Here is a 57,671-nt window from a genome sequence, read left to right on the forward strand (position 1 = left end):
GATACCCCAGCCGAGCGTCTACGTGATCTACTCACCACCTGAAACCAAGTGGTGTTGCGACGACCCCTTGAACCCAACCTCTTGCGGGGCCCTTCGTCGTGCCCGGCGTGCCCGGCGACGGCGTGCCGGGCGCTCAGCGCATCTCGGCGCGGAAGGCCACCGGGGTCTGGCCGGTGCGCAGCTGGAAGAACTTGGAGAAGTTGGCCGCGTCGGGGAAACCGACGGCGGCACCGACCCGGCCGATGGGCAGATCGGTGTGCGCGAGCAGGCGCTTGGCCTCCAGCACGACCCGTTTGTCGATGAACGCCTTGGGGGTCTCGCCGGTGGCGGCGCGCACCGCGCGCACCAGGGTGCGGCGGGAGTAGCCGAGCGCGTCGGCGTAGGCGCTGACGCTGTGGTTGGTGGTGAAGCCCTTCTCCACCGCGTCGCGGAACAGGGTGAAGGTGGTGTCGTTGTGCCGCCGGTCCGCCTGGGCGGAGCTGGTGGCGAGGTGGGACAGCCGCACCAGGAACGCGGTGAGCGAGTGGCGCAGCACCGTGGTGTGCAGGTTCAGCGGGAGCGTCTCGGTGTCCTCGTACTCGCGGCGCAGCTGGTTCAGGGCGGCCTGCAGGGCGGAGCGCTGGGCCGGGTCGGGGTGGAGCAGGGGCGGCAGGTCGTAGCGGTACAGGCCGGTGGCCTCGACCGTGGCCCGGGGCAGGAAGCCGGGCTGCATGGTCAGGACGGTTCCGCGGTACTCGTCGGGGCGGGAGAAGCGATGGACCTGTCCGGGGCGGATCCACAGCACATCGCCCGCCGCGGCCTCGTACTCGGCGAAGTCGATCATGTGCCGCACGGGGCCCTCGCTGAACAGCATGACCACGTGGAAGTCGATGCGGTGGACTCGGCGCAACGGTGCCTCGGCGTGCCAGGTGTGGTCCCTCCCCATGGGGCCCACCTGCAGTCCTACGCCGGCGAGGCTCAGGTCGACCGGGAACCGGAACGTTCTGATCTGATCGCCTGCGTCGTCCTCGCTCTCGGCACCCGCCCCGCCCTGGGTGATTACGTCCGTCATGTCCCTCTCGTACCGTCTCATCCACCCGTGGGGTGGGTGTATCCGTCGCAGGCTGTCCCACTTTCACAACAGGCTGACACACGGAGACCTACCGGTTCAAAAGTCAGACTTTTAGGTTCGAAGACGTACGGCAGCATTCCCTCCTTCTTGCGAGGACTTCTTGAAGATGAGCGAGCACACAACCGAGCGCTTCGAGTGGACGGACCTCGACCGGCGTGCCGTGGACACCGCCCGTCTGCTGGCGGCCGACGCCGTGCAGAAGGCGGGCAACGGCCACCCCGGTACGGCGATGAGCCTGGCCCCGGCCGCGTACACGCTGTTCCAGAAGGTCATGCGGCACGACCCGGCGGACCCGGAGTGGAGCGGCCGTGACCGCTTCGTCCTCTCGCCGGGCCACACCTCGCTGACCCTGTACACCCAGCTCTACCTGGCCGGCTACGAGCTGGAGCTGGACGATCTCAAGGCGTTCCGCACCTGGGGTTCGAAGACCCCCGGTCACCCCGAGTACGGGCACACCGCCGGGGTGGAGACCACGACCGGTCCGCTGGGCCAGGGCGTGGCGATGGCGGTGGGCATGGCCATGGCGGCCCGCTACGAGCGCGGCCTGTTCGACCCGGACGCCCCGGCGGGCACCTCGCCGTTCGACCACACGATCTGGGCGATCGTCTCCGACGGCGACCTGGAGGAGGGTGTCTCCGCGGAGGCGTCCTCGCTGGCCGGGCACCAGAAGCTGGGCAACCTCGTCTTCCTCTACGACGACAACCACATCTCCATCGAGGGCGACACCGCCACCGCCTTCTCCGAGGACGTCCTGGCCCGCTACGCGGCCTACGGCTGGCACACCCAGCGCATCGAGCCGGCCGAGAACGGCGACATCGACGTGCACGCCCTGTACCGGGCGCTGCAGGCCGCCAAGGCCGAGACGGAACGCCCGTCGATCATCGCGATGCGCACGATCATCGCCTGGCCGGCCCCGAACGCGCAGAACACCGAGGCCGCGCACGGCTCCGCGCTCGGCGAGGAGGAGGTCGCCGCCACCAAGCGGGTCCTCGGCTTCGACCCGGAGCGGACCTTCCAGGTGGAGGACGAGGTCCTCGCCCACACCCGCAAGGCCCTGGACCGCGGTGCCGAGGCGCACGCCGCCTGGGACAAGCGCCTCGCCGAGTGGCGCGACGCCCAGCCCGAGCGTGCCGCGCTGCTGGACCGCGTCCTGGCCGGGAAGCTGCCCGAGGGCTGGGAGGACGCCGTCCCGGTGTTCGAGGAGGGCAAGTCGGTCGCCACCCGCGCCGCCTCCGGCAAGGTGCTGCAGGCCCTCGGCGCGGTGATCCCCGAGCTGTGGGGCGGCTCCGCCGACCTGGCCGGCTCGAACAACACCACCATCGACAAGACGTCGTCGTTCCTGCCGAAGGGCAACCCGCTGCCCGGCGCCGACCCCTACGGGCGCACCATCCACTTCGGCATCCGCGAGTTCTCCATGGCCGCGGAGATGAACGGCATCGCCCTGCACGGCAACACCCGCGTCTACGGCGGCACCTTCCTGGTGTTCTCCGACTACATGCGCAACGCGGTGCGCCTGTCGGCCCTGATGCAGCTGCCGGTGACGTACGTGTGGACACACGACTCCATCGGCCTGGGCGAGGACGGCCCCACCCACCAGCCGGTGGAGCACCTGGCCTCGCTGCGCGCCATCCCGGGCCTGAACATCGTCCGCCCGGCCGACGCCAACGAGACCGCGATCGCGTGGATCGAGATCCTCAAGCGGCACTCCACCCACCCGGCCCCGCACGGCCTGGCGCTGACCCGGCAGGGTGTGCCGACGTACGCGCCGAACCCGGACGCGGCCAGGGGCGGGTACGTGCTGCGGGAGTCCTCCACGCCGGAGCCGGACGTGATCCTCATCGCCACCGGTTCCGAGGTGCAGCTCGCCGTGGCCGCCCGGGAGCTGCTGGAGGGCGAGGGCGTCGGCACCCGGGTGGTGTCGATGCCGTCCGTGGAGTGGTTCGAGGAGCAGCCGCAGGAGTACCGCGAGAATGTGCTGCCGCCGTCGGTGCGGGCCCGGGTCGCCGTGGAGGCCGGCATCGGGCTGACCTGGTACCGCTACGTGGGCGACGCCGGCCGGATCGTGTCCCTGGAGCACTTCGGTGCCTCGGCCGACGCCAAGACCCTCTTCGCCGAGTTCGGCTTCACCCCCGAGAACGTCGCCGCCGCGGCCCGCGCATCCCTGGCCGCCGCGCGCGCCTGATCCGCACACACAAGAAAGATGATCACTGTGACCGAAGCAACCACGACCGCCGGAGCGCTGCAGCGCCTGGCCGACCAGGGCGTGTCGATCTGGCTGGACGACCTCTCGCGCCGCCGCATCGACTCGGGCAACCTCGCCGAGCTGGTCGAGACGAAGAACGTCGTGGGTGTCACCACCAACCCGTCGATCTTCCAGGCCGCCATCGGCTCCGGCGAGGGCTACGAGGAGCAGCTCGCCGACCTGGCGGTGCGCGGGGTCACGGTCGACGAGGCCGTCCGCATGATGACCACCGCCGATGTGCGCGCCGCCGCGGACGTGCTGCGCCCGGTGTACGAGGCGAGCGGCGGCACGGACGGCCGGGTGTCCATCGAGGTGGACCCGCGTCTGGCGCACGACACCGTGGCCACGGTCGCGGAGGCCAAGCAGCTGGCCTGGCTGGTGGACCGCCCCAACGTCATGATCAAGATACCGGCCACCCGGGCGGGCCTGCCGGCCATCACTCAGGTGCTGGCGGCGGGTATCAGTGTCAACGTGACGCTGATCTTCTCCCTGGAGCGCTACCGCGAGGTGATGGACGCCTACCTCGCCGGCCTGGAGAAGGCGCGTGCGGCCGGCCTGGACCTGTCCGGCATCCACTCCGTGGCCTCGTTCTTCGTCTCCCGGGTCGACACCGAGATCGACAAGCGGCTGACCGCGCTCGGCACCGAGGAGGCCCTGGCGCTCAAGGGACGCGCGGCGCTGGCGAACGCCCGGCTGGCCTACGAGGCGTACGAGCAGGTGTTCGGTTCCGTGAGCGGTGCGACGGCGCCCGGCGAGCGGTTCGCGCGGCTCGCGGCGGCCGGGGCCCGTCCGCAGCGCCCGCTGTGGGCGTCGACCGGCGTGAAGGATCCCGCGTACAAGGACACCCTGTATGTGGACGGGCTCGTCGCGCCCGGCACGGTGAACACCATGCCGGAGGCCACGCTGAACGCCACCGCCGACCACGGCGAGATCACCGGGGACACGGTGACCGGCGGCTACGAGCAGGCCCATGCCGACCTGGCGGCGGTCGAGCAGCTGGGGATCTCCTACGACGAGGTCGTCCAGCAGCTGGAGGACGAGGGCCTCGCCAAGTTCGACAAGGCCTGGCAGGACCTGCTGGACGCGGTCACGAAGGCCATGGACAGCAAGGGAGTTGACGCGGAATGAGCAACAAGCCCGCCGAGCAGGCGGCGCAGGACGCGGCCGCCGGCCCGTCCCCGGACGCCGCCGTGGGCTCCGAGGAGCCGAGCCCCAAGGCCATGCAGGCCTCGACGCACGCGCACAAGAAGGCCGAGGCCGCTTCCGCGCCCGCCGAGGTCCGGGTGCCGGTGGCTCCGGCCGCCGGCTGGGTGAATCCGCTGCGCGACCCCTCGGACCGACGGCTGCCGCGCATCGCTGGGCCGTCGGGCCTGGTGATCTTCGGTGTCACCGGCGACCTGTCCCGCAAGAAGCTGATGCCGGCCGTGTACGACCTGGCCAACCGGGGTCTGCTGCCGCCGGGCTTCTCCCTGGTCGGTTTCGCCCGGCGCGACTGGGAGAACCAGGACTTCGCCCAGGTGGTGTACGAGGCGGTCAAGGAGCACGCCCGTACGCCGTTCCGCGAGGAGGTCTGGCAGCAGCTGAGCGAGGGCATGCGGTTCGTGCCCGGCGACTTCGACGACGACACCGCGTTCAAGCAGCTCAAGGGCGCCGTCGAGGAGCTGGACGCCTCCCGCGGGACGGGCGGCAACTTCGCCTTCTACCTCTCGGTGCCGCCGCGGTTCTTCCCCAAGGTCGTCCAGCAGCTGAAGAAGCACGGCCTGGCGCAGGCCCCGGAGGGTTCCTGGCGGCGCGCCGTCATCGAGAAGCCCTTCGGTCACGACCTGGCCAGCGCCCGCGAGCTGAACCGGATCGTGCACGACGTCTTCGACCCGGAGCAGGTCTTCCGCATCGACCACTACCTGGGCAAGGAGACCGTCCAGAACATCCTGGCGCTGCGCTTCGCCAACCAGATGTTCGAGCCGGTCTGGAACCGGTCCTTCGTGGACCATGTGCAGATCACCATGGCCGAGGACATCGGCATCGGCGGCCGGGCCGGCTACTACGACGGCATCGGCGCCGCCCGGGACGTCATCCAGAACCACCTGCTGCAGCTGTTGGCGCTCACCGCCATGGAGGAGCCCATCGCCTTCGACGCCGAGGCGCTGCTCACCGAGAAGCTGAAGGTGCTCAAGTCGGTGCGGCTGCCGCAGGACCTGGGTGCCCACACGGTGCGCGCCCAGTACGCCGAGGGCTGGCAGGGCGGCGAGAAGGTCCCCGGCTATCTGCAGGAGAAGGGGATCGACCCGGCGTCCCGGACCGACACCTACGCGGCGATCAAGCTGGAGATCGACAATCGCCGCTGGGCGGGTGTGCCGTTCTACCTGCGCACCGGCAAGCGGCTGGGCCGCCGGGTCACCGAGATCGCGGTGGTGTTCAAGCGGGCCCCGCACTCCCCGTTCGACTCCACCTCCACCGAGGAGCTGGGCGAGAACGCCGTGGTGATCCGCGTCCAGCCGGACGAGGGCATGACGGTCCGCTTCGGCTCGAAGGTGCCGGGCACCTCGATGGAGATCCGGGACGTGACGATGGACTTCGCCTACGGCGAGTCCTTCACCGAGTCCAGCCCCGAGGCGTACGAGCGCCTCATCCTGGACGTTCTGCTGGGTGACGCCAACCTCTTCCCCCGTCACCAGGAAGTGGAAGAGTCCTGGAAGATCCTCGACCCGGTCGAGCAGTTCTGGGACGCCAACGACCGTCCCGCCCAGTACGCGGCCGGGACGTGGGGTCCGCGGGAAGCCGACGAGATGCTCGCACGAGACGGACGGAGCTGGCGCAGGCCATGAAGATCGACCTCACCGACACCACGGCAAGCAAAATCAACAAGGCGCTGGTCGAGGGCCGCCGCGCCATCGGCACTCCCGCCGTGGGAATGGTCCTGACCCTCGTCATCGTCACCGACGAGGAGAACGCCTACGACTCGATCAAGGCGGCCCAGGACGCCTCACGCGAACACCCCTCCCGCACCCTGGTGGTGATCAAGCGGCAGGCGCGCACCCTGCGGGACCGCACCCACTCGCGGCTGGACGCGGAGGTGCTGGTCGGCTCGGAGGCCGGCACCGGCGAGACGGTCGTGCTGCGCACCTACGGCGACGTCTCCGAGCACGCCGACTCGGTGGTGCTGCCGCTGCTGCTGCCGGACGCGCCGGTCGTCGTCTGGTGGCCGGTGGACGCGCCCGACAACCCCTCCGAGGACCCGCTGGGCGCCCTGGCGCAGCGCCGCATCACCGACCTGTACGCCTTCGAGCACCCGCTTCAGGTCCTGCAGACCCGGGCCCGCACCTACGCACCCGGCGACACCGACCTCGCCTGGACCCGGCTGACGCTGTGGCGGTCCACGCTGGCCGCCGCGCTCGACCAGGCCCGGATGGAGGTGACCTCCGCGGCCGTGGAGGCCGAGCCGGACAACCCCAGCGCGGAACTGCTGGCCCGCTGGCTGGAGGCGCGTCTGCGCGTCTCGGTCGACCGGCTGCCCAGCCCGGGCCCGTTCGTGACCGCCGTGCGCCTGGGCACCGCGGCCGGCGAGATCGTCGTCGACCGGCCCGCCGGCCCGCTGGCGACGTTGACCCTGCCGGGGCAGCCCTCGCGTACGCTCGCGCTGAAGGTGCGCCCCACCTCCGAACTCATCGCCGAGGAGCTGCGCCGCCTCGACGCCGACGAGATGTACGCCGTCGCACTGCGCGGCGAGCCCATCAAGGAGACCGTCTGACATGTCCGACACCCCCAAGCTCACCCAGCGGCCGGAGTGGATCGCGCTGGAGGAGCACCGCTCCCGGCCGCAGCCGCACCTGCGTGAGCTGTTCGCGGCGGACCCCTCCCGCGCCGAGCGCTACACGGTGCGCGTCGGCGACCTGTACATCGACTACTCCAAGAACCTGGTCACCGACGAGACCCTGCGGCTGCTACGCGACCTGGCCGCGGCGACCGACGTGTTCGGCCTGCGGGACGCGATGTTCCGCGGCGAGAAGATCAACATCACCGAGAACCGGGCCGTGCTGCACACCGCGCTGCGCGCCCCGCGGGACGCGGTGATCGAGGTCGACGGCGAGAACGTCGTGCCGAAGGTGCACGCCGTGCTGGACAGGATGAGCGACTTCGCGCGGCGGGTGCGGTCCGGTGAGTGGACCGGCCACACCGGCAAGCGCATCAAGAACGTCGTGAACATCGGCATCGGCGGCTCCGACCTGGGGCCGGCCATGGCCTACGAGGCGCTGCGGGCCTTCACCGACCGGAATCTCACGGTCCGGTTCGTCTCCAACGTCGACGGCGCCGACCTTCACGAGGCCACCCGCGACCTGGACCCGGCCGAGACGCTGTTCATCGTGGCGTCGAAGACCTTCACCACGATCGAGACCATCACCAACGCCACCTCGGCGCGGTCCTGGCTGCTGGCCGGGCTCGGCGGCGACGAGGCGGCCGTGGCGAAGCACTTCGTGGCCCTGTCGACGAACGCGGAGAAGGTCACCGAGTTCGGCATCGACACCGCGAACATGTTCGAGTTCTGGGACTGGGTCGGCGGCCGCTACTCGTACGACTCCGCCATCGGCCTGTCCCTGATGATCGCCATCGGCCCGGACCGCTTCCGGGAGATGCTGGACGGCTTCCGCCTGGTCGACGAGCACTTCCGCACCGCCCCGGCTCAGGCCAACGCCCCGCTGATCCTGGGTCTGCTGGGCATCTGGTACGGCAACTTCCACGACGCCCAGACCCACGCGGTGCTCCCCTACAGCCACTACCTGTCGCGGTTCACCGCCTATCTGCAGCAGCTGGACATGGAGTCCAACGGCAAGTCCGTGCAGCGCGAGGGCGACCCGGTTCAGTGGCAGACCGGTCCGGTCGTGTGGGGCACGCCGGGCACCAACGGCCAGCACGCCTACTACCAGCTCATCCACCAGGGCACCAAGCTGATCCCGGCGGACTTCATCGGGTTCGCGCGTCCCGTGGCCGAGCTGAGCGACACCCTCACCGCGCAGCACGACCTGCTCATGGCGAACTTCTTCGCCCAGACGCAGGCGCTCGCCTTCGGCAAGTCCGCCGAGGAGGTGCGGGCCGAGGGGGTCGCCGAGGAGCAGGTGACGCACCGCACCTTCCACGGCAACCACCCCACCACCACGATCCTGGCGACCGAGCTGACCCCGTCGGTGCTCGGCCAGCTGATCGCGCTGTACGAGCACAAGGTGTTCGTCCAGGGCGCCGTCTGGAACATCGACTCCTTCGACCAGTGGGGTGTCGAACTGGGCAAGGTCCTGGCCAAGCGCGTCGAGCCCGCCCTCACGGAGGGCGCCGAGGTGCCCGGCCTGGATCCCTCCACCGCCGCCCTCGTGGCCGCCTACCGCACCCTGAGGAAGTGAGCTGACATGGCAGCGATGCAGATGGGCCTGATCGGCCTGGGCAAGATGGGCGGCAACATGCGCCAGCGTCTGCGCAAGGCCGGCCACACCGTCATCGGCTACGACCGCAATCCCGAACTGAGCGACGTGCCCAGCATGGTGGACCTGGTCGACCAGCTCGCCCAGCCCCGCGTGGTGTGGGTCATGGTGCCGGCCGGCGGCCCCACCCAGCACGTCATCGACCAGCTGTCCACCCTGCTCAAGCCCGGCGATCTCGTCGTGGACGGCGGCAACTCCCGCTGGACCGACGACGTCAAGCACGCCAAGCAGCTGCACGCCCGCGGCATCGGCTTCGTCGACGCGGGTGTCTCCGGCGGCGTGTGGGGCCTGGAGAACGGCTACGCGCTCATGGTGGGCGGCGACAAGGAGCACGTCGAGCGGCTCCAGCCCATCTTCGACGCGCTCAAGCCGGAGGGCCCCTATGGCTTCGTCCACGCCGGCAAGGTCGGCGCGGGCCACTTCGCGAAGATGGTCCACAACGGCATCGAGTACGCGATGATGCAGGCCTACGCCGAGGGCTGGGAGCTGCTGGAGAAGGTCGACAGCGTCGACAACGTCCGGGAGATCTTCCGCTCCTGGCAGCGCGGCACCGTCATCCGCTCCTGGCTGCTGGACCTCGCGGTCAACGCCCTCGACGAGGACGAGCACCTGGAGAAGCTGCGCGGCTACGCGGAGGACTCCGGTGAGGGCCGGTGGACGGTGGAGGCCGCCATCGACAACGCCGTGCCGCTGCCGGCGATCACCGCCTCGCTGTTCGCGCGGTTCGCCTCCCGTCAGGAGGACTCGCCGCAGATGAAGATGGTCGCGGCGCTGCGCAACCAGTTCGGCGGCCACGCGGTCGAGAAGAAGGGCTGACCGGCCGTGGGGGACGTGCTGCTGGTCCGCCACGGCGAGACGCGGTGGAGCCTGTCGGGACAGCACACCAGCTTCACCGACCTTCCGTTGACCCCGCACGGCGAGGAACAGGCCAAGTCGCTCGCTCCCCTGCTGTCGCAGCGCACCTTTGCCGCGGTGCGCACCAGTCCGCTCGCGCGGGCGGTGCGCACCGCCGAGCTGGCGGGTCTGTCCGGTGCGGTGCCGGACGAGGACCTGCACGAGTGGGACTACGGCGGCTACGAGGGTGTGAGCACGGCCGACATCCACCGCGACCGGCCCGGCTGGGACCTGTGGACCGACGGGGTGCCGCCCGGCCCACAGGGGCATCCGGGCGAGTCGGCCGAGCAGGTCGGGCGGCGCGCCGACCGGGTGCTCGCCCGGGTCCGCGCGGACCTCGCCCGGGGCGACGGCGACGTGGTCCTGGTGGCGCACGCCCACTTCCTGCGGGTGCTCACCGCCCGCTGGCTGGGCCTGCCCCCGGTCGAGGGGCGGCTGTTCCGGCTGGAGACGGGCACGGTCAGCCGGCTGTCCACGGAGCACGACCGGCCGGTGATCGCGGAGTGGAACACCCGCCCGTAGCGGTGTCACCACCGGCTTGCTGCGGCCCGGACCACCTCGGCGGTGGCCCGGGCCGCGGCGTGCAGGCGCCGCCCTGCCGTGCGGCGGCCGACCACGGGGGCGGGCGAGCGGGCTCAGCTCTTCTCGCCGGGTGCCTGCGGGATGCCGTACACCCGGTCGACGTTCAGCCGCAGCACGAGGCGCCGTTCGCGGACCATGGCGGTGCGGAAGTCGTCCCAGTCCGGGTGCTCGCCGAGCACGGCGCGGTAGAGGCCGATCAGCTCCTCCACCGTCGCGTCGTGCGGGTCCGCCGCGACCGGGGACAGCTCGGCGGTGCCCTCGGCGACCGTGTAGGCGCGCCGGTCGGCGGTGGTGACGTGGTAGGAGGCGCGGGGGTCCCGGCGCAGATTGCGGGTCTTGGCGCGGTCGTCGGTGACGGAGATCCGGATGACGCGGCGCTCCGGGTCCCAGGCGTGGACGACGTTCGACAGCTGGGGCCGGCCGTCCTTCTTGAGCGTGATCAGCACGCCGTCGTGCCCCTGGGCGAGGAGGTGGAGCAGGGTGTCGTCGGGAGCGGGGGCCGAAGATGTGTCCTGGGTCATACCGTCGTCAACCGGGCCGCCCAGTGCGCACATTCCCCGCCTCGGGCCCCTCCCTGTGCCCGCCTCCAGGGCCCCGCGCCCGGTGCGATGCGGAGGAAAGCCGCAGACCTGCACGGCCGTCGCCCGGGGTGGCCTGCGTCCATTACGGTGATCTCCGGCACATGTGCCGCTGCCCAGCCGTCGCGACCCGTGTCCACAGCGCCCCGAGGAGGTCCCGTGCCGAGCGCCCCCGCCGAGCCCCGGGCGACCGGTGCCCCGGGCGGGGGCCGGGCCGTGCGCCGCTCCGGGCGGGCCGCCTGCGGCTCGGCAGCGTGTCACGCCCTCACCGCAGTGGACACAGGACGGAGCCAGGCATCCATGACCTCCCTTGGCAGCGGCGGCAGCCGCGTCCGCCCCGACGGCATCGACACGAGCAGGCCGCACCCGGCGCGCATGTACGACTACTTCCTCGGCGGGAAGGACAACTACGAGGTCGACCAGGCGGCGGCCGAGAAGTTCATCACCAAGGCCCCCGAGGTGCGCGAGGGGGTGCGGGCCAACCGCGACTTCCTGATCCGCGCGGTGCGCCATGTCGTCGGCGAGTGCGGCATCCGGCAGATCCTCGACGTGGGCACGGGCCTGCCGACGGAGCCCAACGTCCACCAGGTCGCGCACGCGCTCGCGCCCGAGACCCGGGTCGCCTATGTGGACAACGACCCGATCGTCAGCACGCACTCGATGGCACTGCTGGACGGCACGGACAACACCGCCGTGGTCCTGGCCGACCTGCGGGAGCCGCAGGAGCTGCTCGCCCATCCGGAGGTGCGCCGGCTCATCGACTTCGACCGGCCGGTCGCGCTGCTGCTGGTCGCGGTGGTGCACTTCCTCGCCGACTCCGACGACCCGGACGGCATCCTCGCCACCCTGCGGGACGCCCTGCCCGCCGGGTCCTGTCTGGTGCTGTCGCACGCCACGGGTGATGTGCACGCGGACGGGCGTGCGGACGCGGCGGCCGTCTACAACGAGGCGACCGCCCCCTTGACTCTCCGCTCCCACGAGCGGATCGCGCAGTTCTTCGGTGATTTCACGCTGGTGGACCCGGGCCTGGTCCGGGTGACCCACTGGCGGCCCGAGGAGCCGCCGCGGGACGCCCCGCCGATCGGGATCTACGGCGGGGTGGCCCGCAAGGCCGGCTGAGGCCGGCGGCTGGTGCCCCGGTGAGCGCGGGGGTTTCCGCGTCCGCGCCCACCGGGGAGTCTCAGGCGGCCTGTCCGATCGCCTCCCGGTGCGCGCGCACGATCTCCGCGTACCGGTGGCCGCTGCCCTTGACGGTGCGGGTCTGGGTGGCGTAGTCGACGTGGACGAGGCCGAAACGCTTGTCGTAGCCGTACGCCCACTCGAAGTTGTCCAGCAGGGACCAGGCGAAGTAGCCGGCCAGCGGGGCGCCCTGGCGGACGGCGGAGGCGCAGGCGGCCACGTGCTGCTCCAGGTAGTGCCGGCGCTCGGGGTCGTCGATCGTGCCGTCGGGGCGGACGGTGTCCGTGAACGCCGAGCCGTTCTCGGTGACGTACAGCTTGCGGGCGCCGTACTCGCGGGTGAGGCGCAGCAGCAGGGTCTCGATGCCGTCGGCGTCGATCTCCCAGTCCATCGCGGTGCGCGGCACGCCCTCGCGGCGCACGTCGCGGGCCCGGGGTGCGGGGCCGTCGGGGTCGTCGGCGATGTAGGCCGGGAAGTAGTAGTTGAGGCCGAGCCAGTCCAGGGGCGCGGCGATGGTGTCCAGGTCGCCGGGCTGCTCGGGCAGGTCGACGCCGTACACCTCGCGCATGTCGGCGGGGAAGCCCCGGCCGTGCACCGGGTCCAGCCACCAGCGGTTGACGTGCCCGTCCTGCCGGCGGGCCGCCGCCACGTCCTCGGGACGGTCGGTGGCGGGACGGACCGGGGAGAGGTTGACGACGAGACCCACCTCGGCGCCGGGGACGGCGGCGCGGACCGCCTGGACCCCCAGGCCGTGGCCGAGCAGCAGGTGGTAGGAGGCGCGGACGGCGGCGGTCAGGTCGGTCAGGCCGGGGGCCATCTTGCCCTCCAGGTGGCCGATCCAGGCCGAGCACAGCGGCTCGTTGAGGGTGGCCCAGTGGGTGACGCGGTCGCCGAGGCGTCCGGCGACGACCGAGGCGTAGTGCGCGAACGCCTCGGCGGTGGCGCGTTCGGGCCAGCCGCCCCGGTCCTGCAGCACCTGCGGCAGGTCCCAGTGGTAGAGGGTGACGAACGGGGTGATGCCGGCGTCCAGCAGGGCGTCGATCAGCTGGTCGTAGAAGTCCAGCCCCTTGGGGTTGACCTGGCCGTCGCCGTCGGGCAGGACCCGCGGCCAGGCGACGGACAGCCGGTAGGCGTTGGTGCCGAGACGGCGCATCAGGCCGATGTCCTCGCGCCAGCGGTGGTAGTGGTCGCAGGCGACGTCGCCGGTGTCGCCGTTGTCGATCGTGCCGGGGGTGTGGGAGAAGGTGTCCCAGATGGACGGCGAGCGGCCGTCCTCGGCGACGGCACCCTCGATCTGGTAGGCGGAGGTTGCCGTGCCCCAGAGGAAGTCGTGCGGGAACGCGGCGAGGTCGATGGTCACGAAGGTCCCTTCACAAGTCGTGGCGGAGGCAGGCTGCCTCGCCGGTCACTTGACGGCTCCCGCCGTCAGACCGGCGACGAGGTAGCGCTGCAGCAGCAGGAATCCGGCGACCACGGGCACGCTGACGACCAGCGAGGCGGCCATGATCTGGTTCCAGTAGACGTCGTTGAGGGTGGAGTAGCCCTGCAGGCCGACGGCGAGCGTCCGGGTGGTGTCGTTGGTCATGACGGAGGCGAAGAGCACCTCGCCCCAGGCGGTCATGAACGCGTAGACGGCGACGGCGACGATGCCGGGGATCGCGGCCGGCACGACCACGCGGAACAGGGCGCCGAGCGGTCCGCAGCCGTCCACGAGGGCGGCCTCGTCCAGGTCGCGCGGCACCGAGTCGAAGTAGCCGATCAGCATCCAGATGGAGAACGGCAGGGTGAAGGTGAGGTACGTCAGGATCAGCCCGCCGCGGGAGCCGAACAGGGCGATGCCGGTGGCGTTGCCGATGTTGACGTACAGCAGGAACAGGGGCAGCAGGAAGAGGATGCCCGGGAACATCTGCGTGGACAGCACGGTGACGGTGAACACCCGTTTGCCGCGGAAGGAGTAGCGGCTGACCGCGTAGGAGGCGAACACCGCGATCACCACCGAGCCGGCCGTGGCCGCGCCCGCCACGATCAGCGAGTTCACGAAGTACCGGGCGAGGGGGACCGTCGACCAGATGTCGATGTACGGGCGGATCGTCAGCCCGCTGGGCAGCCAGCGGAACTTTCCCGAGACGTCCTGCAGGGGTTTGAGCGAGCTGGACACCATCACGTACACCGGCACCAGGACGAAGCCGGTGAGCAGGGTGAGGAAGATCCGCCGGGTCCACAGGAAGGAGCGCGGCGGCGCCATCGGCGAGCGGTAGGAGTCAGACATCGGCGGTCCTCCGTCCGCGCGAGGTGACGGCCAGGTACACGCCCGTGACCACCAGCAGGAACAGCAGCAGCAGCACGGACATCGCCGAGCCGGTGCCGAAGTCCCAACTGACGAAGGACGCCTGGTAGATGTGGACCGAGATCAGGTCCGCCGCCCGCGGCGCGGCCTTGCCGAACATCACGTACGGGGTGTTGAAGTCGTTGAACGTCCACAGGAACAGCACCAGGACGAGCACCTGGTTGACCGGGCGCAGCGACGGCAGGGTGATCCGGCGGATCTGCTGCCACATCCCGGCGCCGTCCAGGGCGGCCGCCTCGTACAGCTCGCGCGGGATGTTCTGCAGGCCGGCCATGACGATGAGGAAGGCGAACGGCCAGCCCCTCCACACCGACACCGTCAGCAGCGCCCAGAAGCTGTTGTCGCCGATCAGCCAGAACGACGGCTTGTCGGTCAGGTGCAGCTGGTCGTGCAGGACGTGGTTCACCAGGCCGTTGTCGTGCTGGAACATGAACACCCAGGTGATCACGGCCGCGTAGACCGGCAGCGCGTAGGGCACCAGGAACAGGGTGCGCAGCAGGCCGCGGCCGCGGAAGCTGTCCTGCAGGCAGATCGCGGCGGCGGTGCCGATCAGCCAGCACAGCGCGACCGACAGCAGGGTGAAGCCGACGGTGACGAAGAAGGAGTGCAGCAGGGCCTCGCCGACCGGGGCGTCGACGTCCACCGAGACGCGGTAGTTGTCGAAGCCCGACCAGGGTGCGGCGGTCCAGTTGCGGATGTAGAACTGCGTGATCTCCTTCAGGCTCATCACCGCGCCGATCACCATCGGCACCAGGTGGACCAGCAGTTCCAGGATGAGGGCGGGCAGGAGCAGCAGGTACGGCAGCCAGGCGCGGCCGGCCCGCCCGGAGCGGCCGGGCCGCCCACGGCGCGGGCCGGCCGCCCGCGAGGACTTCTGCGCCGTCGGCCGGCCGGCGTCCACGGTGGTCGTCATGGTGCTCACTTCGCGGGCATCTGCTGCTGGGCCTTGAGGAGCTTGGCCTTGACCGACTCGGTGGTCACCGCGCGGCCGGCGGCGGCGTCGGCGAACAGCTCCTTCACGGCCGTCCCGACGGTCGTCTCGAACTGCGACTCGGACGGCACCTGGGGCAGCGCGGCGGCGCTGGTCGCCAGGGTGTTCTTCAGCACGGCGGTCTCCGGGGTGTTGAACGCGGGGTCCGCCTGCGCGGTCTTGACCGGCGGGATGGAGCTGAACGCCTTGTTGAGGATCTTCTGCTCCTCGTCGCTGGTCAGGAACTTCACGAACTGCGTGGCGCCGTCCAGGTTGTGGGTGTTCTTGAAGACGGCGACGTTGACGCCGGCGACCATGGAGTTGATCTGGGTGCCGGAGCCCGGGGTCCCGGACTGCACGGGCACCGGCGTGATCCCGTAGTCGTCCGGGTTCATGCCCTGCGACCTGAGGTTGGCGGAGGCCGTCTGCCACAGCAGCATGGCGGTGCGGCCCTTGGCGAAGTCGCTCACCGACTGGTTCTGCGCGTACTCGGCGTTGCCCGGCGGGATGACCTTGTCCTTGGCCATCAGGTCGACGTACTGCTTGACCGCCGCGACCACCTTGTCGGAGGTGAAGTCGGGTTTGCCGTCGGCGGTGAAGAAGTCGGCGCCGTGCTGCTTGGCGAAGACGAAGACGTGGTGGACGTTCTCATTGAGGCTGGCGCCCTCGGCGCCGATCGCCTGCTTGCCCTTGGCCTGGATCTTCTTGCCGTCGGCGATCAGCTCGGCCCAGGTGGCCGGCGGCTTGGAGATGCCCGCCTCGGCGAAGATCTTCTTGTTGTAGTACAGCCCGTACGCCATCGAGTACAGCGGTACGGCCGCCGGGTCCTTGCCCGGGGCACCGGTGGAGCCGAGTGCGGAGTCGACGAACCGGTCCCTGCCGCCGATGGCGGCGAAGTTCTTCTCGTCCCACGGCAGCAGCGCGCCGGTGGCCTGCAGCGAGGCGCTCCAGGTGTTGCCGATGTTCAGCACGTCCGGGCCCTGGCCGGAGGTGGTCGCGGTGAGGATCCGGTTCAGCAGGTCGTTCCAGGGCACCACCTCCAACTTCACCTTGATGCCGTTCTGCTTTTCGAACTTGTCGAGTTCGGGCTGCAGGACCTTCTTGTCGATCTCGATGCTGGCGCCCTGGTTGGAGGCCCAGTACGTCAGGGTCTTGGGCGAGTCGTTCGACCCGCCGCCCGTCGGTGTCCCGCCCCCGCAGGCCGAAACCGCCAGGGCGAGAGACAGGGTGACGGCGCCTACGGCCGCGGCTCGGATGCTGCGCATGGCTCCTGGTGTCCCTTTCCGGGAGTCGAGAACCCTGAGGGGCGACCGGCGTCGACGACTCTGCTCCCCGTTCGACTTCCTAAGCCGCCTCATGGCTTAATTTAGGACGTGAGTTAAACCTCGCCGGGTGGGTCCGTCAAGGGATCCGGCAACGGCATCCGAGCGCCGCGCGGCCCGGCGACACACCACGGCACGCCCCGCGGCACCCGCAGCCACGCCCTGACCAGCGGCGAACGCCACGGACCCGCGTATTGCAACGGTTGGATATCGGCGCCGCCCGGCAGACCGCTGTGCGGCGGTACGCCCCGAAGGCCCGCACCCCTTGCGCCAGTTGACGAACCACCCACCGCACCACGAACCAGACGCCGAAGCCGCCGCACCTCTTGACGCCTCGTTCACCCACGTGAAGCATTCACCCGCGAGAGAGCGCTCTCGAACCCCCCAACGTTCACTTCCTGAAGACCAGGAGAGCCGCCATGTCCTCCGACTCCCCCACACCCGGCCGCGCCGACGGCTCCGACAGCCGCACGACGGCGCCCGGCACCCTCGGCCGGCGCACCGTCCTGGCCTCCGCCGCAGCAGCCGCTCCCCTGCTGGCGGGCCTGTCCGCCGCACCTGCGTCCGCGCAGACAGGCGCCGCAACCGCCCGTGACACCGCCCGCACGAGCACCCGCGCCCTGCAGGGCGGCGGCGACCTCGGTCCGAACGTGTACGTCTTCGACCCCTCCACGCCGGACATCCAGGCCACGCTGGACGACATCTTCCGCCGCCAGGAGTCGGACCAGTTCGGCACCGGCCGCTACGCCCTGCTGTTCAAACCCGGCACCTACCAGGGGCTGAACGCCCAGATCGGCTTCTACACCTCCATCGCCGGCCTCGGTCTGTCCCCCGACGACACCACCATCAACGGCGATGTGACGGTGGACGCGGGCTGGTTCGACGGCAACGCAACGCAGAACTTCTGGCGGTCCGCGGAGAACCTGGCTCTGGTTCCCGTCAGCGGCAGCAACCGCTGGGCCGTCGCCCAGGCCGCCCCGTTCCGCCGCATGCACGTGCGCGGCGACCTGAATCTGGCGCCCTCCGGCTACGGCTGGGCCAGCGGCGGCTACATCGCCGACAGCCGCATCGACGGCCAGGTCACCCCGTACTCCCAGCAGCAGTGGTACACCCGCGACAGCGCGGTCGGCGGCTGGCTCAACGGCGTGTGGAACATGGTGTTCTCCGGCGTCGAGGGCGCTCCCGCGCAGAGCTTCCCCAACCCGCCGTACACCACGCTCGACACCACCCCCGTCTCCCGTGAGAAGCCGTTCCTCTACCTCGACGGCGACGAGTTCCGCGTGTTTCTGCCGGAGAAGCGGACCGACGCCCGGGGTGTGTCCTGGGGCAACGGCACCCCGCGCGGCACCTCGCTGCCGCTGTCGCAGTTCTACGTCGCCCAGCCCGGTGTGACGGCCGCGGCCCTCAACCAGGCACTGGACCAGGGCCTGAACCTGCTGCTGACCCCGGGCATCTACCACGTGGACCAGCCCATCCAGGTCAACCGCGCGGGCACGGTCGTGCTCGGCCTCGGCTACGCCACCATCGTCCCGGACAACGGCACCACCGCGGTGCGGGTCGCCGACGTGGACGGCGTACGGCTCGCCGGCTTCCTCATCGACGCCGGCCCGGTCAACTCCGAGACCCTGCTGGAGGTCGGCCCCCAGGGCGCCTCCCAGGACCACTCGGCCGACCCGATCACGGTGCAGGACGTCTTCGTCCGCATCGGCGGCGCGGGCGCCGGCAAGGCCACCACCAGCATGGTGATCAACAGCCGCCACACCATCGTCGACCACACCTGGGTGTGGCGCGCCGACCACGGCACGGGCGTCGGCTGGGACACCAACCGCGCCGACTACGGCATCGTGGTCAACGGCGACGACGTGCTGTGCACCGGCCTGTTCGTCGAGCACTTCAACAAGTACGACGTGCAGTGGAACGGCGAACGCGGCCGCACCGTCTTCTTCCAGAACGAGAAGGCCTACGACGCCCCCGACCAGGCGGCCGTCCAGGACGGCTCGGTCCGGGGCTACGCGGCCTACAAGGTCGGCGACGCCGTCACCGAGCACGAGGGCTGGGGCCTGGGCAGCTACTGCTACTACAACGTCGACCCGACCATCGTCCAGGACCACGGCTTCGCCGCCCCCGACCGCCCGGGCGTGAAGTTCCACGACCTGCTCGTGGTCTCCCTCAGCGGCAACGGCCAGTTCGCCCACGTCATCAACGACACCGGCGCCGGAACCTCGGGCACGGACACGGTGCCGTCGACCGTGGTGTCGTATCCGTGATGGGGGTGGCCCTTCCCGTCGAGGGAAGGGCCACACTTTTCGCCGGCCCCGGCGGCTCAGCCCACCTTCTTCCACTCCTGGCACCGGTTGGTCGTGAAGTACTCGCCCTTGTGCAGGGTCACTCGCCCCGGTCCCTGGAGGTTGTTGTTGGCGATGATGGAGCCGAACTCACCGCTGGCGTCCTTGGCGCGCTCCCAGTAGCAGCCGAATCCGCCCTCGGGCCCGGCCGTCCGGTAGGTCCCGACCTCGATGTCCTCGCCGACGACGTACTCCCCCTCGCCCGGGAAGTGGTCCGCCGGGCCGGCCTTCTTGTCCTTGCCGGCGCTGTCGCTCGCGGTCTGGGTGACGGTCACCGTCGGCCGGGGTCCGGCCTTCGCGTCCGATGCTTTCGTACCGGTGTCGGCCGAGCTGCCGCTGCTGCCGATGCCGACGCCGACGCCCAGGGAGATCAGGGCGACCGCTCCGTACCGCAGCCACCGCTTGCGGCCGCGTGCGGGCCGATCGGGTCCAGTGGGTGCGCCGGGCCCGAGGGGGCCGTTCGGTCCGTCACCGGACTGCGGGCCGGACGTGTACATGGTCATGAAAGTGCTCCCTCCGATGGTGTGGGGTGCGAGATGCGTGGCGCCCGGTGCGACGGGCCGGCCGGCCCGTCGTGCGGGGACGCCTGGGGTGGCGCGGGTGGCGCCTTCGCGGTGCGGTGGGTCCGCGGGCCGGTCACAGCCCCCGGATCCGGCGGCCGTTCTCCGTGGCCGGGTAGAGGATCGCGTCGGCCACGCGGCCTCCGGAGTCCTTCACACCTCCGCTGAAGTTGAGCCGCCCCGACGTGCCGGTCTTGGCGGCGACGCCGTCCCAGTAGGCCGCCTGCCGCTCCCAGCGGATACCCGCGAGCATCTGGTCCAGTTCCTCGGTGCTGATGCGGGACGCCGGGTCGCTCCACGGCAGGGTGTGGTGGACGGCGATGCCGAGGCCGGCGAGGACCGCGGGGGCCGTGATGGCGCTGCGGCGCGCGAAGTCGCCGGAGTGCTCGGAGATGAGCCGGGCCAGGACCGGTACGACCATGGCCTCGGCCTCCTCCGGCCGGACCCCGGCGGGCAGTTCGTCCTCGTACACCGACTCCGCCGACCGTGCGAGCCCGCTGCGGCCGAAGAGGGCGGTCACGACGAGGGAGCGCAGCGCGGACAGCGTGACCACCTCGCGGTCCGACGCGGACACCTGCCGCTTGCTGGAGTTGACCAGCCGGGCGAACGGCACGCGCCGGCCGTCGACGTCCACCTTGACGGAGTCCGCGACCAGGTGCGCGAGGCGGGTTCCGAAGTCCCGCTGGTCCATGGACATCGCGAGGTTCTTCGCGACGGCCACTCCCTGCACGTTGCGGTCGTAGAAGATCTGCCGGGCGTCCGACGGGGCCAGGTCGATGTAGAGCTCGAACGGCACGCGCACCCGGGCGAGTTCCGGATACGTCAGCCCGAAGGTCTCCGGGTCGTCGTACAGGTCGTGCCAGGCGGTGGTCTGGGTCTCGCCGTCGATGGCGATCACCATGGTGCCGGGCGTGATCGTCAGAGTGCGCAGGCCGGTGCCGGGCACGAGTTCGTCGCCGATCGCGCTCAGCGGGCCGGCGTGCCACAGGGTGATCGGCGGGGTGGACCAGGCCGCGCCCAGCTCGCCCTTCAGCCCGGCAGCGATGTACTCGGCGTACGGCCCGACGTTCTTCCCCTTCTGCGACGACTTCAGCGTCCGCTGCACGGTCGCCCGCAGCTCGGCGTGCCGGCGCACGAGCCCGGGGGCCGTCTTGAGCCGCCTCGGGTCCTCCTCCGTACGCGGCGACGGCACGAGCTGGACGAGCGTGGGCACGGACATCGTCCCGATCACGGCGTCGTCGCGGAACGGCATGACGGTGAGCTGGGTTCCTTCGACGACGCCGGTCGGCATGGTGAGGCGCATGGTCTCCCCCCGGAGTTCTGTGAGCAGGAGTTGTGTGAGCAGCAGTTCTGCGAGCAGGCGGGACCGATGCCCGCCGGGACGAGGAGCCCTGGGTGTCACGGCGGCAGGCCAGGGCGGCAGCAGCCGACACCGCACGAAGGCCTTGCCGGCAGGCACTGCGGGACTGGAAGCGAGAACAGATAAGCACATCCGTGAAAGCATCGTCAATCTCATTGGCGCGCTTGACAAGTGCTGTAGGTTGTTGACGTCCGCTTCCAAGACACCAGGACCGTGCCCATGCCACAGCCATCCGCGCAGGTGACCGCTGCCGAAATCTCCCGTATCGCCGGAGTCACCCGTGCAACGGTCAGCAACTGGCGTCGCCGGCACCCCGACTTCCCGGCGCCGTCCGGCGGCACGGACAGCAGCCCGCTGTACGACCTCCAGGCCGTCCGTGCCTGGCTCGCGTCCCGCGGACACGCATCGGCGGCCAGCCCACCGGAGGAACTCAGGACGACCCTCCGTCTCCACGCGCCGGGCGGCACCTCCGGCACCGGCAGCGCGGATCTGCTGCTGCTCACCCTGGCCGCCGCAGACCGCCCGGCCGACGAGCTCACCGCCACGGCGCAGCTGCCGGACACCGACCTGGCGGCCCGGGCGGAGCGCGACGTCGCCGCCCTGCCCGACGCCGTACCCGGCGCGCAGGACGTCCGCTTCCGGCCGGCCGACGCGCCCGTGCTCCGCGCGCTGTACGCCTGTGTCCGGGACGCGGGCGGCCGTGCCGCGGCCGACGTCCTGGCGGAGCGGGACCTGGAGGACAGCGCGGCAAGCGGTACCTACCGCACGCCGGCGCCCCTCGCCGACCTGCTGTCCCGTCTGCTCCCGGGCACCCCGTCACGTGTGTTGGACCCGGCCTGCGGCAGCGGCACTCTGCTGGCGGCGGCGGCCCGCCGGGGCGCCGGAGAGTTGTACGGGCAGGACATGCTGCCGGTACAGGTCCGCCGCAGTGCGGTGGAGCTGATGCTCACGGCGCCTAAGGCCACGGTCACGGTGCGGGCTGCCGACAGCCTCCGCGCGGACGCGTTCCCTGATCTGTTCGCGGACGCGGTGCTGTGCAATCCGCCGTACGGCGTGCGGGACTGGGGCCACGACGAGCTGGCCTACGACCCGCGGTGGGCGTACGGCGTCCCCGCCCGCGCCGAGTCCGAGCTGGCCTGGGTGCAGCACGCTCTCGCCCATGTCACACCGGGCGGTCATGCGGTCCTGCTGTTGCCGCCGGCCACGGCGAGCCGCTCCTCGGGCCGGCGCATCCGCATCGAGCTGGTCCGCAGCGGTGCGCTGCGCGCGGTGATCGCCCTCCCGCCCGGGGCCTCGGTGCCGCTCCACATCGGGCTGCAGATCTGGATTCTGCAGCGCCCGGAACCCGGCGGCCTGGAACGCAGGTCCGTGCTGTTCGTGGACACGGCGGCGTCCGCGTCCGAGCCGACGGGACCTGCCGGTACGGCCGCCACGGCACGGACGCGTGGCAGCAGCCGTTCCGCCTCGGTGGACTGGGCCGTGATCAGCCGGCGGGCGCTGAGCGCATGGCAGGCATTCACGAAGGACCCGGAGACTTTCGAGGGCGAGCCCGGAGTGGCGCGCGCGGTCACGGTGGTCGATCTGCTGGACGACGTGGTGGACCTCGCCCCGGCCCGTCTCGTCCGCGCGTCGCGGGCCGAGGTGGACCCGGCGGTGCTCGCCTCAAAGGCCGAGGCGGCACGGCTGGACCTGGTGACCGCCGCGAAGGCGCTCGGCCGGGCCGCCGGGTACGACGCCTGGAGCGCGGCCGGTGACCGCGCGCGCGAGTGGCGTGCTGCCACGGTGGCGGACCTGGCGCGCGGAGGGGCGCTCAGCGTGCTGCGCACCGGGCCCGAGAGCGGCGGGCGCGGACGCACGGACGACCGTGCCGGTGACGGGACTCCGTCCGCCGGCCGGCCGGTCCTCACCGCGTCGGACATCGCCGACGGGGTACCACCGACCGGGAGCGAGGCCGACCTGCACGCGGAGGCCGCGCCCGTGATCGCGGCCGGTGACGTCCTCGTGCGGGCGATGCCCGGCGGCCCCGGCCCGATGGCCCGGGTCGCCGGCGAGGAGGAGCGCGGGGCACTGCTAGGTCTCCACATCCACCTGTTCCGCCCGGACCCGGCGCGCCTGGACGCGTGGTTCCTCGCCGGGTTCCTGAGCGCGGAGGAGAACATCGCGGGCGCGTCGACAGGCAGCACGGTGCGCACGGTGAACCCCGGCCGGCTGCGCGTCCCCCTGCTGCCGCTGCAGGAGCAGCGGCAGTACGGGGAGGCGTTCCGGCGGGTGCACGCGCTGCGTACGGAGGCGCAGCGCGCGACACGGCTGGCGGAGGAGACGGCGCGGCTGCTGGCCGGCGGCCTCACGGGCGGCCAGCTGCTCCCGACGCGCAAGCCGGCATCAGGTGACCCCCGAGGTGACGTTTCACCCCGGTAGGCACACGGCCTCCACACATAGACCACACCTTTGCGCATAGACCACAATCGACAGGCCGTCCCGGCCGGCGAACCGGCCGGCACGGTGGGGTATGGGACATTCAGGAAGGATCCGGGGATCCCATTGGACAGCAGTAAGCACACGGAGTTGGCGAACCACGCGTGGTCCGTCGCCGATCTCCTGCGGGGGGACTACAAGCAGTCCGAGTACGGCAAGGTCATCCTGCCGTTCACGGTGCTGCGGCGCCTGGAATGCGTGCTGGAACCGACCCGCGAGAAGGTCGCCGAGGTCGCGGAGCAGTACAAGGACGGCGACATCGACCCGGACCGCTTCCTGCGCCGGGCCTCGGGCCACTCCTTCTACAACCGATCACGCCTCACGCTGAAGAGGATCGCCGCGGACCCGCAGAACGCGGCGAAGAACCTGCAGGTGTATGTGGGGGCGTTCTCGGACAACGCGCGGGCCGTGCTGGACCGCTTCGAGTTCGCCCAGCAGGTCAGACGGCTGGACAGCGCGGGACTGCTCTACCAGGTCATCGGCAAGTTCACCGACCTGGACCTGCGCCCGGAGGTCGTGCCCAACCACAACATGGGCTACATCTTCGAGGAGCTGATCCGCCGCTTCGCCGAACAGTCGAACGAGACGGCCGGTGAGCACTTCACACCGCGCGAGGTCATCCGGCTGATGGTGCGGCTGCTGGTCGCCCCGGACGGCGACGCGCTGCACCTGCCGGGTGTGGTGCGCACGGTCCTGGACCCGGCCTGCGGCACCGGCGGCATGCTCTCGGCGATGGACGACCTCATCAAGGAGCTGAACCCGGACGCCACCGTGGAGGTGTACGGGCAGGAGCTCAACCCGGAGTCCTGGGCGATCTGCCGGTCCGACCTCATGATCAAGGGGCAGAACCCGGAGAACATCGCCTTCGGCAACTCCTTCTCCGACGACGGGCACGCCCGCAAGACCTTCGACTACCTGCTGGCCAACCCGCCGTTCGGGGTGGAGTGGAAGAAGGTCAAGGACGAGGTCACGGCCGAGCACGAGAAGCTGGGCGACGCGGGTCGCTTCGGTGCGGGCCTGCCGCGCATCAACGACGGCTCTCTGCTGTTCCTCCAGCACATGATCTCGAAGATGAAGCCGGTCGACGTGAACGGCGGAGGCGGCTCACGCATCGCCATCGTCTTCAACGGGTCCCCGCTGTTCACGGGCGCGGCCGGCTCGGGAGAGTCCGAGATCCGCCGCTGGATCCTGGAGAACGACTGGCTGGAGGGCATCGTCGCCCTGCCGGACCAGCTCTTCTACAACACGGGCATCTCCACGTACTTCTGGATCCTGACGAACAGGAAGAGCCCGGACCACAAGGGCAAGGTCATTCTGCTGGACGCCCGCGACCAGTGGCAGAAGATGCGCAAGTCCCTGGGCGACAAGCGCAAGGAGCTGGGCCAGGAGCACATCGCCACGGTGGTCAAGCTGTACGGCGAGGCCCTGGCCGTGGCGGGCGACCCGGAGCACCCGCTGCACGGCAAGGTGAAGGTCTTCTGGAACGAGGACTTCGGCTACCAGCGGATCACGGTCGAACGCCCGCTGAAACTGCGGTTCGAAATCACGGAAGAGACGCTGGCGGCACTGGAGGCGTCCAAGCCGATCCAGAAGCTGCCGCAGGCTGCGGCTTTGGCGGACGCCTTCAAGTCCCTGATGGGCGCGAGCTGGGGCACGAAGCAGGAGGCTTGGCTCGCATTGAAGGACGCGGTGGTGCAGGCCGGCGGGATGTGGCCCACGGGTGCGTCGTTCAACAAGGCGCTGCGCGAGGTCGTCGGGGTGCGGGATCCGGAGGGTGAGGTGCAGCTCGTCAAGGGCCAGCCCGAGCCGGACCCGGAGCTGCGGGACTACGAGAACGTTCCGCTGGGCGAGGACGTCGAGGAGTACCTGAAGCGGGAGGTCCACCCGCATGTGCCGGATGCGTGGATCGACCACAGCAAGACGAAGATCGGGTACGAAATTCCGTTCACGCGGCACTTCTATGTGTATGAGCCGCCTCGGCCGTTGGCGGAGATCGACGCGGAGTTGAAGGCGTTGGAGGCGGAGATCCAGGGGCTGTTGGGGGAGGTTACGGAATGATGGACTTCCAGCACGCCCTTCCTCACGGATGGGAAACGACCCGCCTCGATCGCGTCGCGACAGTCAATGCCAGGATCGGATGGAAGGCTCTCACAGCTTCAGAGTACCAACCAGATGGTTACGCCTTTTTGGCTACACCTAATATCAAGGATCCCGAGATCGACTTCACCAATGTGAATTACATTTCGGAGTTCCGATACAACGAATCCCCCGAATTGAAACTACAGATTGGCGATGTTCTACTGGCAAAAGACGGCAACACCTTGGGCGTTGTCAACATCGTTCGCCGTCTGCCACGCGCTGCCACGGTGAACGGCTCAATCGCTGTGCTCCGCAGTTTCAACATGGAGCCACGTTTTCTTCGCTACGTCCTCCAGAGCAACTTCCTCCAAAGCCACATCAATGCCGTCAAGGACGGCATGGGCGTTCCCCATCTCTTCCAACGAGACATCAAGCGCTTCCAACTTCCTGCCCCTCCGACGGAGGAGCAGCGGCGCATTGCCGACTTCCTCGACGCCGAGACTGCCCGTATCGACCGCTTGATGCAGCTGCGCCGCACACAGGTGGCCTCCCTCGAAGAGCGGTACAGCACAGCAATCTCGGAACTGACCACGCCCGGCATTAGCACGGCTCACACGCGGAATTCCACCTGGCCTTGGCTGCCAGAGCAGCTTGCTACGGCACGGTTGGGTTACCTGGCACGCGTGCAGTCGGGTGTCACCGTTCACGGTGCCCGCGCCCAAGATTCTGAGGACGCCACCTTTCCCTACCTCCGGGTAGCGAACGTACAGGGGGAGCGACTGGATCTCACGGAAATCAAAGAGATCACCATTCCGCGCCCTATGGCCATGCGCTCAATGCTCCAGCCGGGCGATGTCGTCATGACGGAAGCGAATGGAAATCCGGACAATCTCGGCCGCGGAGCCGTATGGCACGGCCAAGTCGCGAATATGGTCCATCAAAACCATGTGTTCGCCATTCGTGTCGACCGGGAGAAACTGATCCCGGAGTACCTTTCGGCACTTCTGGCGGCATCACACGGCCGCAGGTACTTCCGCTTCACCTCGACTCAAGTCGGAATTGCCACGACCAGCAGCTCAAAAGTACTCGACTTTCCAGTGCCGGTACGCACGATCTCGCACCAAGCGGCCATCGTCAGCGAATATGAATCGTTGAAGTCGGCGGCAGACCGCACACGCTCCGCCCTCACACGTCAACTCTGCCTGTTGGCTGAACGCCGCCAAGCCCTCATCACCGCCGCTGTAACCGGCCAGCTCGACGTGTCCACCGCCAGCGGCCGCAACGTAACCGAAGGAGTCACCGCATGAGCCCCGTGCACGACGAGTCCTCCTTCGGATCCGCCATCGTCGCCGCCCTCTGCGAGCGAGGCTGGCGTGAGGCGAACCCCGAGGACTACCAGGCAGACCTCGGGCTCGACACCAACGAGCTGTTCACCTTCATCGGCGCGACGCAGCCCGACGAGTGGGACGAACTGCTGACCGTCTACGGCGGCGATCCCAACGAAGCCCAGCGCGGCTTCGCTCAGCGCCTCGACCGTGCCATCGCCGACGACGGTTTACTCACGGTGCTTCGCAACGGAGTCAAAGACCGCGGGGTCCGCATCCGCGTCGCCTACTTCAAGCCTAACCTGATCTCGGCCGACTCCGTCCTCGACGGCTACCGCGCCAACCGCCTCACCGTCGTCCGCGAACTCCCCTACGCCACCAAGCAGACCGACCGGGGTCACCGTCTCGACCTCACCCTGTTCCTCAACGGCATCCCGGTCGCCACGGCCGAGCTGAAGAACCCGCTCACGGGTCAGGGTGTCGAGCAGGCCAAGGAGCAGTACCGCACGGACCGCGACCCGACCGAGCTGATCTTCACGCGTCGCGTCATCGCGAACTTCGCCGTCGACCCGGACCTGGTCTTCGTCACCACGCAACTGCGCGGCAAGAACACCCAGTTCCTGCCCTTCAACACCGGATCGAACGGACCCGGCCAGCCCGGTGGTGCCGGCAACCCCGCGCCGGCCGCCCCCGGCGCCTACGCCACCTCCTACCTCTGGGAGGAGGTCTGGCAGCGGGACAACTGGCTGGATCTCCTTCAGCGTTTTGTGCACCAGCAGAAGCGCAAGACACCCGGCGGCGGCACCACCAAGTCGACGATCTTCCCCCGCTTCCACCAGTGGGACGTGGTGCGCAAGCTCACCGCGCACGCTGCCACGCACGGCGCCGGCCACAACTACCTGATCATGGCGTCCGCGGGCTCCGGCAAGTCGAACACCATCGGCTGGCTCAGCCACCGCCTGAGCGACCTGCACGCCGACACCAACCCGAGCGCGCTCGACCCGGAAGCCGTCGCCGACCGCCGCATCACGCCTGGCGAGCCGGTCTTCGACAAGGTCATCGTCATCACCGACCGCCGCAACCTGGACGCTCAGCTCCGGGAGACCGTCGGCAGCTTCTCGCAGACGGACGGCCTGGTGGTCAAGGTCGACGAGAAGCACGGCGCCAAGAGCGAGCAGCTCGCCCGTGCCCTCTCCCGGGACACCGGGAAGATCGTCACGGTCACCCTGCACTCGTTCCCTGCGCTGCTCGACTACCTGAAGCGCAACCCCACCGAGATCCAGGGCAGCCGCTTCGCCATCATCGTGGACGAGGCACACTCCTCGCAGTCCGGCGACGCCGCCACCGCCGTGAAGTCCGCGCTGCGCGATCTCGGTCTGGACGCCGACTCCGACGACGAGGGCGCCACCACGGTCACCGTGGACGACAAACTGAAGGCGAAGGCCGTCGAGCGCTCACGCGCCGCGAACCTCTCCTACTTCGCCTTCACCGCCACGCCCAAGGCGAAGACCCTCGAACTCTTCGGTATAGAAGGCATGGAGAACGGCAAGACCGTCTACCGTCCCTTCCACACCTACTCGATGCGCCAGGCCATCGAGGAAGGCTTCATCCTCGATCCGCTGCGCAACTACGTCACCTACAAGACCTACTGGAAGCTGGTGAACCAGAACCCGGACGAGAAGGAGGTCGACCCCTCCAGGGCGAACTCCCTCCTCGCCCGGTTCGCGCTCACCCACGAGCACACCGTCTCCCAGCACGCCCAGGTGATCGTCGAGCACTTCGTCGCCCACACCCGCGGCCGGCTGGGCGGACGCGCCAAGGCCATGGTGGTCACGGCCTCCCGCCAGTCCGCCGTGCAGATGGCCCGTGCCATCCGCAGTTACATCAAGGACCGCGCGTACGACACGAAGTACCCGGACCTCGGCGTCCTGGTCGCCTTCTCCGGCTCCCTCACCATCGACGGCGCGGAGACCACCGAGAGCAAGGAGAACGGCGGTCTTCCCGAGAGCGCGTTGCCCAAGGCCTTCGCCTACACCCGTGCCGACGACAAAGCCGTCAAGGCCGGCGGCAAGGGGCAGCAGGAGTACCGGATCCTGGTCGTCGCGGAGAAGTACCAGACCGGGTTCGATCAGCCGCTTCTGACGACGATGTACGTCAACAAGAAGCTGACCGGTATCTCCGCCGTGCAGACGCTCTCCCGTCTCAACCGCACCGCGGAACGCAAGTCCCAGGCCGACCTGGCTGTGCTGGACTTCGTCAACGAGGCCGAGGACATCCAGGACGCCTTCCGCCCGTACTTCGAAGAGGCGCACACCCTGCCCTCCGACCCCAACCTCCTCTACACGGCCCAGAGCCGCGTGATGTCCGCCCCGGTCATCTCCGAACAGGACATGGACGAGTTCGTCGCCGCGTACTTCGAAGCGGAGGAGAAGGCCGGCGGCTCCCAGTCCAAGTGGGAGAAGCTGCACGCCGAGCTGTACCGGCTCCTGTCCCCCGCCGTCACCCGCTTCACTCACCTGCTGGAGAGCGAGGACGAGGACGACGTCGAGACGGCCGAGGACTTCCGGGCCAACCTCAACGACTACGTCCGCAAGTACGGCTTCCTCGCGCAGATCGTCCCGTACCACGACCCCGAGCTGGAACGGCTGTACCTCTACGGGCGCTACCTCCTCAACCGGCTGCCGCGCCGCGCGGACGGTGGCGTCGACATAGGAGAGATCGACCTCAGTCACCTGCGCCTCGAGAAGACCGGCGAGCACGATGTGTCTCTCCGGCCCGAGGGCTCCGCCGAGCTGAAGGGCTTCGGTGACGGGGTGGGCGGCGCCAAGGACGCCGAGAAGTCACTGCTGTCGAAACTGATCGAGCAGTTCAACGCCAAGTTCGGCACGGACTTCAGGGACGAGGACGTCCTCCCGGCCTTCAATGCCACGAAGGAGGACCCGAAGGTCCGGGCCGCCGCACTCGTCAACGACGAGACAAACTTCGGCATCGTCTGGGACAAGAAGTTCGAGGAGAACATGATGGACCATGTCTCCACGATCGCGACGCTCGGCAAGCGGTACTTCGGCACGGACCGCGACTTCAAGTCCAGTCTCGACCGCAGCGCCCGCCGCGCGGCCTGGCGGATGATCCGCCGGGAGGAGGGACTGGAGGACATCTGAGCCGGTCGGGGCCCGGTAAGACGTGCGCGCACCGGGCCCCGGCACCTCTACCCCGCTGGACTCAGCGTCCGGCGGCCATCCGCACGAAGCAGGCCCACGCTGCGGGCCCGAAGGAGAGCCTGGCTTCCGTCGGTCGCTTCGTGTCCCGGACATGGACGACGTCTGTGACGGTAGCTACTTCCACGCATTCACCACCGCCGCCGGTGCTGTAGCTGCTCTTGAACCAAGCTGCTTCTGGCACAACCTGCGCGGCACGGACGCTCATTGCTCTCCCAACAGTTTCTCGATGAACGCGGAAGACTCGCTCGGCGTGAGGGCCTGTGATCGGAGGATGCCATACCGGGCCTCCAGTTCACGCACTCTTACCACGTCGGTGTACAGACGACTGTCGTCCTGCACCTCTGCGTACGCGATGCGCTGGCGCTTGTCCACATCGATGAGGGTGAACGGGCCACCCAACGCAGCATTGTCCTCCCGATCGGTCGGCATGACTTGGACTTCCACATGCCTCAACCGGCTCATGAGCAGGATGTGTTCCAGAGCTTCACGCATGATTTCCCGGCCGCCGAGCGGCCGCCGCAGAACGGCCTCTTCGATCACGAAGCTCATCAACGGTGCCGGCCGTCGGTTGAAGATCTCCTGCCGTGCCAGCCGTGCGTCCAGACGCTGTTCGATCACATCGTCGTCCAGCAAGGGGCGCTGCATCCGGAAGACCGCACGCGCATACCCCTCGGTCTGCAACAACCCCGGCACGGCGTAGACCGCGTAGACGTTGAGCGCCGTTGCTTTGGCCTCCAGACGGGCCGCGTCCCGGAAATAGGGTGGGTACTGAGCCCTGGCCATCTCCTCCTTCAGCGCGATCAGCACACCCCCGGCGTTCAGCACCTCGTCCGCCCGCTCGATGAACCGAGGTTGCGGGATGCGCCTGCCCTGCTCGATGGAGGCCACCGTCTCCGCCGAGTACCCCATCCGCCTGCCGAACTCGGCGCGGTCCAGGCCTGCCCGGATCCGCAGCAGTTTCAACTGCCGTCCGAAGGCGATCACGACTCCGGTCCCCGGATCGTCGTCCGGTCGCCGCCCCGGCTGTTGCCCCGCCTCGTCGTCCCGCACGGTCATCGCTCGCGCCTCTCCCCACGCGTACCGCTACGTACAGCGCGCGCACGCCCACGGACGAAGCCGCTGCGTCAGCGCGTCACCGCTGGTCACGGTACGCCACGGCCCGCCACTGTGAGTGCATGACCGTAACTCCATCACCCATGACGGTGCACCGGTTCGCGATGCGCTTCAGTTCCACTCCGCGCGGCGCCCGCCTCGCCCGGCACCTGTGCGCTCACCGGCTGGACGTCTGGGGCGTCCCGTACGGCAGCGACGCGCACGACGCCGTCGTCCTCGTCCTCGCGGAGCTGTGCACCAACGCCGTCCGCCACGGACGTGTGGCGGGGCGGGACTTCGCTGTCCTGCTCACCCTTGCCCCGGCCGCCCGCACCGTCCGGATCGAGGTCACCGACACCCGTGGGGAACGCCTCCCCCGCCCGTCCGCCGCCCGCACCCCGGCGGACGAGGTGCGCGACGGCGGGCGGGGTCTCCTGCTCGTCGAGGCCCTGGCCGACCGCTGGGGCTTCGGCCCCAGGGCCGACGGCGGGCCCGGCAAGACGGTGTGGGCGGAGTGCGTGGTGTGAACGGCGGCGCCCGGTGCGGCAGGCGTCAGACTGTGGCCACGCCGTTCGAGTACGACTTCATGTTGTAGGTGCCGAAGCCGTTGGCGACGGGGTTGCCCGCGTTGTTGATGCAGTGCAGGATGCCGCCGCCGCCCGCGTCGTTGAGGCAGACGGTCATCAGCGAGGTGAAGACGACGCCCGGGGTGTCGGGGACCTCGTAGGCGCGGTCGGTGTAGATGTTGGCGTGGAGGTTGAAGAAGGCGTAGCTGCCCAGGCCCCAGGCGTGGTGCTCGGTGACCTGGTCGGCGACCTTGTAGGCGGCGAAGCCGTTGGTGTCGCCGTGTCTCCAGGCCGACTGCGTCGGCACGTCGTAGGGGTGCTCGTTCTGGAAGAAGTAGGTGCGGCCCTCGTTGCCGTTCCAGAGCACCTCGTAGTTCTGGTGGTGCTCGACGAACAGGCCGTAGGCGGTGACCCGGTCGCCGTTGACGAGGAAGCCGGTGCCCGCGGGGTTGACGGACCAGCCGACCGTGCCGTCGAGGCCGTGGTCGGCGCGCCAGGCCCATACGTGGTCGGCGATGACGTCGTTGCTGTCGATCTGAATGCTGACGTCGGTGCCGCCGGGCAGAGCGCCGCCGATGCGCGGGAAGATGTCGAAGAGCACCGTGGGCCGCTCTGCGTGGCTGGTGCCGGTCCTGCCGTTGCCGACCCGCAGCAGCACGGGAGAGTTGGCGGAGGCGGCTTCGAGGATGACGCCGGCCACGGTGACGTCGTCGATGTCGTCGACCTCGATCAGGGAGGTGCCCTGGACGGCCTGGAGGGTGGCCAGGCCGAGGCCGAGCACGACGGTGCCGGGCCGGGACACCCGCAGCGGCTCGGTCAGCGGGTAGATGCCCGGGGTGAGGAGGAGGTGCTTGCCGTCGGCGAGCGCGGCGTTCATCGTCGCGGCGGAGTCGCCCGGCTGCGCGACGTGGAACGCGGCCAGCGGGATGCCGTGCCCGGCGGCCGGTCCGCCGGCCCAGGTGGTGCCGGTGGTGTCACGGCGCAGCGCGGGCACAAACACCTGGTAGGCGCCCTGGCCGTCGACGGTCAGGAACGGCTTCTCCCGGATCACGGGGGTGCGGTCGATCCTCGTGTAGGGCGGGTTCGGGAAGGACGTGGCGGGGGCGCCCTGGACGCCGACGAAGACCATGTTCCAGTTGGAGCTGGTCCAGCGGCCGATGGTGTCGTTGCGGGAGATCCACTGCTGCTGCGAGCCGGAGTCGATCTGGCCGTCCACCACGCTGTCTGCCAGGTAGCCGCCGCTGGACCAGCCGTTGCCGGGCGGGCTCGGCATGAGGATCATGTCGCCCTTCACATGGACGCGGCGCATCGGTCCGGCCTGGGCGACGGCCCAGCGCTCCAGCCCGTCCGGCGGCACGATGGTCAGGTTCTCGGCGGCCCGCCAGAAGTTCTGGGTGGCGTTGCCGTCGAACCACTGGGCGTCGACGGTCACATGACCGTTGATCACGACATCCTCGGGGCTCGCGCCGAGTCCGAGCACATGGGTGTAGAAGCCGACGTTGATGTCGACGTTGTACGTGCCCGGCCGGAACGCCAGGGCGTAGCGCTCGGTGCCGAACTGGTTGGACTGCTGGACGGCGAACACGTCGTCGATCTGCTTCTGGATCGCCGCGTCACCCATCGACGGGTCGAAGACCAGGACGTTTGGTCCCAGGTCAGCCGCGCGGTGCGCTGCGGCGCCACGGCCGTGGGGGGCGTGGGGCGACGCGACGGCGGATCCTGCGGTGGCGCCGACCAGCGGCGCCGCAGCGGCAGCGGCCGCCGCCCCGCGGAGCAGAGCACGACGAGAGGGATTCACGGACACGGCTCTCCCTGAGCATGGTGGGGCATACGGGACCGCGGCTGGTCCTCAACCGCGGGAGAGCGCTCTCGGCCGTGGAGTGAATCATCGTCAGCCCGCAAGCGTCAATAGGTCTGGACCATTACCGGATCACTCACAGGGGTCGGCTGCTCCGAGCCGCGGGGCTCGTTCCGGCGCACACCTGCATCAGCTGACCTGCGGGCTCGGGCGGTGCATGTGGTCAGGACGCAGGCCTTCCAGATGCCACGTGTCACGGTCCCGTTGCTGCCCCTCCCTCGCTGGACGCGGAAATCTGGCACCCGCGAAACTGATTCCCGGTACAACGAAACCAGGACCACTTCGGTCACGTGACGGGCGGGGCGGGGAACCAGGTGCCGGACGTGCGACGGATCGCGGAACGCTACGAGCTGCTGGAGCAGGTGAGTCACGGCGGCATGGGAGATGTGTGGCGGGGCTACGACGCGGTACTGGACCGGCCGGTGGCCGTGAAGCTGATCCGTCCCCAGGCCGTGACGTCCCCGGTCCTGGCGGAGGAGTTCGAGAAGCGGTTCCGGCGCGAGGCACGGATCACCGCGCGCATCCAGCACCCGGGTGTGCCACAGGTGTACGACGCGGTGCTGGACGAGTCGTACGAGCAGCTGTTCCTGGTGATGGAGCTGGTCGACGGCGTGCCGTTGACCGCGTATGTGCACCCGGAGCGGCCCCTGCCGGTCGGCTGGGCGGTCGCGGTGGCGGCGCAGGTAGCGACCGTGCTGTCGTACGCCCACGACGTGCCGATCGTGCACCGTGATCTGAAGCCGAGCAACGTCCTGGTGGCGCGGGACGGCACGGTGAAGGTGCTGGACTTCGGGATCGCGGCCATCCTCCGGACGGACGTGACGAAGCTGACGGCGACTGGCAGTCCGATCGGCACGCACCAGTACATGGCTCCGGAGCAGGTGCGCGGGAGTCGTGTGACGCCCCGCACGGATTTGTACGCCCTCGGCTGCGTTCTGCACGAACTGCTGTGCGGGCAGCCGCTGTTCAGCGGCGACAGCGAGTTCCAGCTGATGATGCAGCACGTCAACGCCGCTCCTCCGCCTCTGCGGCAGTTGCGTGCCGATGTGCCGGAGCAGCTGGAGGCACTCGTCCTGCATCTGCTGCGGAAGGCGCCCGAGGCGCGTCCTGCGGACGTGCAGGAGGTGTACGAGCGGTTGCTGCCGTTTCTGCCGGGGCCCGGCGACGAGTCGGCGCCCGAGACAGCGGTGCCCGCCGGAGCACCCGACCCCACCGGTGTCTTCCGCCGACCCTACGCGCCGCGCTCACGGGCCGGTGGCGCGGGCGAGCGTCCCGCAGCGGATGCTCCCGCCCCCGCCGCGCCTGTCGCCGTCCCGGAGGCCGAGCGGGAGGAGCTGCGCGAACGGATCCGCGAGGTCCATGCGCACTATCGCGCGCTGATGGAGGAGGAACGGTACGCGCAGGCCGCGGAGGTGGCGGGCGAGATGATCGAGCCCGCGGCGCGCGCCCTGGGATCGGACAACAAGGTGGTTCTGGGGCTGCGCATGCGCCGGGCGGTCAGCCGTCAGCTGGCCGGCGACCACAGGGCCGCGCTGCCCGAGTTCGAGGCGCTCGCGGACGCGTACGCGCGCGTCAACGGTCCCGGCAGCCACGAGGCGCTGGACAGCCGGGCCCAGGCGGCCCGCTGCCGTGGCGAGCTGGGCCAGGTGACGGAGGCGCTTGCCGGGCTGCGCGGTGTTCTCGAGGTGGTGCGTGCGGTCGACGGCGATGTCAGCGAGAACGCCGTCGAGTTGCGCCGCGACATCGGCATGCTGCTGCTGGCGCAGGGGCGGGCCGCGGACGCGTTCGACGTCCTGGAGCCGCTGCACGCGGATCTGTGCGTGGTGTTCGGCCCGGACGACGAACTGGCAGCCGAGGTGGCCGAGACCCTGGCCATGATTCGGCTGGATCTCGACGGCGCGCGTCCTGATTCCACCGCTCCTCGGCGGCAATGAGGGCAAGACGCTCGCTGCTGGAGGAAATCGTGGAATGATCACGCAGGGTGGGGCGGCGTTGCTGCGCCCACGTGCTGCACTGCGCAGGTGGAGGGGACGGGAGCATGAGCGCGAAGAGGGCCGGGGATGGGTTGCCGAGCGTGATCACACAGGTCCGGCAGGTCGGCGGGGCGCTGAGAAAGGTGTACGGCAATCTGCTGGACACCGGAGATCTGGAGGGTCTGCCTCCCGACCAGCAGGAGCCGCGACTGCTGTCCCGGGCGCTCACCGCGCAGGCGGTGCGGATCGTAACAGGGTTCAGTCCCCAGGATGCAGCACGTACCGTCATCGACGGCCATGCCGACCAGGGCATCGACGCCATCGCCGTGGTGGACGGCCCCGACCCGCACATCTACCTGGTGCAGGGGAAGTGGAGCCCCGAGGGGAAAGCGGCGGCCGACCGCAAGGCGGTGCTGGAACTTTTCGCCGGTCTGCGTCTCATCGACGACGAGGACTTCGCGCCGTTCAACCCACGAGGGCGTCAGCTGGCCGAGTACGCCAAGACGGTCATGGACCGAGGTCCCGTGCCGGTGACGCAGGTCATCGTCCTGATGCGCCCGGAGGAGCCGGGTCCCGGTTTCCAGGACGCCCTGATCAACGGTGAGAAGGAGTTCAACCGCTACGGCGATGTCCTCGACCACCGGATCATCCTCGCACCCGAGGTGTGGGCCTCCGTCCGGCAGGACCTCAACCCGAAACCGGTCGAGCTCACCACCACGCTGTTCCCTTGGTTCTCGATCAGTTCCCCGTACGAGTCCTACCAGGGCGTCGTGACCGCCGAGGAAGTGGCCGAATGGGCCGCGAGCGGCTCGGAGCTGTTCAATCTGAACATCCGCAACCCGCTAGGCCGAACCCCGATCAACAACGCGCTCATCGAGACGCTCACCGAGGAGCCGTCGTACTTCTGGTACTTCAACAACGGCATCACCGTGCTGTGCGACTCGGTCGAGAAGGCGCAACAGAACAGGCGTGCCCCACAGCACTTTCCGCTCACGCTCACCCTGCACAACGCCAGCGTGGTGAACGGTGCACAGACCGTGCGCTCCGTGGCCGAGGCGCTCGCGTCGGACGACGGGGCGGCGCAGGCGCAGATCGGCGTGCGCATCATCGTGACCGGTGCGGCCGAGGATTTCGCCAGGAAGACGACCCAGGCCACCAACCGTCAGAACAGCGTGGTGCCGCGCGACTTCATCGCGCTCGACCCGGTCCAGGCGGCGATCGTCGAGGAGATGCGTGCCGAACTCGGGCTGGAATACAGCGTGCGGCGCAGCGAGCTGGAGCCGCCCGAGGAGACCGGTTGCTCCGTGGTCGAGGCGGCCTGTGCGCTCGCCTGTGCCCACAACGACGTCCAGTACGCGGCGCGCATGGGCGTCACCCTCGATGTGCTCTGGGAGAGGGGTTCTCAGGGCATCTACGACGTCCTGTTCCGGCCGCAGCCCGGTGTGTACCTGCTGTGGAACGCGGTGCAGGTCCTGCGCGAGGTCCGCCGCTCTCTGTACAAGCTGCGCAGCCGCTACGAAGGGCGCGGCGCGGCCCTGACCGAGCACGGCGGCTATCTGATCGCGCACCTTGTGTTCCGGCTGCTGGACACCGAGGCGATCGACGAGCCTGATCCCGACCTGAAGTGGTGCAAGGAGGCCACCCGGAAGACCGGGGACCTGGTCAAGCAGTTGCTGCCCGTCGTCGCAGCGTCGATCGACGAGCTGTTCACCGAGCGTTCCCAGATCCGTGCCGTGTGCGCGGACGTCACACGATGCCGCGAGCTGTCCCAGCATGTTCTCGGCATCATCAGGGACGGCAGAACCGCCAAGACCCCGGACAAGTACCGGCGTGCGCAGCTGCAGCGCAAGCGTCGTCGCCCCAACGCGGTCACGGTACTCGTCGACAAGCAGGTCCTCGGCGACGGAGAGCCGCTCACTCTCAAGGCCGGCTACCCGCTGGAGGAGGAGGCGCTGCGGGACTGGCTGGCCGAGGACGAACGCCGTGCCCGGGCGACCTGGGTCAACCATCGCACCAAACCGCTTCTGTGGGCGGCCGATGGCTGTCAGTACTCGCCCTCGGGTCTGATCAGCCGCATGTGGGAGCTGGCGGAGTGGGAGAGGCGTCCCGTGGCGAACCAGGGGACGGCCCGGTGGGCAATCGCCACCGGCGAAACTCTCGCGGATCTCGCGTGGCGTGTGCTCAACGACCTGGAGGAGGCGGCCGAGGACGAACCCGTCCGCTGAGGCGGAGTACCCGACGGCGGGCTGCTCCGCTGAAGAAACAAAGGAGCAGCTGGAGGTCTTCGCACCGCTGCTGCCGCAGGACCAGCGTGAGGTGCTGGAGTTCCTCGCGGAGGGCTGCTCGGTCGAGGAGGTGTGGCAGGAGATCGTCGCGCCTTCCCTGCAGTCCTCGACCCGGCCGGTGGATCCGCAGGACCACGACGCGGCGATCCAGCACTCCCGAGCACGGATTGCCGTGGTCACCGCGTCGGAGGAGCTGCGGGACATCCTGGAGAAGCCGTTCGCGGCCTGGCGGATCTTCCTGCACCCCTCCCAGCGCAAGGTGGCCTACCGGCCGTCCTACGCGGGACCGGCCCAGGTCACGGGCGGGCCGGGCACCGGCAAGACGGTCGTCGCGCTGCACCGGGTCAAGCACCTGCTGGGGTATCTGCGCGACGGGGACCGGCGTCTGCTGCGCGCCGCAGTTCCCGCCCGGACGACCTTTTCATCGCCGGTGATCCGCACCAGCGGATCTACGATGCGAAAGTGTCGCTGAAGTCGCTCGGGATCAAGGTGACCGGGCGCTCGGTGAAGCGGCGCAAGAACTACCGCAGCACGCAGGAGATCTTGCGCTGGTCCACGGCGCTGCTCCTCGGCCGGCCCGTCGCCCAGCTGGAGGACGAGAACCGGAACGATACGCTCCTTGGCTACCGCTCGGCGCTGCGCGGCCAGGGACCCACAGTGCATGCCGCGACGACCGAGGAGGCGGAGCTGGACGCCCTGGTGTCCCGGGTGCGGGCCTGGCTGGACGCGGGTGTCGGCGCCGGGGGAATCGGCGTGAGCGCCCGGTTCAACAAGACCTGCGCCAAAGCCGTGTCGCGTCTCACGGCGGCGGGCATTCCCGCGGCTCCGCTGCGTTCCGCCGACGCCGCCGGGGACACAGCGGCGGTCCGGGTTCGGCACGATGCACTCGTTCAAGGGTCTAGCTGTGTCGCCGTCGTCGGTGTGAACGACGGGGCCCTGCCGTTCCCGAAGGCGGTGACACCGGCCGAGCTGGACCAACAAGCAGTACGAGACCGACATGATGACCGAACGCTGTCTGCTCTTCGTCGCGTGCACCAGGGCACGCGACAGCCTGTATGTCTCGTATGCGGGCAAGCCGAGCCCGTTCCTGGTGGAGGCGGGTGTGTGACGAGCGCCCTGCGGGCCCGTCAGCACCCGGTCCTCGTCAAAGCCACGTGGCGGGACAGGCAGGTCAGCGACGGGTCCGACCCGGGCTCCAGTCCCGGTTGCGCGGGCCCCCGGCACGCCATCCGGCCGTGCGGGCCGCGTGACGGGAAGGGGAAAGGTGTGTGAACACCGACGGCTCGCCGGCCGCGCTGCACCACCGCGGCCCTGCAACGCGATGCGGCCCGGACACCGCGTCGTGGCATGTGAACATGGGTGTGCGGGGCGGCCGGGCCGGTGTCCGGAATCCACCGCACGCCATGTCCAGTGACGAGTGCCCACCGCACACTTGTTTTATGATCATCAAAAGTTGATCTCATCGCACCTGCAACCAGTGGCGGCTGGGCCTCTGGCGATCGCCCGCACCGACGACCGTGCGGGCCTCGCGGTACTGGTACGTGCACAAGAAGGGTGAACAGCATGGCCCTAGGACTGCTCCGACGTCGACGTACCCGCGGTGCATCCACTGCCGGGTCAGGTCTGGCGGTGCCGCTGCCGGCCGGCGCCGGTGCTTTCGTCTGCGAGGTCGTCGATCCCATGGGGCAGCCCATGGGCGGCGCCGAGATCACGGTGACCGCGCTCGCCAACCAGCGTGTGACCGCCCGCGGCACCACGGACCCGTTCGGCCTGTTCACGGCGACGCTGCCGCCCGGCTCCTACAGCGTGCGGGCGGCGGCGGAGGGGCTGACGCCGGCCCGCGAGAGTGTCGACATCACGGCCGGAGTCGCCCTGCCGCCGACGCGCGTCTCGCTGCTGCCGGCCCGTCAGCTGGAACTGCCGACGCCGGGTACCTGGATGTTCGACCCGCCGCACACCGCGATCCGGTTCATCGCCAAGCACGTGGGCATGGCGCATGTGCACGGCCGGTTCACCCGGTTCGACGGCGGCATCCGTGTCGCGCCGGACATGGCGGACTCCCAGGTGTCGGTGCGCATCGACGCCTCCAGCATCGACACCGGCAACAAGACCCGCGACAACCACCTGCGCAGCGCGGACTTCCTCGACGTCGAGCGGTACCCGTACATCGACTTCTCCAGCACCCGGTTCGTCTACCACGGCGGCCAGAAGTGGACGCTGCACGGAACGCTCACCATGCACGGCGTGAGCCGCAGCGTGGCCCTGGACACCACGTATCTCGGCACGGTCAACGGCGGTTACGAGCAGGAGCTGCGCTGCGCGGCGCTGGCGAAGACGGAGCTGCACCGCGAGGACTTCACCCTCAACTGGCGTTCCATGCTGGCCCGAGGCATCGCAGTGGTCGGCCCGACCGTGCAGCTGGAGCTGGACATCCAGGCGATGTACCGCACCCCGGAGACTCCCACGCCCCCGGAGTGAACGGCACCGCGCGCGAAACGCCGACGGCCCCGGATCCCTCCGATGTGGGCGGATCCGGGGCCGTCGGCCTGCTTCTCGGAAGACCGGACGAGGCGGACCACCGGTCAACGGCCGCCGAGCACTCCGGGCGTGCCGGGAGTGTCTGCGTGTCCCTCAGACCGTGGAGAGGACGTGTTCCGGAGCGGGGGCGGTGACCTGCACGGCATCCAGCAGGCCCGGGAAACGGGCCTCCAGGTCCTCACGGCGCAGCGTGATCACCCGGGTGGTGCCCCGTACCTCGGTGTGCATGATGCCGGACTCACGCAGCACCTTGAGGTGGTGCGAGAGCGTCGACTTCGCGATCGGATAGTCGAGCTGGCCGCAGACCCGGGGGCCCTGCTCGTGCATGACCCGGGCGATGTCACGGCGGATCGGGTCGCTCAGAGCGTGCAGCACCTTGTCCAGAGAAATTTCGTCCCGGTCCGGGTGGTAGAGCGCCGTGCGCATACGCGACCTCCTCGTCGGTATCGGTCCGTGCCCCGTCCCCCGGCGGGCGAACCCGGGAAAATTTCAATGTTCTACAAGTGTAGAACATGGTGAAGTCCGGTCGCCAGGGCGCGCCGCCTCGTGGACGTCCGCCCTGGGCACACCGGTCAGCCGTGCAGCGCGTACCGCAGCACGGTGACGCGTTCCTCGGCCCGCCGCCGGGAGACCCTGGCCGTGGGGATGAGGTACGCCAAGTGGTAGGCGCCGGAGAAGACGTGCGTCTCGACGGGCACGCCCGCCGCGAAGAGCTTTTCCGCATAGGCCACCGCCTCGTCCCGGCACGGGTCGTACTCGAGCGCCGTCACATAGGCCGGAGGCAGGCCGGTCAGATCCTTCTCGCGGGCGGGTGCCGCGTACACGGGTACGTCCTCGCTCCCCGCCCGCTCGCCCAGGTAGTGCCGCCAGCTGAGTGCGGCGTTCGGAGCGTTCCAGCCGGGGGTGTCGGTGAAGCGGCGCATGCTCAGTGTGTCCCGCCGGTCGTCCAGCTCCGGCAGGTCCAGGTACTGGAAGGCGATCCGCGGGCCGCCGCGGTCACGGGCCATGAGGGCCACCGCCGCGGCCAGCCCACCGCCGGCGCTGATCCCGTGGACCGCGATCCGGCCTGCGTCCACACCCAGGTCACGGGCGGTGCCGGCCAGCCACTTCAGGGCCGCGTAGCAGTCCTCCACGCCGGCCGGGTAGGGATGCTCCGGCGCAAGCCGGTAGCCGACCGAGACGACGACCGCCCGCACCCGACGGGCGATGTCCAGGCAGGTCTCGTCGTCGACCTCGATCCGGCCGATGACGAAGCCGCCGCCGTGGATGTTGAGTACCGCGGGCAGGTCCTCCCCGGCCTCGGCCGGCCGGTAGACCCGCACCGGGACCAGCGGGTTGTCCTCCGGGCCCGGAATCTCCAGGTCGGTCACCTCCACGCCGGTGGTGTCGGGGGCAGGGCGTCCGGCGCTCGCCGCGAGCAGCTTGGCGCGGGTCTCGCGCGGGTCGGTCAGGTCGAAGACCCCGAAATTCCCTGCGGCGTCGACGAGATCGGCGTCATAGCGATATGTCATGTTTCTGTTCTGTCCTCCCTGTTCGGTGCGGATGGTGGGGGGCGATGTCTCGACGGGACGTCAGTGGCACCGTGCCGGGCGATGTGCCGCGCTCACTCCTCCGTGAGAAGCACGATCTTCCCCCCGAGCCCGCCACGTTGCCCGAGCCGGAGCGCGTCGGCGGCACGGGACAACGGGAAGCGCGCACTGATGGGCAGTTCGAAGGGGCTGTGGCCGATCAGGTCGAGAGTGGAGGCCAGCTCCAGCGGCACGTGTTCGAGATACGGCACCCCGCGCCGCTGTACGTCCGGGTCGGCCACGATGGTGACCCGGCGCCGCTGGTCGCCCACGAACCGCACGGCCGCTTCGGCGGGTTCCGGCCCGCCCGCGCAGTCCACCGAGGCGTCGAACGGGCCGAGCGGGGCGAGGCGCTCCGGCAGCCCGTCGCCGTACTCGACAGGCACGGCCCCCAGGCGCCGCAGCAGTTCGTGGTGCCGGGCCGAGGCCGTGCCGACCACCTCTGCGGCACCGAGCAGCAGGGCGAGCTGCACCGCGGCGAGGCCGACGCCGCCGGAGGCGCCGTGGACCAGGACGCGTTCCCCGGCGCGCAGCCGCACCTGGCGGAGCGCCGAGTAGGCGGTGCCGGCGGCCACGGGCAGCACCGCGGCCTGCTCGGCGGAGAACCGGGCGGGCCACGCGGTCAGTTCGTCGGCCTCCTGCGAGGCCGGAACCACCTCGTGCACGCGGTACGTACCGGGCCGACCGTGCCGGATGACCGGATCACCGGTACGGAACCGTCGTACACCCGCGCCGACGTCGACCACCACACCCGCGGCCTCGACCCCGAGGCAGCCGCCGGGCAGGTCCAGTGGCACGTGTGAGCGCAGATCGCCCCGCAGGATCTTCCAGTCGATGGGGTTGACACCGATCGCGACGTAGCGGACCACCACCTCGCCGGGGCCCGGCACGGGGACGGGTACGTCGGCCCGGTACAGCTCCTCGGGTGTCCCGTACCGGTCGAAGACGACTGCCGTGCTCATCCGTCGGTTCCCTCCGGCTGTACCGTCGGCCGGCGGAACGCTCCGGCCACCGCGTACACCACGAGCGAGAGCAGGTACGCGACGATGGTGAACGCGGCGACGCCCCAGAAGCCGGTCACATCGGCCAGCAGGACACCGCCGACCGCGCCGCCGACGGTCGTGCCGATGTACATCGCCGCGTTGGCGAGGGACGAGACGGTGCCGCGGGCGGTGTCCGTCTGCTCCTGCAGAACGCTCATGAACACCGGGAAAACGAACCCGGCCACCATCATCACCAGCGCCAGCAGCACCAGCGCCGTGGGAAGGTTCGGCGCGAGCGGCACCAGGCAGTACAGGACCACGAGGGTGAGCACCGCCGTCAGCAGCGACCGGTACAGGCCCAGACGGCGCACCACCCGGCTGCCGAACAGCGAGCCGATCAGGTTGCCCGCGCCGACCGCCATCATGGCCGTGCCCACCGCGCCGACGTCCAGACCGAAGTCCTTGGTGAACCAGGAGCCGTAGAACGAGATGGCCTCGAAGTTGCCGGTCTGGAACACCAGGTAGCCCAGGAGGTACCAGCGCAGGCGGCCGGCGCCCAGGACCGTGGCGTACGTCCGCAGAATCGAGCGCGCACCGTTGCCGGAAGCGTGCGGACGGCCCGGGACCGACGGGAAGAAACGGGCCAGGAGCAGCCACAGGAGGGCGGAGACGACACCGATCGCCCAGAACGGCAGGTGCCAGGAGACGGCGGCCAGCCAGCTCCCGAGCGGGATGCCCGCGAACTGAGCAATGGACAGGCCCGCCGTGGCGAAGCCCATGGTCCGCACGATCTGTTCCGGCCGCACCAGGACCGGGATGGATGCCCAGATCTGCGGGGAGACGAACGCGGCGCTCACCCCGGCCAGGAAGCGGAAGAGGATCATCGTCCACAGGCCCTGCGCCCATCCGCACAGCGCGGTCATCACGATGAATCCGATCAGCCCGGTCAGCAGCACCCTGCGCCGGTCACGCCCGTCGGACAGGGGGCCGGCGACCATGGCGAACAGCGCGTAGCCGAGCGCGTAGGCGCTGACCATCCAGCCCGAGACGTCCGAGGACACATGGAAGGTGCCGGCCAGGGTCGGCAGCAGTGGTGCCACCAGGAACGTGTCGGTTCCGATGACGAACATCGTCGCGAAGCTGAGCAGGGAGACGGTCCGCGCCGAGGGCGTGGGCCCGTCTTCGGCCGCCGTGGCAGCAGGAGGAGCCGAGGAAACACTGGTCATGTCATCATCACCGCCCACGAGCGGTTGAGCTTCCCTTCGAGCATGTGGAGGGCCTGGATGGCGATGAACCCTTCGTCGGTGGTCTCGGACGCACCGCCGGGTGTCCGGGAGAAGCCGCCGTCGGCGCTCTGCCGGACGGCGATCCACCGCGCACAGGCGGCGGTGTCGGCCGGGAGGGCACCCAGGACGTAGAGCGCGGCGATGGCGTGGTAGGAGCCGACGAAGCTTTCCGCACCGTTCTCCCGGTAGCGGAAACCGCCCGCCTCGGTCTGCAGGCTCTGCAGCCAGGCGACTGTCCTGTCGGCGCGCGGCGGACGCAGGCCGAGTGCGGCCAGGGTGTCCACCACGCGGAAGGTGGCGAACGTGTCGGACGGCGAGCCGGGCTGATTGCCGTACCCACCGTCCGGGTTCTGGCAGCTGAGCAGGTAGGCGATCAGGTCGTCCGGACGGTCGGGCTGTGCGTCGAGCGCAACGAGGGTGAGCGCGGCGAGGTGGGAGTGCCAGGCGTCGCAGGGGTAGCCGGGCGCGTTGCCGAAACCGCCCTCGGGATGCTGGCAGGCCCGTACGAACTCCACACAGCGTTCACGGTCGAAGTCCGGGTGGTCCGCACCGCCCAGCACAACGGCGGTCAGGACCGCGCAGTAGGTGGTGAACGCCTCCGACGGCAGGCCAGGTTGCTCCCCGAAGCCGCCATCGGCGTTCTGGGTGGCGAAGACACCCGTGAGCACGCCCGGCACGTTCGGCACCGGTTCGCCCAGCGCCATCAGGTCTGAGACGACGTGGAGCACGGAGAAGGTCTGCGCGGTACAGTCCGAGCGAAGGCCGAGGGGCGCGCGGTACGGGGTGAGGCCGTAGCCGAGGCCGGAGGCCGTGGACTTGAGCCAGCGCAGATAGCCCGGTATGTCGACAAGTCCCTCGGACAGCGGGGCGCTGACGACGTGGGTGAGATCGTTGTCGAACGGCTCTGGCTCCGGCCGCTCGGTGAGTTCCGGTGCCGAGGCCGCCGCAGGCAGCTGGTCGCCCAGTGCCGCCAGGGCGAGCAGCTGGGTCTGGGCGTGCTTGGCGTGGAAGGGCACGTACGTCGTGTTGCCCACGGCGAACGAGCCGGTCGTGCGGGGCGGCACCATGACGTGCCGGGCCAGCGGTACGGTCGGGTCGACCGGCGTGGAGAACCAGCTGCCCTGCCCCTGGAAGACTCCGCCGGCCTCCGGGTCGGTGTACCGCTCGACTTCGGCAGCGGCTTCCTCGGCCATCGTCTTGAGCCGGCCGTCCGCGCCGTTGCCGCCGTCCAGTCCGGCGGTCCGGCAGGCGGCCAGGGCGAGGAGGGCGTGGTCGCCGACGAGCTTGGCGGGGAACGGGGAGTCCGGCCGGCCGTGCAGGGCCGCGATCGGATCGACGCGGACCACGGAGTCGGCATCGCTGCGGTCCCAGTAGCCGTGGGCTCCCACGTGCGGGTGGTGCGCCTCGACGTGCAGCAACGCCGCACGTGCGCGGTCCGCCGCCCCCCGAAGGCCCCGCTCGTGGAGCCGGCACCAGGCAAGCGAGGCAAGGGCGCTCGCGCGGGTGCGGTGGCCGTACACCGTGTCCGGCTCGCCGCGCGGGGTGAGACAGGCCCAGACGCCGTCCCCGTGCACATACCGCTCCAGGTGCTGTGCGGCCTCGGAGAGGAATGCCGACCATTCGGGGGAGCCGTCGTCCACCGCGTCGACGGCCAGGACCAGGACGGCTGCCTCCTCCAGCGGACTCGCGCCGTCCAGGACCGTGGACAGGGACCGGTCCAGGCGGGCCGGCCAGGCGTGGCGGATCACCGCGGCGCCGACCTGGCGCAGCATCGCGCGCGCTTCGTCGGCCGGTCCCGTGTCGCCGAGCAGAGCGCCGGCCCGGTGCAGCGCCCAGGCGGCCAGCGCCTGGACCGAGGGCGTCCGGACGTCACCCACCGGATGCGGGACACCGGTGACATCGAGCAGCTCGCGGTATCCGGGATGCTCGCCGTCCGCGAACTCCCGCAAGGCCGACAACAGTCGTGCGGTCAGGTCCTGGTCGTCCGGGCCGGGCAGCACCAGGAGGGCGAGTGCCGCGTCGCGCAGGGCGCGGTCGGGGGTGATCACGTCGGTCGCGTCACGGCCGAGGACCGCGGGAACGCGGCCCTGGGCGTCTAAGAGGTGTTTCAGGACGAACGTGCGCAGTGAAGGCGGACTCATGAGCTGACTCCTGTCGCGAGGGTGAGGTGGCAGGCATCCCCACTTTTTTTCATTGTTCGTAGAACATCGAAACTTCGGCCATGGTAACAGCGCGCGAGCCGGCAGCCAACAGGGCTGCGCCGAGCAGACCGAGAGTCTGTCAGCAGGCGTGCGGTGCGTGCACGCGATGGCCGGTGTCCTGCTCCGGGCCGCTCACGGCCGGCGGGCGCACATGGTCGGGGCTGAAGCGCTCATGGACGTACAACTGCCGACCGTCGTCACACGTGATGACGTACTCCTTGTACACGCAGACCCGTTGCCGTCCGTCACCGTCAGGCCATGCGGCGGTCCCGGACGAGAGGATCTCCCGGTGCTGCCGCGTGCGGCGCTCGCGCAGCCGGCGGCCGAGGGGGGCCAGATCCTGCGCGGAGCCCGACCAGCCCGCCGGCGGTGCGGTGAAGACCACGGTGTTGCGGCTCACCACCGCTCCGGCCGGGGTGCACAGCGTCGAGGTGCGTTCGACCGCGCAATCCGCCGCGCTCAGACCGAGGGCGGCGCGCGCGGCCGGGGGCAGCCGGTCGGCGGGCCGGACCGTCTGGCGGTCGACGTGCACGGTCAGACGGCAGTCGAGCAGCGCCTCCAGCAGGACCGTCGTGGACCCGTCTCCGGCGAGCAGCATGCGGGTCGCCCCGGCGATCAGGGACACGTCGTCGCAGGTCGCATCGGTCACCCTGCCACCTCCTCGGCCTTGTGTGCTCGCCGGGCACGTGCGGCCAGGGCGGCGTCCCTGAGGAGAGCGGCAGCCTTGGCCGTGCCCGGTCCCTCCGGCGCCACAGCCAGATGCGCGGGCGTCGGCTCCGCGCTTCGTGCCCCCTGCCGCTTTTCGATCAACGGCCGTATCGCATCGGCCAGTTCGTCGATGTTCGGCTCGACGAGCGAGGGGAAACCGAGACGGCCGAGCCGGTCGGAGGCCTCGACCTCGTGATACTCGGCGAGGCTGCCGAGCACGAAGACGGTGGGCACACGCAGGGCGGCGACCTCGGTCACGGTGATCCAGCCCGGCGCCGACAGCAGGACATCGGCCTCCTGGAGCAAGGGCATCCAGTCGGGGAGGTAGGTGAGGACCACCACGTCGTCGGGAGCTTCCACACGCTCCCGGCCCAGAAGGACGAGCTGCAGATCGGGATGATCACGCTTCAGCCGGCGATGGGCCAGGATGTAGGACTCGATGACCCGTTGCTTGTTCTCCCAGAACATGCTCGTGCCGCCGACGGATCCGACCATGAGCGGCCCCGGCCCGAGACCGAGCGAGGCGCGGACGGCCGCGCCGTCACCGGGTTCGGGCACCTCGCGGATCATGGGGCCGGTGAACACCGCCCGGCCCTGCGCCATGGCCCGGGCGACACAGGTGCCTTCGTCGAGTTCCGGGATGTACGGCTTGTCGGTCAGGACGACTTCGGCAGTGGAGACGATCCAGTCGAAGACGGTGTGCAGCGCGTTGCGGCCTCGCCTGAGGTCCTCGTGGTGGACGCGGAAGCCACCCGCCTCCAGGGTGCGGTCGTCGATCTGGACGAGCGTGAAGTCGTACCGCTCCGTGACGAGCGCGTGCGGGGTGCCGCTGAGGGCGGCGGCCATGCTGGCGGAGGTGTTGTAGTCGCTGACCACCAGGTCCGTTTCCAGATCCTGGTAGTAGGACAGATAGCTCAGCACCCGTTCGCCGTTGACGAACGCGGGAGCGACATAGTCCCCGATGTACGTCCGCCAGCCCAGGTCACGGGTGAGGTTGCTGCGGGTGGCGTGGTCGACGTGGTCGCCCGCGACGTCGATCACCCGGACGCCGGCCGCCTCGAACAGCGGGCCGAAGGTCGGCTGCAACGAGCCGAGCAGGACGGTGAGTTCGGTGTCCGGGTTCTGCCGGCGCAGCTCACGGGCCAGGGCGAGGCTGCGCATGTTGTGCCCCGAGCCGGTCGGGGCAGGGGCGAAGACGATCCTCATGCGTTCTTCCTTTCCAGGACTCCGGACGTGGTGTGGCCTGCGGGGACGTCACCGACGACAAGAGCCCCCGGAGTGACGACGGCTCCGTCGCCCAGCGCACAGGGTCCGACGAGGGTGGCGCCGGCACCGATGCGGACCCCCGCGCCGATCGAGACGGGACCGTCCTTCCAGGGCAGGGAACGCCGTGACAGATCGTGGCCGCTCGACAGCACGAGCGTGCGGGGCCCCAGGACGGCTCCCGCCCCGATGTCGATGCCGCCGGAGGCCTCGAGAACGGACGTGTCACCGATGACGACGTCGGGGCCGACGCGCACGCCGCCCTGGGGCGAGGGACCGTCCGCGCGGCCCATGGCGATCACTCCGGAGCCCAGCCGGACCCGGGGGCCACCCGACAGATCCGCGTCGAGCATCCCGCCGCCGCCCGAGGTCCAGCCGTCGGGCAGCCGCTTGCGGTTGGAGTCGGCGCGGGCCCGCACCCGGGCGATGATGGCGCTGAAGTCCGGGGACCCGTCCTCCACCACTGTCCGGTGGCGCAGAACGTACGCCGGGCGCCCGACGACGACCGCGTCCGCCGGTACGTCCGAGGTGACGTGCGCGCCGGCCGCGACCACGGCACCGGGCCCGATCCGCACCCCCGGTTCGATCACGGCCCGCGCGCCGATCCAGGCGCCGGCCTCTATGGCCACCTGTCGCGCACCGGGTCGGCCGATCCGGGTCAGGGAGGCGATCTGGCATCCGGACGCGATGTGCGCCCCTGCGATCTCGCAGCGGAAGCCCACGAAGACACCGCCTTCGACGACGGACGCACCTACCGTCGTGCCGAAGCGCACCCAGGCTCCCTGCCCGACGGACGTACCGGCGGACAGTTCCACCTCCTCCTCGACCAGCGCGCCGGGATCGACCGTCACATCGCGCGACACTTTCGAAAGAGGCCGTTCACATAAATCGGCTGACGCCGTGCCGGCTGCGCGGCCGGGCTGTAGGGGCATGGCTCTCCCATCCGCCCCGAGCGAGTCGGGACAATGGACATCGAATACCGCTCTGCAATTCGCGGCACTCCCACGGCGGAGGAAGCTAACGACACCTCACGTCAATCCGCAAGGGGCGTAGACCGCCGGCCTCGATGACGATGTGAGCCATCGCGCTGTAACCCATCTCACATCTCATCTCCGCGACCACCGGAACGGGTCACTCCATTCCTTCTACTGACGTGCGGATTCGCGCGGACGTTACGCGGCGGTAAGTGAACCTTCATCAGTTCAGTGCGAGTTCTCGCCCCTTAGGTGCGCAGGTAGGGCGTTGCGGTCCCATGTTCGATGTTCTACGATGATCGCACGCGGTGAGCGCTGCGCTGTTTTTTTGAGAGAGACCCGGTGACGTCCCGGGGCCAGTTCCGCAGTATTCCTTTCCACAGGCGCTTCCGACTGGGTTGCAGATCTCTGATGGAAGCCCGCTCGTCGAAGAAACCCCGTGAGTCCCGTCGAAGGGTGATTTCCCCATGCACGTTTTAGTGACAGGCGGAGCCGGATTCATCGGCAGTCATTACGTCCGCCGGCTGCTCGACGGCCGGTCGGATCTCGCCGTCGATCGCGTCACCGTTCTCGACAAGCTGACCTATGCCGGCAACAGGGCCAATCTCGCCCCGGTCGCCGGCCACCCGGCGCTGCGTTTCGTCGCAGGCGACATCGCCGACCCGGTGCTGGTACCCGAGCTGCTGTCCGGCGTCGACGCCGTGGTCAACTTCGCCGCCGAAACCCATGTCGACCGCTCGATCAGCAGCTCCGCCGAGTTCGTCACCACCAACGTTCTCGGCACCCACAACCTGCTCGAGGCGGCCCTGCGGTCCGGCGTGTCGCGGTTCGTCCAGGTCTCCACGGACGAGGTGTACGGGTCCATCGACGCCGGGTCATGGACCGAGGAGTGGCCGCTGGCTCCCAATTCCCCGTACGCGGCGGCAAAAGCAGGCGCCGATCTGCTGGTGCGCTCGTACTACCGCACCCACGGCTTGAACGTCGGCATCACCCGGTGCAGCAACAACTACGGCCCGTACCAGCATCCCGAGAAGGTCATCCCCCTCTTTGTCACCACTCTTCTGCGCGGCGGCACGGTGCCTCTCTACGGCGACGGTCTCCATGTCCGCGACTGGCTGCACGTCGACGACCACTGCCGCGGGATCGACCTGGTCCTGGCGAAGGGAGAGCCCGGCGAGGTGTACAACATCGGCGGCGGGCGCGAGCTGACGAATCGTGAGCTGACGCAACTCGTCCTGGACGCGTGCGGCGCCGACTGGTCCTCGGTCCGTCCCGTGACCGACCGCAAGGGACACGACCGGCGTTACTCGCTGGACTACGGCAAAGTGCGGGCGTTGGGCTACCGGCCTCAGGTGCCCTTCGAAGACGGCCTGGCGGACACGATCGCCTGGTACCGGAAGAACGTCTCCTGGTGGGAGCCGCAGACCACGGCCACCGTCTGATGCCCCGCTGCGGTCTGTGCGGATTCACACGCAGTCCCGATCACCAGTGGCCCGACGAGAACGAAGGGGATCATCATGCGCGGCATCATCCTCGCCGGCGGTTCCGGAACCCGGCTGCGACCGCTGACCAGCGTGCAGTCCAAGCAGCTGCTGCCCGTCTACGACAAGCCCATGATCTACTATCCGCTGTCCGTCCTGATGCAGGCCGGCATTCGCGAGATCCTGGTCATCTCCGGTCCCGAGCACGTGGAGACCTATCGAACGCTTCTCGGTGACGGCAGCCGCCTCGGCATCCGTATCGAGTACACCGTCCAGGACGCCCCGCGGGGCATCGCCGAAGCCCTTGTTCTCGGGGCCCCTTTCACGGACGGCGAAGACATCTGCCTCGTTCTCGGCGACAACATCTTCTACGGCCACCGTCTGCCCGACATGCTCCGCGAGGAGACCGAGCGGGTCGATGGCTGCACGCTGTTCGGCTACCCGGTGAGCGACCCCGAGCGCTACGGCGTCGCAACCGTCGACGACGACGGCACCATCGTGACGCTGGAGGAAAAGCCGGCCCAGCCCGCCTCCAACCTCGCCGTCACCGGTCTGTACATGTACGAAGCAGAGGCGGTGGAGCGTGCCGCCCGCCTCACCCCGTCGGCCCGCGGCGAACTGGAGATCACCGACCTGAACCTCACGTATGTGCGTGAGGGCAGGGCCCGGCTGGTCAACCTCGGCCGCGGCTCCGCGTGGTTCGACACGGGCACCCATGACAGCCTTCTCGAAGCCGCGATGTTCGTCCAGGTGCTCGAGAAGCGGCAGGGCATCCGCATCTCCTGCGTGGAGGAGGTCGCCTACCGCATGGGCTACGTCGGCAAGGAACAGCTGACCCTGCTGGGCAAGGAGCTGTCGGCCTCCTCCAGCTACGGACGGTACGTCATGGAGTTGGCCGGCACGTCCTGACGGCACACCGCTCAAGGCTCTCACCCCTCCCACCTCGTGAACGGTGCCCCGACCAGCTCAGGAGAGTTCGTGGAGACCCTTCCTACCCTCGCCTCGCCCGCCACGGGCCCCGCACCGGCGGACATGACGGAGTCCTGGCGCGCCCGGCCGGCCGCTCAGCAGCCCGAATGGCCGGACCCGGTCGCCCTCGACGCCGTGACGCGGCAGCTCGCCGGCGTGCCGCCCCTCGTCCTGTGGGGCGAGTGTGCCCGGTTGCGGGACCGCCTGGCCGACGTGGCGCGCGGTGATGCCTTCCTGCTGCAGGGCGGCGACTGCGCCGAGACCTTCACCGGCGTGTCCGCCGACGCCGTCGGCAACAAGCTGACCACACTGTTGCAGATGTCCGCCGTTCTCACGTACGCCGCCGCGATGCCGGTCGTGAGGGTGGGCCGTCTCGCCGGCCAGTACGCCAAACCGCGTTCGCGGCCGACCGAGACCCGCGACGGCGTCACGTTGCCGGCCTACCGGGGAGACGCGGTCAACGGGTATGCCTTCACCCCCGAGGCACGCGTCCCGGACCCGCAGCGCCTGCTGCGCGTGTACCAGTCCTCCTCCAACACGCTCAACCTCGTACGCGCCTTCATGGCGGGTGGCAACGCCGATCTCAGTCAGGTCCACGAGTGGAACAGGGACTTCGTCGCCGGGTCGCCTCTCAGGGGGAAGTACGAGCGGCTGGCCGACCACATCGACCACGCCCTGGACTTCATGCGGGCAACCGGAGGCAGGCCGGAGGACTTCGACAGCGCCGAGTTCTTCGTCTCCCATGAAGGACTGCTTCTCGACTACGAATCCGCCCTGACGCGTCGGGACGCCGGCACGGGCCTGACCTACGCGGCCTCCGGGCACATGCTGTGGATAGGCGAGCGGACCCGCGACCTCGACGGGGCGCATGTGGAGTACTTCTCCACCATCGCCAATCCCATCGGAGTCAAGCTCGGTCCGGCCACCACGGCTGACGCCGCTCTGCGGCTGGTGGACCGCCTCGACCCGGATCGAGTGCCCGGGCGACTGACCTTCATCACCCGCATGGGCAAGGACAGGGTCCGCGACGCGCTGGCTCCGCTCGTGGAGAAAGTCACCGCCTCGGGTGCCCAGGTGGCCTGGATCTGCGATCCCATGCACGGCAACACGATCGAGGCCCCCTCCGGCCACAAGACCCGCCGTTTCGACGACGTGCTCGAGGAAGTACGGGGTTTCTTCGACGTGCACAACTCGCTGGGGACGCACCCTGGTGGCATTCATGTGGAGCTGACCGGCGACGACGTCACCGAGTGCGTCGGCGGAGGCCACGAGATCGGCTTCATCGATCTCAGCGCGCGGTACGAATCCACCTGCGACCCGCGCCTGAACCGCCGTCAGTCGCTCGACCTGGCCTTCCTGGTCGCCGAGTTCCTGACGGAGACCGCACGGCGACGGCGGGGACGCGGGTGAACCCGCCGCTGTGTGCGGCCGGGCCGTGGGTGCGCGGCGGAGGCGACACTGCCTGCGGCGCCGGCGGACGTGGTGGTGGACCGATGCGGCGACAGCCGGTCCGGGCTCCTTCGCACCGCACCGTGGGCGCCCGGCGTCGGCCTGGTGACGTCGCCGACCGGCCGGTTTCCGTCGTTGGGGGCCCGTCCCAAGCCCCGTCGGCCACCGCGGCCGACGGGCCCCGACTCGGGTCGTCCAGCCGCCACGGCTCCCCTGCGCCGGGCTCGCGGTTCGGCTGAATGCCTTCTTCGTCCGGGTGCCGCCCGCTGATAGCGTCGAGCCGGACAGGAGACGAGGAGCAAGGATGACGGCAGCCGAGGTGATCGATCTGGTCGCGATGGGCGAGGACTTCGTCCGCGACCCCTATCCGGTGTATGCCGCGCTGCGTGAGCGCGGGCCCGTGCACAAGGTGCGCATCCCGGAGGGCACGGAGGCCTGGCTCGTCGTCGGGTACGAGGCCGGGCGGGCCATCCTGACGGACCCGAGGCTGTCCAAGCAGTGGAAGAACGCCTCGCCCTCCATGCCGATCTCCAGTCCCGCTGCGGGGCCGCACATGCTCAACTCCGACCCGCCGGACCACGGGCGGCTGCGGAAGCTGGTGGCCCGTGAGTTCACGGCACGCCGGATCGAGCAGCTCGGGCCCCGGGTGCAGGAGATCACCGACGAGTTGCTCGACGCCATGGCGGCCCTTGCGGAACCGCGGACGGATCTCGTCGACGCGCTCTCGTTCCCGTTGCCGATCTCGGTGATCTGCGAGCTGCTCGGCGTGCCGATGCTGGACCGTGCCGCCTTCCGGGCGTGGACCACCACCATCCTCACCGATCCCGATCCGCAGGCGCGGTACGCGGCGACGGAGAAGACGGCCGCCTATCTGTCCGATCTGCTGGAGGACAAGCGCCGCTCCCCCGGCCCGGACCTGATGAGCGCGCTGATCCGTACCAGCGACGAGGACGGCGACCGGCTGTCCTGGGACGAACTGCGCGGTACTGCCTGGCTGTTGCTGGTTGCGGGGCACGAGACCACGGTCAATCTGATCTCCAACGGGGTGCTGGCCCTGCTGACGCATCCCGATCAGCTCGCCGCGCTGCGTGAGGACATGAGCCTCATCGACAACGCGGTGGAGGAGATGCTGCGCTGGGACGGGCCGGTGGAGACGCCGACGTTCCGGTTCACCACGGAGCCGATCGAGATCGGTGACACGGTGATCCCCGGCGGGGGTGAGCTGGTGCTGGTCGCGCTGGCGGACGGCAACCACGATCCGGCGCGGTTCACCGACCCCGACCGTTTCGACATCCGGCGGGCCACCGGCGGCCATCTCGCCTTCGGTCACGGCATCCACTACTGCCTGGGTGCGCCGCTGGCCCGTCTGGAGGCGCGGATCGCGATCCGTTCCCTGCTGGAGCGCTTCCCCGGTCTCGCGCTCGACGCGCATCCGGCCGCGCTGACCTGGCGCACCGGCATGCTCATCCGGGGCCCGCACCGGCTGCCGGTGCGGTGGTAGCGGCCATCCGGGGCCGACGAGACCTCAGGTGACCGCGCCGCCCGGTGCTCTGCTACCGGAGGGCAGAGCCTGCCCGGCTCCGGGCGGGCGAAGACCTCGCGGCCTCGTCGTTCCTGCGGACACCTGCCCGGCGGGAGCGCCTTCGGCGCGGCGGGTCGGGTTTCGTCGATCCCGCGGCCGGTGGTGTGTCCGCGTCGGCCGCGCCGAGGTGTGGCGTCGTCGGCCACGGGGCGGGTGGGTGGTGCGGCCGTGGTGTGCCCGGGATGTCCCGGACCACTGGCCGGCGCACATGTTTCCGCTGGTGGTAACGCGCCGTTCACCCCTGCCGTTCTTACTGGTCCGAGGCATGCGCCGGGGGTGTCCGGTCCTTCCTCGAAGGCGGCGTCCGTGGCGGATGTCCGCTCGTTGCGGGCGCGGCCCGCCCGGCCGGCCGCGTCCGGTGGCCGGCGCATCTGCTGCGCCGCGGTCGAACGATGAAAGGCCATGCGGTGGTGCGGTCCCCTGGCGACATGTGCGCCCGCCGCCGTTTCCCGGCCGCGTCCTCCGCCCGACGAGTCATCACCCACCTGTCGCAGAGAGGTACACCGATGACGTCCACCTTCACCGACAACCAATCCGCCGAGGCTTCCCACGGGGAAGCCGGCGTCACCCGGCGAAGAGCGCTGCAGACCGCCGCGGGCGCCCTCGGCGCGCTGGCCGTCGGCTCCGTCACCGAGGTGGCCGGTGCCGGCGAGGCGCAGGCCGCCGGGCAGGCGCTGCCCAAGGGGTACCGCGGGAACATGTCCGACCTGAAGCACGTGGTCGTCCTGATGCAGGAGAACCGCTCCTTCGACCACTACCTCGGCCAGCTGCCCGGCGCACGCGGGCACCACGACAAGCAGGTGCTCCGGTTTCAGGACGGCACCGACGTCTTCCAGCAGCGCGCCGCCGACGGCACCATCGTGACACCCAAGGCCTCCACCGCCACCTGGAGCGACAACCACAGCTTCTACGGCGCCAACGGGGGCCGCTGGAACACCTGGGTGAAGGACAAGGGCGAGAAGTGCATGTGGTACTACACGCCCGACCACATGCCGTGGATGTACTCGCTCGCCGCCCAGTACACCGTGTGCGACATGAACTTCTGCTCACTGCACGGGCCGACCATCCCGAACCGCTACTACCTGATGACCGGCACCGCGAACGGCGAGACCTCCAACGCCGGTCAGAACAACTACTCGCGGACCTGGCTGACCGTGCCCGAGCAGCTGGAGCAGGCCGGCATCAACTGGCGCGTGTACTGCGACAACAGCGGCAACGGCGTCGGCGGCAGCCTGCAGAGCGGCTTCATCGGCGAGTACGGCTGCAACGTCACCAACAGCTTCAAGGCGTTCGACCCGCGGATCGCGAGCGAGGAGGACCTCGCCCCGGGCACCGGCAAGATCTGGAAGGCCAACTCCTTCGTCTACTCGGGCGCGACCACCCCCAACGACGACTCCGAGGAGAACCTCAACGCGGTGCTGCGGGACCTGATCGCCGCCTGCGAGCCGGGTGCCGAGCACCCGCTGCCGGAGGTGTCGTGGGTCGTCATGCCCGCGGCGTGGAGCGAGCACCCGAACTTCGACACCGTCCACGGCGAACGCTACATGGACAAGGTGCTCCAGATCCTGCAGAGCAACGAGGAGATCTGGAACCACACCCTGGTGATCATCACCTACGACGAGAACGACGGCAAGTTCGACCACGTGCTGCCGCCGCGCCCCGAGCCGGGCACGCCCGACGAGTTCTCCGGCAGCACTCCCCTCGGCTTCGGTCCACGGGTGCCGATGCTGCTGGTCTCGCCGTGGACCCGGGGCGGCCATGTCGTGTCGGAGGTGTTCGACCACACGTCGGTCGTCCGGTTCCTGGAGACCTGGGCCGCCTACCTCGGCAAGCCGTTCAGGTGCCCGAACATCACCGCGTGGCGCCGCTCCATCGCCGGTGACCTGACCAGCGCCCTCGATTTCACCCATCCGCGTCCGGGCCGCGTGGAGATCGCCGACCCCATCGACGGCACCCCGCCGACGTTCCCGCCGGGCGGGCTGACGCCGCGCGGGCTGTCGTTCCACCCGCACGCCACGCTCGTCGAGGACCGCGCCGCCGGCACGGTGACCGCGTCGATGACGCTGACCGGCGGACCGGACGGCAAGGCGGTGAGCCTTCAGGTGTTCCCGGACAAGTACCGCGAGTTCTCCAACACCCCGTTCACCGTCTCCGCGTCCCGGCCGCGCCGGTACACGTGGGACACCGCCGACACCGACGGCAAGTACGCCTTCTCCATCTACGGGCCGGACGGTTTCCTGCGCTCCTTCGCCGGGCAGCTCACCCCGGCCGGCCGGACCGACACCGCGATCCCGGTCGTCGACGTCGACCTCGTCACCGGACGCCGCCCCACGGTCCGCTTCACCCTGCGCAACGCCGGCAAGCGGCCCGTCCACTACACCCTCGAGGCGAACGACTACGCCGGCGGCACCCGCAGGTACACGGTGCCCGGCGGCAAGTCGGTGGCCGTCGACTGGCCGACCGAGCACGGCTACTACGACGTGGTGCTCACCGACGGCTCCGGTACCGGCTGGACGCAGCGGTACGCCGGGCGGGTGGCGACCGTCTGAGCCCCTCGGCGAGCCGCGGGCGGTCACCGGCCGCGGCTCGCCGCCACATGCGGCCCGGCACGGCGTGCCGGGTGCGTGCCGGCTCAGTCGGGCAGCACCAGGCTGCACTTCTCGCCCGGCTGGACGTGCACGGTGCCGTCCGGCAGCCGGACCTCGATCGGCGCGCGGCCGGAGGGGGGCACCGCGATCTCCATCCGGCCGTGCTCCAGGCGCAGCCCGACCCCCCAGTGGCCCCGGTAGCGCAGGCGGAACCCGTAGGAGGACAGCTCCGGCAGCGGTACGGGGTCG

Annotated in this window: 42 protein-coding genes and 1 pseudogene (1 of these 43 running past the window's edge); 23 read left to right on the forward strand and 20 right to left on the reverse strand. The window is 69.9% G+C overall.

Features of this window, described 5'->3' with window-relative positions; genetic code table 11:
* Positions 1-133: 133 nt before the first annotated feature.
* Positions 134-1,051 carry a helix-turn-helix domain-containing protein gene (locus tag IE286_RS11940; protein WP_189796648.1) on the reverse strand — a complete coding sequence of 306 codons (918 nt, stop codon included), beginning with the start codon at positions 1,049-1,051 and terminating at the stop codon, positions 134-136.
* Positions 1,052-1,217: 166 nt separating this feature from the next.
* On the opposite strand from IE286_RS11940, the gene tkt reads away from it, so the two are divergent.
* Genes tkt through IE286_RS11975 form a run of 7 tightly spaced genes read left to right on the forward strand, consistent with a single transcriptional unit; the run spans position 1,218 to position 10,237 of the window.
* Positions 1,218-3,293, forward strand: a complete 2,076-nt coding sequence (gene tkt / locus IE286_RS11945) for a transketolase (RefSeq protein ID WP_189796649.1) — start codon at positions 1,218-1,220, stop codon at positions 3,291-3,293.
* A gap of 18 nt (positions 3,294-3,311) precedes the next feature.
* The gene (gene tal, locus IE286_RS11950) at positions 3,312-4,481 is read left to right on the forward strand and encodes a transaldolase (RefSeq protein ID WP_189796650.1); all 1,170 of its coding nucleotides are present in this window, start codon (positions 3,312-3,314) and stop codon (positions 4,479-4,481) included.
* The gene (zwf, locus tag IE286_RS11955) at positions 4,478-6,178 is read left to right on the forward strand and encodes a glucose-6-phosphate dehydrogenase (RefSeq protein ID WP_189796651.1); all 1,701 of its coding nucleotides are present in this window, start codon (positions 4,478-4,480) and stop codon (positions 6,176-6,178) included. Before tal ends, zwf begins: the two co-directional genes overlap by 4 nt.
* Positions 6,175-7,101, forward strand: coding sequence for a glucose-6-phosphate dehydrogenase assembly protein OpcA (opcA, locus tag IE286_RS11960; RefSeq protein WP_189796652.1), 927 nt, complete (start codon positions 6,175-6,177; stop codon positions 7,099-7,101). The genes zwf and opcA overlap by 4 nt, the downstream gene beginning before the upstream one ends.
* Position 7,102: 1 nt before the next feature.
* Entirely contained in the window at positions 7,103-8,743 is a 1,641-nt protein-coding gene (gene pgi, locus IE286_RS11965) for a glucose-6-phosphate isomerase (protein WP_189796653.1), read from the forward strand.
* Positions 8,744-8,758: 15 nt separating this feature from the next.
* Complete coding sequence (gnd, locus tag IE286_RS11970) at positions 8,759-9,637, forward strand: phosphogluconate dehydrogenase (NAD(+)-dependent, decarboxylating) (protein WP_189796764.1); 879 nt, start codon at positions 8,759-8,761, stop codon at positions 9,635-9,637.
* 6 nt (positions 9,638-9,643) lie between these two features.
* Positions 9,644-10,237 carry a histidine phosphatase family protein gene (locus IE286_RS11975; protein WP_189796654.1) on the forward strand — a complete coding sequence of 198 codons (594 nt, stop codon included), beginning with the start codon at positions 9,644-9,646 and terminating at the stop codon, positions 10,235-10,237.
* Between the two features lie 113 nt (positions 10,238-10,350).
* On the opposite strand, the gene IE286_RS11980 is transcribed toward IE286_RS11975, so the two are convergent.
* Positions 10,351-10,818 carry a PPOX class F420-dependent oxidoreductase gene (locus IE286_RS11980; RefSeq protein WP_189796655.1) on the reverse strand — a complete coding sequence of 156 codons (468 nt, stop codon included), beginning with the start codon at positions 10,816-10,818 and terminating at the stop codon, positions 10,351-10,353.
* Between the two features lie 357 nt (positions 10,819-11,175).
* Between IE286_RS11980 and IE286_RS11985 the strand changes: the two genes are divergently transcribed.
* The gene (locus IE286_RS11985; RefSeq protein ID WP_189796656.1) at positions 11,176-11,994 is read left to right on the forward strand and encodes an SAM-dependent methyltransferase; all 819 of its coding nucleotides are present in this window, start codon (positions 11,176-11,178) and stop codon (positions 11,992-11,994) included.
* 61 nt (positions 11,995-12,055) lie between these two features.
* On the opposite strand, the gene IE286_RS11990 is transcribed toward IE286_RS11985, so the two are convergent.
* From IE286_RS11990 to IE286_RS12005, 4 genes are read right to left on the reverse strand one after another with little or no spacing between them, the layout of a single operon-like run.
* The gene (locus tag IE286_RS11990; RefSeq protein ID WP_189796657.1) at positions 12,056-13,414 is read right to left on the reverse strand and encodes a GH1 family beta-glucosidase; all 1,359 of its coding nucleotides are present in this window, start codon (positions 13,412-13,414) and stop codon (positions 12,056-12,058) included.
* A 45-nt stretch (positions 13,415-13,459) separates the two neighbouring features.
* Positions 13,460-14,323 (reverse strand): carbohydrate ABC transporter permease, encoded by an 864-nt coding sequence (locus IE286_RS11995; RefSeq protein WP_189796658.1) that lies wholly within the window; start codon positions 14,321-14,323, stop codon positions 13,460-13,462.
* Positions 14,316-15,314 carry a carbohydrate ABC transporter permease gene (locus IE286_RS12000; RefSeq protein WP_189796659.1) on the reverse strand — a complete coding sequence of 333 codons (999 nt, stop codon included), beginning with the start codon at positions 15,312-15,314 and terminating at the stop codon, positions 14,316-14,318. Before IE286_RS12000 ends, IE286_RS11995 begins: the two co-directional genes overlap by 8 nt.
* Positions 15,315-15,319: 5 nt before the next feature.
* The gene (locus tag IE286_RS12005) at positions 15,320-16,636 is read right to left on the reverse strand and encodes an ABC transporter substrate-binding protein (RefSeq protein ID WP_189796660.1); all 1,317 of its coding nucleotides are present in this window, start codon (positions 16,634-16,636) and stop codon (positions 15,320-15,322) included.
* Between the two features lie 476 nt (positions 16,637-17,112).
* Between IE286_RS12005 and IE286_RS12010 the strand changes: the two genes are divergently transcribed.
* Positions 17,113-18,960: a pectate lyase-like domain-containing protein gene (locus tag IE286_RS12010; protein ID WP_229862390.1), complete on the forward strand. Its 1,848-nt coding sequence runs from the start codon at positions 17,113-17,115 to the stop codon at positions 18,958-18,960.
* A 56-nt stretch (positions 18,961-19,016) separates the two neighbouring features.
* On the opposite strand, the gene IE286_RS12015 is transcribed toward IE286_RS12010, so the two are convergent.
* Together IE286_RS12015 and IE286_RS12020 are read right to left on the reverse strand one after the other, a co-directional pair.
* The gene (locus tag IE286_RS12015; RefSeq protein ID WP_229862393.1) at positions 19,017-19,541 is read right to left on the reverse strand and encodes an Rv1352/Rv1906c domain-containing protein; all 525 of its coding nucleotides are present in this window, start codon (positions 19,539-19,541) and stop codon (positions 19,017-19,019) included.
* Between the two features lie 133 nt (positions 19,542-19,674).
* The gene (locus IE286_RS12020; RefSeq protein WP_189796661.1) at positions 19,675-20,901 is read right to left on the reverse strand and encodes a DNA sulfur modification protein DndB; all 1,227 of its coding nucleotides are present in this window, start codon (positions 20,899-20,901) and stop codon (positions 19,675-19,677) included.
* Between the two features lie 276 nt (positions 20,902-21,177).
* Here IE286_RS12020 and IE286_RS12025 point away from each other — a divergent pair, with 276 nt between their 5' ends.
* From IE286_RS12025 to IE286_RS12040, 4 genes are all read left to right on the forward strand, one after another.
* Entirely contained in the window at positions 21,178-23,376 is a 2,199-nt protein-coding gene (locus IE286_RS12025) for an N-6 DNA methylase (protein ID WP_189796662.1), read from the forward strand.
* A gap of 123 nt (positions 23,377-23,499) precedes the next feature.
* Positions 23,500-25,491, forward strand: a complete 1,992-nt coding sequence (locus tag IE286_RS12030; protein WP_189796663.1) for a type I restriction-modification system subunit M — start codon at positions 23,500-23,502, stop codon at positions 25,489-25,491.
* The gene (locus IE286_RS12035) at positions 25,491-26,819 is read left to right on the forward strand and encodes a restriction endonuclease subunit S (protein ID WP_229862402.1); all 1,329 of its coding nucleotides are present in this window, start codon (positions 25,491-25,493) and stop codon (positions 26,817-26,819) included. Before IE286_RS12030 ends, IE286_RS12035 begins: the two co-directional genes overlap by 1 nt.
* Entirely contained in the window at positions 26,816-29,998 is a 3,183-nt protein-coding gene (locus IE286_RS12040; protein WP_189796665.1) for a type I restriction endonuclease subunit R, read from the forward strand. Before IE286_RS12035 ends, IE286_RS12040 begins: the two co-directional genes overlap by 4 nt.
* 61 nt (positions 29,999-30,059) lie before the next feature.
* Here IE286_RS12040 and IE286_RS12045 read toward each other — a convergent pair whose 3' ends face one another.
* Positions 30,060-30,263, reverse strand: coding sequence for a DUF397 domain-containing protein (locus tag IE286_RS12045; protein ID WP_189796666.1), 204 nt, complete (start codon positions 30,261-30,263; stop codon positions 30,060-30,062).
* Positions 30,260-31,114: a helix-turn-helix domain-containing protein gene (locus IE286_RS12050; RefSeq protein WP_189796667.1), complete on the reverse strand. Its 855-nt coding sequence runs from the start codon at positions 31,112-31,114 to the stop codon at positions 30,260-30,262. Before IE286_RS12050 ends, IE286_RS12045 begins: the two co-directional genes overlap by 4 nt.
* Before the next feature lie 119 nt (positions 31,115-31,233).
* Between IE286_RS12050 and IE286_RS12055 the strand changes: the two genes are divergently transcribed.
* A complete protein-coding gene (locus IE286_RS12055) occupies positions 31,234-31,677 on the forward strand; it encodes an ATP-binding protein (protein WP_229862404.1) in 444 nt (147 codons plus the stop codon).
* 25 nt (positions 31,678-31,702) lie between these two features.
* Here the strand turns inward: IE286_RS12055 and IE286_RS12060 are convergent, their stop codons facing one another.
* The gene (locus tag IE286_RS12060; protein ID WP_229862406.1) at positions 31,703-33,337 is read right to left on the reverse strand and encodes a pectate lyase-like domain-containing protein; all 1,635 of its coding nucleotides are present in this window, start codon (positions 33,335-33,337) and stop codon (positions 31,703-31,705) included.
* A 551-nt stretch (positions 33,338-33,888) separates the two neighbouring features.
* Between IE286_RS12060 and IE286_RS12065 the strand changes: the two genes are divergently transcribed.
* The 4 genes and pseudogenes from IE286_RS12065 to IE286_RS12085 all read left to right on the forward strand — a co-directional run bounded on the left by IE286_RS12065 (position 33,889) and on the right by IE286_RS12085 (position 40,310).
* Positions 33,889-35,508 (forward strand): serine/threonine-protein kinase, encoded by a 1,620-nt coding sequence (locus tag IE286_RS12065; protein ID WP_189796668.1) that lies wholly within the window; start codon positions 33,889-33,891, stop codon positions 35,506-35,508.
* 140 nt (positions 35,509-35,648) lie between these two features.
* Positions 35,649-37,772 (forward strand): AIPR family protein, encoded by a 2,124-nt coding sequence (locus IE286_RS12070; RefSeq protein ID WP_229862409.1) that lies wholly within the window; start codon positions 35,649-35,651, stop codon positions 37,770-37,772.
* A 40-nt stretch (positions 37,773-37,812) separates the two neighbouring features.
* Positions 37,813-38,940: pseudogene (locus tag IE286_RS27895) on the forward strand (3'-5' exonuclease); the annotation flags it as partial.
* 455 nt (positions 38,941-39,395) lie between these two features.
* The gene (locus tag IE286_RS12085; RefSeq protein WP_189796671.1) at positions 39,396-40,310 is read left to right on the forward strand and encodes a YceI family protein; all 915 of its coding nucleotides are present in this window, start codon (positions 39,396-39,398) and stop codon (positions 40,308-40,310) included.
* 153 nt (positions 40,311-40,463) lie between these two features.
* Here IE286_RS12085 and IE286_RS12090 read toward each other — a convergent pair whose 3' ends face one another.
* The 8 genes from IE286_RS12090 to IE286_RS27770 form a co-directional block, all read right to left on the reverse strand.
* Complete coding sequence (locus tag IE286_RS12090) at positions 40,464-40,796, reverse strand: ArsR/SmtB family transcription factor (protein ID WP_189796672.1); 333 nt, start codon at positions 40,794-40,796, stop codon at positions 40,464-40,466.
* A gap of 146 nt (positions 40,797-40,942) precedes the next feature.
* The gene (locus tag IE286_RS12095; RefSeq protein WP_189796673.1) at positions 40,943-41,881 is read right to left on the reverse strand and encodes an alpha/beta hydrolase; all 939 of its coding nucleotides are present in this window, start codon (positions 41,879-41,881) and stop codon (positions 40,943-40,945) included.
* A gap of 92 nt (positions 41,882-41,973) precedes the next feature.
* Positions 41,974-42,900 carry an NADP-dependent oxidoreductase gene (locus IE286_RS12100; RefSeq protein WP_189796674.1) on the reverse strand — a complete coding sequence of 309 codons (927 nt, stop codon included), beginning with the start codon at positions 42,898-42,900 and terminating at the stop codon, positions 41,974-41,976.
* Entirely contained in the window at positions 42,897-44,147 is a 1,251-nt protein-coding gene (locus IE286_RS12105) for an MFS transporter (RefSeq protein WP_189796675.1), read from the reverse strand. The genes IE286_RS12100 and IE286_RS12105 overlap by 4 nt, the downstream gene beginning before the upstream one ends.
* Positions 44,144-46,348, reverse strand: a complete 2,205-nt coding sequence (locus tag IE286_RS12110) for a prenyltransferase/squalene oxidase repeat-containing protein (protein WP_189796676.1) — start codon at positions 46,346-46,348, stop codon at positions 44,144-44,146. Before IE286_RS12110 ends, IE286_RS12105 begins: the two co-directional genes overlap by 4 nt.
* A 139-nt stretch (positions 46,349-46,487) precedes the next feature.
* Positions 46,488-47,057: a hypothetical protein gene (locus IE286_RS12115; RefSeq protein WP_189796677.1), complete on the reverse strand. Its 570-nt coding sequence runs from the start codon at positions 47,055-47,057 to the stop codon at positions 46,488-46,490.
* On the reverse strand, positions 47,054-48,322 hold the full coding sequence (locus IE286_RS12120) for a hypothetical protein (RefSeq protein WP_189796678.1): 1,269 nt from the start codon (positions 48,320-48,322) through the stop codon (positions 47,054-47,056). Before IE286_RS12120 ends, IE286_RS12115 begins: the two co-directional genes overlap by 4 nt.
* Positions 48,319-49,230, reverse strand: a complete 912-nt coding sequence (locus IE286_RS27770; RefSeq protein ID WP_308115037.1) for an acyltransferase — start codon at positions 49,228-49,230, stop codon at positions 48,319-48,321. Before IE286_RS27770 ends, IE286_RS12120 begins: the two co-directional genes overlap by 4 nt.
* Before the next feature lie 590 nt (positions 49,231-49,820).
* Here IE286_RS27770 and rfbB point away from each other — a divergent pair.
* The 5 genes from rfbB (at position 49,821) to IE286_RS12150 (ending at position 57,383) form a co-directional block, all read left to right on the forward strand.
* Complete coding sequence (rfbB, locus tag IE286_RS12130) at positions 49,821-50,795, forward strand: dTDP-glucose 4,6-dehydratase (protein WP_189796680.1); 975 nt, start codon at positions 49,821-49,823, stop codon at positions 50,793-50,795.
* 75 nt (positions 50,796-50,870) lie between these two features.
* Positions 50,871-51,743, forward strand: a complete 873-nt coding sequence (gene rfbA, locus IE286_RS12135) for a glucose-1-phosphate thymidylyltransferase RfbA (protein WP_189796681.1) — start codon at positions 50,871-50,873, stop codon at positions 51,741-51,743.
* A gap of 123 nt (positions 51,744-51,866) precedes the next feature.
* The gene (locus IE286_RS12140) at positions 51,867-53,213 is read left to right on the forward strand and encodes a class II 3-deoxy-7-phosphoheptulonate synthase (protein WP_189796769.1); all 1,347 of its coding nucleotides are present in this window, start codon (positions 51,867-51,869) and stop codon (positions 53,211-53,213) included.
* A gap of 343 nt (positions 53,214-53,556) precedes the next feature.
* Complete coding sequence (locus IE286_RS12145) at positions 53,557-54,753, forward strand: cytochrome P450 family protein (RefSeq protein WP_189796682.1); 1,197 nt, start codon at positions 53,557-53,559, stop codon at positions 54,751-54,753.
* Between the two features lie 587 nt (positions 54,754-55,340).
* The gene (locus IE286_RS12150) at positions 55,341-57,383 is read left to right on the forward strand and encodes an alkaline phosphatase family protein (RefSeq protein WP_189796683.1); all 2,043 of its coding nucleotides are present in this window, start codon (positions 55,341-55,343) and stop codon (positions 57,381-57,383) included.
* A gap of 83 nt (positions 57,384-57,466) precedes the next feature.
* Here the strand turns inward: IE286_RS12150 and IE286_RS12155 are convergent, their stop codons facing one another.
* On the reverse strand, positions 57,467-57,671 hold the 3' portion of the coding sequence (locus tag IE286_RS12155) for a glycoside hydrolase family 65 protein (RefSeq protein WP_189796684.1). 2,180 nt of this gene lie beyond the right edge of the window; the window shows 205 of its 2,385 coding nt (coding positions 2,181-2,385); the start codon falls outside the window, past its right edge; the stop codon is at positions 57,467-57,469.

The sequence above is a fragment of the Streptomyces thermodiastaticus genome, from assembly GCF_014656135.1.
Lineage (GTDB): Bacteria > Actinomycetota > Actinomycetes > Streptomycetales > Streptomycetaceae > Streptomyces > Streptomyces thermodiastaticus.

What these genes read in the sequence shown, in the direction of transcription:
- opcA (WP_189796652.1), top strand. Translation starts at nt 6,175, where the DNA reads ATGAAGATCGACCTCACCGACACCACGGCAAGCAAAATCAACAAGGCG.
- pgi (WP_189796653.1), top strand. Translation starts at nt 7,103, where the DNA reads ATGTCCGACACCCCCAAGCTCACCCAGCGGCCGGAGTGGATCGCGCTG.
- IE286_RS12150 (WP_189796683.1), top strand. Translation starts at nt 55,341, where the DNA reads ATGACGTCCACCTTCACCGACAACCAATCCGCCGAGGCTTCCCACGGG.
- IE286_RS12120 (WP_189796678.1), bottom strand. Translation starts at nt 48,322, where the DNA reads ATGAGGATCGTCTTCGCCCCTGCCCCGACCGGCTCGGGGCACAACATG.
- IE286_RS12145 (WP_189796682.1), top strand. Translation starts at nt 53,557, where the DNA reads ATGACGGCAGCCGAGGTGATCGATCTGGTCGCGATGGGCGAGGACTTC.
- IE286_RS11940 (WP_189796648.1), bottom strand. Translation starts at nt 1,051, where the DNA reads ATGACGGACGTAATCACCCAGGGCGGGGCGGGTGCCGAGAGCGAGGAC.
- IE286_RS11980 (WP_189796655.1), bottom strand. Translation starts at nt 10,818, where the DNA reads ATGACCCAGGACACATCTTCGGCCCCCGCTCCCGACGACACCCTGCTC.
- IE286_RS12005 (WP_189796660.1), bottom strand. Translation starts at nt 16,636, where the DNA reads ATGCGCAGCATCCGAGCCGCGGCCGTAGGCGCCGTCACCCTGTCTCTC.
- tal (WP_189796650.1), top strand. Translation starts at nt 3,312, where the DNA reads ATGATCACTGTGACCGAAGCAACCACGACCGCCGGAGCGCTGCAGCGC.
- IE286_RS12035 (WP_229862402.1), top strand. Translation starts at nt 25,491, where the DNA reads ATGGACTTCCAGCACGCCCTTCCTCACGGATGGGAAACGACCCGCCTC.
- IE286_RS12000 (WP_189796659.1), bottom strand. Translation starts at nt 15,314, where the DNA reads ATGACGACCACCGTGGACGCCGGCCGGCCGACGGCGCAGAAGTCCTCG.
- IE286_RS12055 (WP_229862404.1), top strand. Translation starts at nt 31,234, where the DNA reads ATGACCGTAACTCCATCACCCATGACGGTGCACCGGTTCGCGATGCGC.
- zwf (WP_189796651.1), top strand. Translation starts at nt 4,478, where the DNA reads ATGAGCAACAAGCCCGCCGAGCAGGCGGCGCAGGACGCGGCCGCCGGC.
- IE286_RS12015 (WP_229862393.1), bottom strand. Translation starts at nt 19,541, where the DNA reads ATGACCATGTACACGTCCGGCCCGCAGTCCGGTGACGGACCGAACGGC.
- IE286_RS12040 (WP_189796665.1), top strand. Translation starts at nt 26,816, where the DNA reads ATGAGCCCCGTGCACGACGAGTCCTCCTTCGGATCCGCCATCGTCGCC.
- IE286_RS12045 (WP_189796666.1), bottom strand. Translation starts at nt 30,263, where the DNA reads ATGAGCGTCCGTGCCGCGCAGGTTGTGCCAGAAGCAGCTTGGTTCAAG.
- IE286_RS12020 (WP_189796661.1), bottom strand. Translation starts at nt 20,901, where the DNA reads ATGCGCCTCACCATGCCGACCGGCGTCGTCGAAGGAACCCAGCTCACC.
- IE286_RS12140 (WP_189796769.1), top strand. Translation starts at nt 51,867, where the DNA reads ATGACGGAGTCCTGGCGCGCCCGGCCGGCCGCTCAGCAGCCCGAATGG.
- IE286_RS11985 (WP_189796656.1), top strand. Translation starts at nt 11,176, where the DNA reads ATGACCTCCCTTGGCAGCGGCGGCAGCCGCGTCCGCCCCGACGGCATC.
- IE286_RS12060 (WP_229862406.1), bottom strand. Translation starts at nt 33,337, where the DNA reads ATGGGTGACGCGGCGATCCAGAAGCAGATCGACGACGTGTTCGCCGTC.
- IE286_RS12010 (WP_229862390.1), top strand. Translation starts at nt 17,113, where the DNA reads ATGTCCTCCGACTCCCCCACACCCGGCCGCGCCGACGGCTCCGACAGC.
- IE286_RS12025 (WP_189796662.1), top strand. Translation starts at nt 21,178, where the DNA reads ATGCCACAGCCATCCGCGCAGGTGACCGCTGCCGAAATCTCCCGTATC.
- IE286_RS12095 (WP_189796673.1), bottom strand. Translation starts at nt 41,881, where the DNA reads ATGACATATCGCTATGACGCCGATCTCGTCGACGCCGCAGGGAATTTC.
- IE286_RS12085 (WP_189796671.1), top strand. Translation starts at nt 39,396, where the DNA reads ATGGCCCTAGGACTGCTCCGACGTCGACGTACCCGCGGTGCATCCACT.
- rfbA (WP_189796681.1), top strand. Translation starts at nt 50,871, where the DNA reads ATGCGCGGCATCATCCTCGCCGGCGGTTCCGGAACCCGGCTGCGACCG.
- gnd (WP_189796764.1), top strand. Translation starts at nt 8,759, where the DNA reads ATGCAGATGGGCCTGATCGGCCTGGGCAAGATGGGCGGCAACATGCGC.
- IE286_RS11995 (WP_189796658.1), bottom strand. Translation starts at nt 14,323, where the DNA reads ATGTCTGACTCCTACCGCTCGCCGATGGCGCCGCCGCGCTCCTTCCTG.
- IE286_RS12090 (WP_189796672.1), bottom strand. Translation starts at nt 40,796, where the DNA reads ATGCGCACGGCGCTCTACCACCCGGACCGGGACGAAATTTCTCTGGAC.
- tkt (WP_189796649.1), top strand. Translation starts at nt 1,218, where the DNA reads ATGAGCGAGCACACAACCGAGCGCTTCGAGTGGACGGACCTCGACCGG.
- IE286_RS12110 (WP_189796676.1), bottom strand. Translation starts at nt 46,348, where the DNA reads ATGAGTCCGCCTTCACTGCGCACGTTCGTCCTGAAACACCTCTTAGAC.
- rfbB (WP_189796680.1), top strand. Translation starts at nt 49,821, where the DNA reads ATGCACGTTTTAGTGACAGGCGGAGCCGGATTCATCGGCAGTCATTAC.
- IE286_RS12050 (WP_189796667.1), bottom strand. Translation starts at nt 31,114, where the DNA reads ATGACCGTGCGGGACGACGAGGCGGGGCAACAGCCGGGGCGGCGACCG.
- IE286_RS12105 (WP_189796675.1), bottom strand. Translation starts at nt 44,147, where the DNA reads ATGACCAGTGTTTCCTCGGCTCCTCCTGCTGCCACGGCGGCCGAAGAC.
- IE286_RS12100 (WP_189796674.1), bottom strand. Translation starts at nt 42,900, where the DNA reads ATGAGCACGGCAGTCGTCTTCGACCGGTACGGGACACCCGAGGAGCTG.